This is a genomic window from Flavobacterium sp. Flavsp81, from assembly GCF_059491325.1.
Map to the genome: position 1 here is coordinate 4,325,358 of NZ_CP168505.1, position 57,671 is coordinate 4,383,028.

Here is a 57,671-nt window from a genome sequence, read left to right on the forward strand (position 1 = left end):
TGGAATCAGGTAAAATGAAAGCTGTTTGGATAATCTGCACCAATCCGTTAGTAAGTTTGCCTGATTCCCGTCGTATTGAAAAAGCATTACAAAATGCTAAATTTGTTGTAGTTCAGGATATTTCACATAATGCTGATACAGCTAAATATGCCGATTTATTATTGCCTGCTGCGGGTTGGTTAGAAAAAGATGGTACGATGACCAACTCTGAGCGTCGTATTTCGTATTTGCCAAAAGGGATAAATGCTCCCGGAGAAGCACTTTCGGATATCGAAATCCTGATTAGGTTCGCTAAAAAAATGAATTTCAATGGTTTTAATTTTAATAATGCCGAGGAAATTTATAAAGAGCACTGTGCGCTGACCAAAAACACCAACATTGATATTTCATATCTAAATTATAACCGCTTAAAAACCGAAGGTACTTTTCAATGGCCGGTTCCGGATTACGGACATCCGGGTACACCTCGTCTTTTTACCGATAAAAAATTCTATACACCATCACAAAAAGCGATTTTCAATTTACCGACAGCTATTGAAAATACGTCAGAGCCGCCAAGTCCGCAATTTCCATTTATCCTTACCACAGGAAGGGTTCGTGACCAATGGCATACCATGACAAAAACCGGAAAGGTGTCAAGATTGATGACACATACACCAAGTCCGGTATTAGAGATAAATCCAATTGATGCCTTTAAATCAGAGATTAAAGATGGTGATATTGTTATTGTAACAAGTAAAAACGGTGAAGTTCGTGTTAAGGCAAAAGTTACAGATTCTATTAAGGAAAAAGTGGTCTTTTTACCAATGCATTGGGGAAAACAACTTGAAAATGATTTAAACAGAACCAATAATTTAACCAATACGATTGTTGATCCGATTTCAAAAGAGCCTGATTTTAAATATACTACGGTTGCGATTACCAAATATGTAAAACCTTTTCAAAAGATTGCTATTGTAGGAGCAGGTGCTGCAGCATTCCGTTTCATTCAAAACTATCGCGAATTTAACTCTACAGATGAAATAGTAGTATTTTCAAACGAAATAAATCCATTTTATAATCGTGTATTACTTCCTGAATATATGACAGGCGAATTTACATGGGAGCAATTGCTAAAAGTAAAAGACGGAGAAGGATTAAGTAAGTTGAAAATTACGATGAATGCCGGCGTAGCTATTGGAAAAATAAATGCGAAAGAAAAAACAATAATAGACAGCTTAGGCGATGTCCATACTTTTGATTCCTTGATTTTAGCTACAGGAAGCCGTCCTTTTGTCCCGGAAAATGCACAATTACATTTACCCGGACGTTTTACAGTCAGACGAAAAGAAGATGCCGATCGTTTGAAAAAACATCTGGACAATACCAATTTGCCTCCGGAAGAGCAGCACGTAGTAATTATTGGTGGAGGTTTATTAGGATTAGAATTAGCTGCGGCTTTAAAACATAAAAAAATAAAAACGACGATAGTTCAAAGAGCTTCCCGATTAATGGAACGTCAGTTGGACTTGGTTTCAAGTAAATTATTGGCAGAAGAAGTACAGCTTCGTGATATTCAGATTTATTTTGATAATGAAGTCAGTACCGTTTTTGAAACGGATAATCCTAATGAAATAGAAATCGCCCTGAAAAGTGGAAGAATCATCACTGCAAACGCTATTGTGTATACTATCGGAACAGTTCCGAATATCGAAATCGCACGTGAAACAGGACTTGCCTGTGGTCGTGGTGTAAAAGTTAATCAATATCTGCAATCATCAAACCCTGATATTTATGCTATTGGAGAAATTGCTGAATTCGATAATAAATTATTCGGAATTACATCAGCTGCAGAAGAGCAAGCCGATATTCTGGCGAACTTTTTGGCAGGAGATATAAGCAGTTACTATAAAGGCTCTGTTTTGATGAATATCCTGAAATTGGAAGATATTAATTTGTGCAGTATCGGTGATATTGAAATTCCGGAAAACGATGATTCTTATGAAGAAATTGTTTTCGCCGATCTAAAACAGCGTTATTACAAAAAATGTATCGTTAAAAACGACTTGTTGGTAGGTGCGATTTTAATGGGAGATAAAAATGAGTTTGCCGAATTTAAAACGATGATTGAAAGCAAAATCGAATTGTCGGATAAACGAAATACATTACTTAGAGGAAGTTCAAATGCTAAACCGATTCTCGGAAAACTAGTTTGTTCCTGCAGTCAGGTCGGAGCCGGAAATATAGAAGAAACTATTAAAAGCGGGGTGAGTAATTTTACTGATTTATGTAAAAATACAGGAGCCGGATTAGGTTGCGGAAGCTGCAAAACCGAAGTCAAAGAAATTTTAGCAAAATGCAAGGTTTAGTTTCTTTTGTTTCAGGTTTCACGTTTCAAGTTGTTGGAGCGGATAGAACCTGAAACTAAAAAAACTTGAAACTTGAAACAAAATTAAAGACATGGAATTAACGAGATTAATAGTAAAAGGGGGCGTTATTTCGCCGGGTGAACTTAGAGAAGTTGTTAATATGGCAATGGATCAGGGTTTAGATTCAATTTCATTTGGTTCAAGACAAGATATTATTTTTCCAAAAGGTTTTACAGCTTTGGATAAAGAAAAAATGGGTAAACATCATTTTGTTTTTCCCGATGAAAAAAGCGGTAATAATATCGTTTCCTCTTATGTTTCTACAGATATTTTTAGAAATACCAACTGGCTTACAGGAAATAAGTTTCTATATATTTTAGAGCTTTTCAAAGACCAGCCCAAACTTAAAGTAAATATCAATGACCCTAAACAGCAATTGGTTCCGTTGTTTACAGGGCATCTTAATTTTATTGCCTCTGAGCATGAAGATTATTGGTATCTGTACATTCGTTTGCCTAAATGGCAGCGTATGGAAGTATATCCTGTGTTGATTTACAGCTGGGATATTGCGCAATTTTATTATGAAATTGAACGTATTGTTACGACTGAGGAATCTTGCGGAATAGATATGATTTTTAGTCTGGCAAGTGAAGCTTTAGACACTAATAACAGGACTATTGATAAGCCTTTAAATGTTCCATTTTATCCTTTTCCATATTATGAAGGAATGAACAGAATGGGGATTGATCAGTATTGGCTTGGCTTATATTGGAGAAATAATCTTTATGATTTAGAGTTTCTGAAAGAAATGTGTGATTTATGTTTCGATTGTAAAATCGGAAAAATATGTATTACACCCTGGAAATCATTTATCGTAAAAGGAATTCCGAAAGATCGAAAACTGGAATGGGAGAAGTTTTTAGGTAAAAAAGGAATCAATGTCCGTCATTCACTTTTAGAACTTAACTGGCATTTGCCGGTAGCTATGGAATGGGCATTGAACCTTAAGACCTTTTTGGTCCGCACACTTGATCAATTTGATATCAGTACCTACGGATTAAATTTCGGTTTGTCGGAATACAATCGTGAAGGACATTATTTTACTTCGATTGTAATTGAAAAAAATGATCTGCCTAAAGATTTGGAATCTATTAAAATTCGTGACACTTATAATGTTTTATTTGCGAAAAATTTTGATCCAAATACGCGCGAATATATTGTGCATTCGCAGGATATCGATAAATTGGAGCTGCCTACAGTTCTAATTGAATTGAGCAGGAAATATTTTGAAGGATTAGGAAATTTAATTCCTGAAACTGTCGAAAATAATCAGAAAAAAGAAAAACCACAATTAGATATTTACCAATGCCAGGAATGTCTTTCTCTTTATAATCCGGAATACGGAGACCAAACCCAGAACATTCCAAAAGGTATTTTATTTACCGATTTATCCGAAACATATTGCTGTTCCTTATGTGAAGCCCCAAAAAGCAATTTTAAGATTTTAGAATCGGTTACTACGTAGTTTTTTAACGTTTTACAGCTTTTATCGGAACGAATTATTTTCAACCATATAAGAGGTGTAAGAGAATTTAAGTTTTATCTCTTTGTCCCGTTAAGTGAAGCCAAAATATTTTGCGTTCTTTTTTTGAATGAACAATTTAAATCATATAAGATTTCAAAGAAAAATTAAGTTTTAATACTTTGTCACATTGAGCGAAGTCGAAATGCTTTTTGATAACAGAATATAAGCCACAGTTTTAATAAACTTATAGGACTTATATGGTTTTAATTTTTACTTTTTTAGATCCCGAAATGCTGTCGGAGAAACTCCGGTTTGTTTTTTGAAAACTCTTGAAAAATAGGAATAATCGTCGTAGCCGACAGCAGACGCAACTTCATTTACAGCGAGTTGCTTATTAGTTAACATACGTTTGATTTCAAGAATTACCCGATCCATAATGACTTCGGTAGCTGTTTTTTGTAAAATTTCGTTACAAATCCGGTTCAGATGCTTTAGCGTGATATTTAATTTTTCAGCATAAAACGATGGTGATTTATTTTCTTTAAAATGCTGTTCCAAAAGCTTTTCAAAAGTGTTGATTTTGATATTATACGAATGTGTTTGATGCGAATAGGTTTCACTATATTTTTGGGCAATTTCGATATGAATACAATCCAGTAAATTCAGCATTTTATCCAATTGAAAATTATTATTTTGCTTGTTTTCTTCCGTTAATAATTTAAAATAAGGCAAAATCTTTGGAATTTCTTCCGCTTCAAAAAGCATTTCCGGCCGATTATGAATCGAATGATAAAAATTATAATCATTGATTTTTTTCTGTCCGAAATATAGATTGTAAAGTTCCTGCGAAAATATAACTACAAATCCTTCAATATCATCAGATAAACTCCAATGATGCATTTGTCCGGGCTGTAAAACAAATAAACTCCCTTTTTTAATTTCAAACCGGTCAAAATCGACTTCATGGACTCCGGAGCCATTCATAAAAAAGACCATCAGATACGAATCATGACGATGAGGTTCTTCGACAAAACTGTGGCTTTTTAAATGCTCCTTAAAAGTATTTACATAAAAATCACGATGAATATCGTTGCAGCTAAAATTCCGGACACTATAAATTGGATATTTCTTCATGGTAAATGTCTTTATTGTGCTATAAGTGGCGAAGATATAAAAAAGGTTGCAGTAGAATCTGATATATCTTTGTTTAAATAAAAGTAACAAAGTCATGTCAAATACACTAGTCCATATTTTGAAAAACGAATGTCCAAATTGTCATAAAGGAAAAGTTTTTAAAGACAAGAATATTTTCCTGAATTTTGGCTTTCCAAAAATGAACGAACACTGCATTCATTGTAATTATAAATTTCAAAAAGAGCCGGGTTATTTTTTCGGAGCAATGTACGTCAATTACGGGTTGACTGTTGCACAAGCCATTGCTACGTATTGTGTTGCGCAGTTTTTCTTCGAAAAAACGTTTGACTTACGAATTATTCCAATTATTGCTGCGGTTATTATTGCATTCTCCTTCTTTAATCTTCGATTTTCAAGATTATTATGGATTTATATGTTTAAGGATTATACGAGCTAAAAAAATGTTATTTTTGCCTTTCAATTGAAACTAATTTTTCAATTTAAAAATATCAATCTTAAATTAGACAAATGAAAGCATACGTATTTCCGGGTCAGGGCGCACAATTTACAGGAATGGGCAAAGACTTATATGAAACATCCCCATTGGCAAAAGAATTATTTGAAAAAGCCAATGAAATTTTAGGTTTCAGAATTACAGATATCATGTTTGAAGGCACTGCCGAAGAACTAAAGGAAACTAAAGTAACACAACCAGCGGTATTTTTACATTCGGTAATTTTAGCTAAAACATTGGGCGATGATTTTAAACCTGAAATGGTAGCAGGACATTCTTTAGGAGAATTTTCAGCTTTGGTTGCCAACGAAACTTTATCTTTTGAAGACGGCCTGAAATTAGTTTCACAACGTGCTTTGGCAATGCAAAAAGCCTGCGAAATAACACCTTCAACAATGGCTGCAGTTTTAGGATTGGCAGATAATGTGGTGGAAGAAGTTTGCGCTTCTATTGACGGAATTGTAGTAGCGGCAAATTATAACTGTCCGGGACAATTAGTAATTTCAGGAGAAACTTCAGCAGTTGAAAAAGCTTGTGAAGCTATGAAAGCTGCCGGAGCAAAAAGAGCATTGATTTTACCGGTTGGAGGAGCATTTCACTCCCCAATGATGGAACCTGCAAGAGAAGAACTGGCAGCAGCTATTGAAGCGACTACTTTTTCAACTCCAATTTGTCCGGTATATCAAAACGTAACGGCAAATGCAGTTTCTGATGCAAACGAAATCAAAAAGAACCTGATCATTCAATTAACAGCTCCTGTAAAATGGACACAATCAGTTCAGCAAATGATAGCTGACGGTGCTACTTTGTTTACAGAAGTTGGTCCAGGGAAAGTGTTAGCTGGTTTGATTGGCAAAATTGATAAAGAAGTCGCTACGGCAAATGCTTAATTTTTAGCATTTAATATATCTAAATAATGAAACCCTTCTTAGACATTATGTTTAAGAAGGGTTCTTTATATGTGAATATTCATTTGCAGACTGAAAGCATGCAAGGTTGCAGCACTTATTTATTAACCACAAATTACACAAATTAGCACTAATTAATTTGTGAAAATTTGTGTAATTTGTGGCTAAATATTTTTAGAAGCTAAAAACACAATGCGCTAATTACATAATAAAATAGATAATAATTACGCCTGTTTTGCAAACTGTAATTCAATGTTCAGTTTTACTTCTTCGCCAACCAATACACCACCTGTTTCTAAAGCTGAGTTCCAGTTTAAGCCCCAGTCTTTACGGTTTATTTTTCCTTCAATACTTAAACCTACTTTTGTATTTCCCCATGGATCAGTCAGGATTCCGCTAAATTCTACCGGAAAAGTTACTGTTTTAGCAATTCCTCTGATGTTTAAATCTCCGGTAATTTCATATTTTTCATCATTGATTTTTTTGAATGAAGTAGCTTTGAAAGTTAATTTTGGATGATTTTCAGCGTCAAAAAAATCCCCGCTTTTTAAGTGATTATCCCTGTCGGCATTTGCAGTATCAATAGAAGCAATATCAGCTGAAAATTCGATAGCTGCATTTTCAAAATTATCACCATCTGTAGTGATGGTCGCATCGTAAGTTCCAAATTTTCCTGAAACATTGGTAAACATCATATGTTTAACTTTAAAACCAATTTCTGAGTGAGTTGGGTCAATTGACCATTTTGTAGTTGCCATAATTTTATTTTTTAAATATTATAATTTCATTTTGATAAGACAAAGTTACGGTGACAGTATTCTAGTAGCACTTAACCTAGATTAAGAAATAATTAAAACGTAATTATCTGATTTTTAATTGTTTGTAAAATTTAAAAACCGACAAACAAAACCTTTCGGAATCTGTCTATCGGTTTTAAAAAAGAATATGTTGTGTTTTTATGAATTAATAGTTCATAGGAATATCCATCAATAAAAATTCTGCATCTGTATTGGCCTTAATTTCTAAAGTATCAGTTCCTGAAATTCCAACCGCATCACGGGTATTTAATTCCTGACCGTTGATAGTTACGTTTCCTTTTAAAACAAAAGCGTAAACTCCGTTTCCTTCTTTTTTAATTTTATATTCTGTTGCAGTTCCGGCATCAAAATTACCCATATTAAACCAGGCGTCCTGATGAATCCAAACTCCTTCATCGTCAGCATTTGGTGATAAAACCTGAGCTAATTTATTATGTCTGTCCGCAACATCCAAGGTTATTTGCTGGTAACGAGGTGTTACATTTCGTTGATTTGGAAACAGCCAGATTTGTAGTAATTTAGTCTGCTGGTCCGCATTCGGATTAAATTCGCTATGCTGAATTCCGGTTCCGGCACTCATTACCTGAATATCGCCATTTTTGATGATTTCTGTATTTCCCATGCTGTCTTTGTGGGCTAAATCACCTTCTAACGGAATGGTAATGATTTCCATATTATCGTGAGGATGTGTTCCAAAACCCATTCCGCCCGCAATTGTGTCATCATTCAAAACGCGAAGTGCCCCAAACTGAATTCTTTCCGGATTGTACCAGCTTGCAAAACTAAAACTGTGATAAGCGTTTAGCCATCCGTGATTTGCATTTCCTCTTGTTTCTGCTTTGTGCAATACTATATTTTCCATGATTTGTATGTTTTGTTATTTTTATAGTACAAATTTACAATCAACATCAACGAAATGCACTTAATGTAGATTAAGAAAGTTTTTTGGGAAGGTTTAAAGGTTCAAAGTTGCAGAGGTTCAAAGGTTGAAATTCTTTGTCTTAGTTTGTTAAAGACAATGTGGCCCTGCTGTTTATCATCGAAGAAATCTAAAATCAACAATCTAAAATTTCTTAACTATACTGCGAAATAAACTGCTGTACAACCACATCAGTATTCTCATGGCGTTTTCTCTTTTCCAGTGCAATGGGCGGCGCTGCTCTTTCCAGGCAATCTTTTACATCGCAGGTTTCGCAGGTAACGCCTACAATTCGTTTTAAAAGTGGTTTGCCTTCGATGAATTTGAATTTCTTTTTCATTGCCGGTGTGATCAGAATTCCAACAGAAATACTTCGAATGGTATTATGTAAAAAAGGATCTTTTGTTGCTGATGAAAAAACCAGGTACTCATTTCCGCTATGTGTATAACTCGAAATTTGGGCATCGAAAAAATGAGGCTTATTTTGCCTGATGGCTTCGTCTATAGTTTTTACCGAAACCCATCTTCTGCAATAATGCTCGTTAGCTTCGTTGGCATGAGGTTCCTGCTGATTGGTAATGTGTAATTCTTTTTTGATTAGATAGACATCAGAACCAATTTTATGAGACATTCTCAGAAAGAATAAATTTTTTAGCTGAAAATCTTTTGGCAGCAAATTGGTTAACCTCTGGTAAAAGGATTCAGGAGAGACTTCAAAACTTTCAATCAAAGCAATAAATTCTTCGGGATTTGGTTTTTCATTATTAAGGAAAGTATTTACTTTGCCAACAACCAATTGTCTGGGTAATAATAAAGCCCCCGCAAAATAAGAAGCATAAAAATTGTGTAAGACCTGATCGAAATTATCAAATTTAATCCAGCTGAAAGTCAGTAAACGATCAGAGATTTTCAGATAATTATAAGCAATTTCTTTGGCTAAAATAAAAGCCCTTTGAGGGTTGTCAATTTCGGTAGAAAGTAATAATGTTTTACTTTTCGGAACATAAATAGAACGTAAATCTTCCAAAGCTTCCTGATCGGTAAAAGAGATTTCTTTTATAGTGTATTCATATTCTTCTTTTAAAATTGCTTCTAATTCTTCAATACTAATTTTAGAATCTAAATTAATCTGAAAAGATTTAGAAAAAGCAATTACCTTATTTTCTAAATCTTCAAAGTAATTACTGTGTGCTTCCTGATAAGAACGCAATGCAGCCAAAAAGAAACTTTCCCGGCTTAAATTATAATGTTGTGCAATTTCAATAATAGTACTGATAAAAGCATTGACTTTTGCAGGAGCATTTGCAATAATGTCAATTAAATCGGCTTCCTGAATACCAAAAAGATCCAGCGGGATTTCTTTTAAAATGCCCGATTTTAAAATTTCGCCAATTGGAGCGAGGTTATTATCGAGTTTTAAAGACACCATCTGGTCGTAAGTAACCTCCAGAGTTTTGCATAAAAGCAGAATCTTATCTCCTTTTGGATATTTTTTTCCCTTTTCAATTTCGTTTAAATACGATTTTGAAAGATTCGTCAATTTGGCTAAGCCAAAAAGTGAAAGATTTTTTTGTGTTCTGACTTGTTTGAGTTTTAGTCCAAAGATCAGCTTTATATAGTCTTTTTCGATATCCATAAATCAAATATAGCTATTTATGAAATAAACGCCAAAAAATTATTTTTAATATTTAGCGAACGTTCGCTTGTTTTGTAAAAAACTTTTCCCTAACATTGTAGTGTAAAACTTATTAGCTATAAAAAATTCCTGTTGTAAAAATGTTTTTAAGATAGAAATACATTGTAGCAATAACACATGAACAATCAAAAATTAAAATTTACAGCTATGAAAAACCAATTAGAGATTACAGAAACGGCAATGGAATTTTTAGCCGGAAAGAACCTTTCTTATCCAAACATTTGGACAGATGAGGCAATTGCTTTTATAATTGATTTGCATCGAAAATTCGAATCTCAACGAAAATTATTATTGTTGCAGCGCGAACAAAAACAAACGGCTTTTGATCAGGGCGTCATGCCTGTTTTTCCTTTAGAAACCAAAAGTATCAGAGAAAGTAATTGGACAGCCGGAGAAATTCCGAAAGATTTACTGGATAGAAGAGTTGAGATTACCGGACCGGTTGATCGTAAAATGATTATCAATGCTTTGAATTCAGGAGCAAAAACATTTATGGCAGATTTTGAAGACAGTACGTCTCCAACCTGGAAAAATTTAATGGACGGTCAGGTTAATTTAATAGATGCAGTCAATAAAACAATTTCATATACCGATGCCTCAAAAAATAAAACATATCAATTAAATGAGAAGATTGCCACTTTAATTGTACGACCTCGGGGTTTACATTTACCGGAAAAATATCTTTTAATCGAAGGAAAAGAGGTTTCTGGTTCCTTAATAGATTTTGGTTTGTATGTTTTTCATAATCATAAAAAGCTTTTAGAAAACAATTCCGGTCCGTATTTCTATATTCCAAAATTGGAACATTATCTGGAAGCACGCTGGTGGAATAATGTAATTGATTTTACCGAAGATTATTTGAAATTATCGCGTGGTACAATCAAGGTTACCGTACTTATCGAAACTATAACAGCCAGTTTTCAGTTGGATGAAATTATCTACGAACTGAAAGAACATATTGTGGGATTGAATTGCGGGCGTTGGGATTATATTTTTTCCTATATCAAGAAATTCCGTAAGAATCCAAAGTTTATTGTTCCCGATCGGGATCAGGTAAATATGACTTCACCTTTTATGAATGCATATTCGAATCTGGTTATTCAGAGGTGCCATAAAAGAGGTATCCATGCTATTGGCGGAATGGCAGCACAAATTCCGATTAAAAATAATGAAGAGGCTAATGCCGTTGCTTTCGCAAAAGTAAAAACCGACAAAGAACGTGAAGTTCAAAACGGTCACGACGGAACCTGGGTAGCGCATCCGGATTTGGTTCCGTTAGCTAAGGCTGTCTTTGACACGGGAATGCCAACTCCAAATCAGATTCATATTAAAAGAGAACATCGCAAAATAACGGAAGCTGATTTGATTGAACCGCCAATTGGAATCATTACTGAAAATGGTGTTCGAAAAAATATCAATGTTGGTGTTTTGTATCTCGCTTCGTGGCTCAACGGTCAGGGTGCGGCTGCTTTACACAACTTGATGGAAGATGCGGCAACTGCCGAAATTTCGAGATCACAATTGTGGCAATGGCTTCAGAATAAAGTGGTTTTGGATAATGGCAGACAATTGGATTTAGCCTATTATCACGAATTGGCTTTAGATGAATACAATAAAATAAAAACGGAATTGGGTGAAGAAAATTACGAAAAACGTCAATTTCCTTTAGCAGAAAAAGTATTGGATAGATTGGTTGTGAATACTGATTTTGTTGACTTTTTGACCATTCCATGTTACAAATATTTATAAAAAAACATTGACTTAATTTAAACACATAGATTTTAATTAAAAATTAAAAATTATTTTTTTCACGCAGATTTAGCGGATACAGCAGCTTTTTAATTCTCAATTTTTAATTTATAATTCTTTTATAAAAATGCTTTACTAACCACTTATAACTATATTATTTATGAAAACAACAGAAGACAGAATTCAGGAATTGATTAACGATTGGATTACGAACCCGAGATGGAAAGGTGTTGAGCGCCCTTATACAGCTACAGAAGTGGTTACGTTGCAGGGTTCTTATCAAATTGAGCATTCTATTGCCAAAATGGGAGCGCAAAAATTATGGAGAAAGTTAAAAAGTCAGGATTATGTTGCCGGTTTGGGCGCTTTAACCGGAAATCAGGCGATTCAGGAAGTTGATGCAGGATTAGAAGCGATTTACTTAAGTGGCTGGCAAGTAGCTGCAGATGCGAATCTGGCTGGAGAAATGTATCCGGACCAATCGCTTTATCCGGTAAACAGCGTTCCGATGGTGGTAAAAAAAATTAATAATGCTTTACTGCGTGCTGATCAAATTCAAACCGTAAATGAAGTTGAAGATAAAAAAGATTATCTAGTACCAATTGTGGCTGATGCCGAAGCTGGTTTTGGAGGAAATTTAAATGCTTTCGAATTAATGAAATCTATGATTGAAGCGGGAGCATCCGGAGTTCATTTTGAAGATCAGTTAAGTTCTGCCAAAAAATGCGGGCATCTGGGAGGGAAGGTTTTGGTTCCGACACAGGAAGCTATTAATAAGTTAATTGCCGCACGCTTGGCTTCAGATGTTATGGGGGTTTCAACTTTGATAGTAGCAAGAACAGATGCCGATGCCGCTAATTTACTGACCAGTGATGCTGATCCAAGAGATGCTAAATTTATTACAGGTGAAAAAACAAACGAAGGCTTTTTTTATGTAAAAAGTGGTATTGAGCAGGGAATTGCCAGAGGTTTGAGTTATGCTCCTTATGCTGATTTGATTTGGATGGAAACCAGTAATCCTGATTTAGTGTATGCTAAAAAGTTTGCTGATGCCATAAAAAAACAATTCCCCGATAAAATGCTGGCCTACAATTGTTCGCCTTCTTTTAACTGGGCTGCAAAATTATCAGTAAAAGAAATGGAAACTTTTAGAGAAGATCTGGCTGCAATGGGGTACAAATTCCAGTTTATCACTTTAGCAGGGTTTCATGCTTTGAATACCAGTATGTTTGAATTGTCCAAGGCATACAAAGAACGCGGAATGGCAGGCTATTCTGAATTACAGGAAAGAGAATTTGCTTTGCAGAAAAACGGATTCAGAGCTGTAAAACATCAGGCTTTTGTTGGAACTTCTTATTTTGATGCGGTACAAAATACAGTAACGATAGGAAGGTCTTCAACAACAGCAATGAAACATTCTACGGAGGTTGAGCAATTTTAATTTTTAATTCAAACAAAAACACGATCCTGTTCGGGATCGTGTTTTCTATTTTTTACCGTTTTGGATAGCCCAAATTAAGAGAGCATTTTTTTCTTTTGGCAATCCTAATTTTTCTATTATTTTGCTTCGGTGTCCTTCAACAGTTTTTTCAGATAAAAATAATAGCTCTGCTATTTGTCTCGTAGTTTTTTGTTGCGTAATCAGCTCAATAATTTTTCTTTCTGATAAGGTCAGTTTTGATAATTCATTAGTGTCATTTGGTACATCTGTTATTAAATCATCTTCTAAAAAAAGGCTGACATAGCGATTTCCTTTTTTTACTTCCAGCAAGCATTTTTCTAATTCACTTTGAGCATGTTCTTTTAGTATATAGCCATAAATGCCAAATTCTTTAGCTTTTTTATATATGCTGCTTTCTTTGTGCATGGTTAACAAAATAATTTTTGTTTTTAATTTGTTTTCCTGGACAGCTTTGGCAACGTCCAGACCATCTAAACCAGGCATATTGATGTCTAAAACAGCGATATCAGGATAATGCAGTTTAATGGTGTTTAATGCCGAAATGCCATTAGAACAGGTATCGATTACTTTGTATCCATAAGATTCTACAAAACTTTTTGTGCCCTGAAGTGTAAACGGATGATCATCTGCAATTACTATTCTCATGCTGTTTTTTTTATTTCGATAGTAATGATGGTTCCTTTTTTATCTGAAACTATTTTTGCTTCGCCACCAATGGCCCGGCTGCGTTCAATGATATTGTGTAAGCCAAAAGACTTTTTATTATTGAGGGTTTCGTTCACATCAAATCCTTTTCCGTTGTCTTTTATTTCAATGATAATATTGTTTTTGGTTTCTGCAATAGTAATTTTAGCAGCAATGGCATCGGAATATTTAATAATGTTTGACAGGGCTTCTTGCGTAATACGGTATATCTGTAATTCATCCGAAGTAGATAAGACGGTATGGTAATCAATATCGGCTGTAACCATAAAATTATTTACGGCTTGTGCACGCTCCACCATTTGATTGATACTTTCTTTTAGTCCAATTTTATCAAACATAATTGGATGTAAATTCCGGCTAATACTACGAATATCGTTGATTATGGTGTCAATTTTACTATTCGCAGCGTCTGTTTTTTCTTCCAGCGAGTTTTTTAAACTTAACAGTTCGTGGCTTACGCTATCGTGCAAATCGCTGGCTATTCGTTTGCGCTCTTCTTCAGTTTTTTCTAATAATTGTTTGGTGTATAATTGCGCATTTTGTTTTTCAAGATGCAATTTTTTTTGTTTCTGTGTTAAATTGAATGCAAAACTTATAAGTAGAATTCCTATTAAACCTGATCCTAACAGCGCAATTGTTGTATTTTTATTTGTAATGGTTTGTTCTTTTATTTTTAACTGTTGGGCCTTCTTTTCAGTTTGATATTTTTTTTCAAGTTCAACTGTTTTTATTCGGGTAATTATGTTTCCTATACTGTCTGCAATAATTTTCTTTTCAGCTTCATAGGCCAGAGCACTTTTATAGTCTTTATTTTGAATGGCATTGTTTTGCAGTAAGCCATAAAACATATTCACTTTTTCGTATTGCTGGTTGCTGATTAAAGTTGGTAATGCTTTTTTTATGTCTGTAAAATTAGAATAGCCAGGGTTCTTTTTTATTTTATACAATGCAGACGTTACTTTATACTCCTGAGTTAAATCATCAGAATTTATTTCTTCGACAATTGGTTTTAAGTCATCAAGTATTTTTTTAGCTTCCAATAATTTGTTCTCATGAATTAAATTTTCTGCCTTGAAATCAAATATTTTTATTTTTAATATTTTACTCTCGTCTTTGCTACTAATAAAAGCCTGATAAACAGAATCGATTAATGGCCTTTCGCGTTTATCTTTTAAATATTCATAAATCGAAATTTTATTAATTAGGCCAATATAAACGTTATAGGTGTTGTCAATTTTTTTATATGCCTGAATAGCTTTATCAGCATTTTCAATGGCTCTTTTCTTGTCCCCGATTGCTGTATAGATATTAGCATAATTCGAATAAACAAAAGCCAAACCTTTTGGATTATCTATTTTGCTGAAATATTCGAAAGATTTTTGATTGGCAAGCAGACTTAAATTTTGTTTGCCCATTACATAATAAATATAAGACAAATCGTAGTAAGCTCTGGCTATGTTATAACAGCTATCGTAATTGTTGGGTTCTAGTGCTGTTATTTTTCTAAAATAATCGCATGCTTTTTTTAAATTGTATTTATCATAATAATAATTAGCCAGATAAGCATCTACAAAAGTAGTTTTTAGTGCAGGTAATTCTTCTCTGTATTTAGCATCAAATTGCTTGACGGTTGCCATAAACCGGTCGTTAAAATCATAAGAATCTGCAAGATATACACAGGCGAAGTCTAAAACTTCTGCTGCATTTAAATATTTTTTCTCCTTAATTTTTTGATTGTAATACTTATGAAAGACTACTAAATAGTTATCGCTTTTTTTATAGTTTTCTACTTTGTGCAGCCATGCTTTAACGGCATCTTCTTTAACAGGTTCTTCTTTTATAAAAACAACATCATTTTCTTTCTTATCACTACAGCCTAAAAAAAGTATAAATGCTGCAATTAATAAACTGCGTACATATGGATTACTCATTTAAAATATATTTTTAGCAAATGTATCTATTTCAAATGAATTTCAACTCTTGAGGAAATAATCAGGGGTTACCCCTTGCATGATTTTATTTATTATAATATCAACTTTGCTGCTGCATATTAATAATTATAAAAATTAATCTATGAAAAAAAAATTACTCTTTCTGAAAAACAGCAATCATTTGATGCTTATTTTACTGTTATTTGGCTTTAACTGCCTGCAAGCGCAAGTCACCTCCATACCCGACACGACTTTTGAACAATGGCTGATTAATAACAATATTGATACCGATGGGCTTTTAAACCATCAGGTAGCAACAGCAGATATTAGTGGGGTTACGGAATTGGATCTATATTATGTAGATATCAGAGACTTTACAGGCCTTCAGGATTTTAAAGCTTTAACCAGCCTTACTACTGGGTATGCTCCTGCAACGAGTATGGATTTATCAGCATTAACGGAGCTTAGAAGACTATCACTTTATGGAAATAGCTTAAAGACGATCGATCTTTCACACAATTTAGCTTTGACCGATATAAATTTTGGCAATTCCTATAATTTAAAAGCATTAGATATTTCAGCTAATACTGCTATAACAACATTAGAGATAAGTGGAACAAAGCTATCAACTTTAGACTTTTCCAACAATACAGCATTAACAAGTGTAATTATTAACAATAATTCTAATTTGGTTAATTTAAATATGGCAAACGGAAACAATGCTAATGTTACTAATTTTTCTGCCCGAAATTGTAGTTTGTTATCGTGTATAAAAGTAGATAATCTTGCGGTTACTAACAACACCAAAATGGTGATGACTATGGTTACTATGCCGGGAGGAATGCCTGGAATGCCTGGGATACCAATGATGCTTCCAATGCCAACTCCTATTTGGTCGAAAGACTCTGAGGCGAATTATTCAGAAACTGATTGTGGTATTTATACAGCGATACCCGATTCTGGTTTTGAGTATTATTTGACACAAAATGGTATTACTGTATCTGGCCATAAAGTATTGACATCTGATATTTCCGGCATAACAAATATTGATTTAACAGGAGATTATAATCCTATTGGTAATTTTACGGGAATTCAGGATTTTACTGCATTGACCCATTTTAAATATAACAGAGGAGGAGAAGGTGTTTTTTCTTCAATAGATTTGTCTCAAAACACTAATTTAACTTTTCTGGAAATTAAGGGAAATGATAACTTAACGACTATTGATATTTCTAAAAATACCAAGTTACAGGAATTAAACATAACGGATGGGGCATTAACAAAACTGGATATTTCTAAAAATCCATTAGTTACTAAATTGTCTTGTTATGGCAATCCTAACCTGAGTGTTTTAAACCTTAAAGGCAGGTCTGATCAAACTGCATTTGAAGCGGGCAATATTTTCAATAGCAATCCAAAACTGAGTTGTATAGAAGTTGACGATATTGAATATGCTACAACAAATTGGCTAAATAAAGATGCTACTGCAAGCTATTATACTGCAGGCTGTCCAACAACGGCAATACCCGATCGTAACTTTGAACAGGTATTAATAAACAATGGCTATGATGACGTGATAGATGGTAAAGTGATTACTGCTAATATTGCTGGTGTTACTACTTTGAGTGTTGCATATACTACAGTAGAAGACATTACAGGTATTGAAGATTTTGCTTCTTTAAAGGATCTTACTGTTTATTATACAGGTTTAAAAAAGGTGAACCTTAGCCATAACAAGGTGCTTGAATCTATTAATTTTGGGTATAATAATTTAAAAAGTTTTGATTTATCTCAAAATACAGCTTTAAACACAGCTTACATAAGCGATAATACACTAGCAACTTTAGACTTTCATAACAATCCTAACTTGAAAGATGTCTTCTTAGGCGGTCCCTTGTTAAACGTAAATATGGCAAACGGACACAATGAAATTATAACTCGATTTTCTTCGCAAAACTGTAGTTCATTATCTTGTATAAAAGTTGATAATATAGCGGTTACTCAAACTACGTTTGATGATGGAGAAGGATTAAATTTTATTTGGCAGACAAATTCAGATTCTGATACGGTTTTTTCTGAAACAGGTTGTACACAATATACTGCCATACCCGATGCAGCTTTTGAGCAATTTTTAATAGATAACAATATAGATTCAGGAATTGTTGATGGTAAAGTACCAACATATGAGATTAATTCTCTTACCGATTTAGATATTTATGACAGTACTATTGCAGATTTTACAGGATTACAGGATTTTACAGCCTTAACTTCATTAGATTTAATAAATAATGTAAATCTAACCAAACTTGACCTTTCAAAAAATACGCAGTTAACAAATTTAAGTTGTTACAACAATCATCTTGTTACACTTGATTTATCTCAAAATACTCAATTAACGCATATTGATTGTCGAAATAATAACCTGACAGATATTAATGTTTCAAAAAATACAGAGTTAGTATACCTGGTTTTAAATAATAATGAATTAGTTAGTTTAGATGTGACTAAAAATATCAAACTTACTGATTTACATTGTGTTGATAATCAGTTGGTATTTTTGGATGTTTCTAAAAACACAGTTTTAACAACTTTGGATTTGGGTAATAATAGCGTGTCAGCATTAGAGGTAAGCAGCAATCCTGAATTAAGATACTTAAATTGTTATTCTAACCAGCTTGTTACACTTGATGTATCTCAAAATACTCAATTAACCAATATTAATTGCCAAAATAATCAATTGAAATCGGTAAATCTGAAAAATGGGAATAATACAAGTATAGAAACCGCGAATGTAGCTAAAAGTGCAAAAAGTAAATCAGTAACCTATCCAATCGGAATCTTTGGTTTTCAGGCGAATGATCCTGCTTTAGTTATTTTGGTTGACAATAAGTCTTATTCTGATACTAATTGGATGGCTTACAAAGATGCTTCGGCAGTTTATTTAGAAAATGTTTCTCTTGGAACTGGTGATAATACTTTAGAAAATGTATCAATAGCGCCTAATCCTACGAATGGAGAATTGTACATTAATAATATAATTTTAGACAAAGTTACCGTTATTACCTTGCTTGGGAATATTGTAAAAACAATCAATTATAAAGATGGCAACACCAGCAATGTAGTTGATTTATCTGATTTGACTGCAGGTTTGTATCTTGTGAAATTAACTTCAAACGGATCAGAAAAAACAGTAAAAGTTTTGAAAAAATAATATTTAGATAAAAATTTAATTAGTTTAAAAAGCTCTGAAATTCAATTATTGCAATTGAGTTTCGGAGCTTTTTTATTTTTAAGATTATGGTGAAATTGTAAATCAATTATTTCTTCAACAATCTGGCTTTCATTTTGCTGAAAAACTCAGGCGTAACTCCTATAAAAGAAGCAATCTGTTTTTGCGGAACTTTATGTACCAGTGTTCCATATTTGGCACAAAATTTCTCAAAACGCTCTTCGGCTGATAAACTTAAATTATCCATTAATCTTTGTTGATTCGCGACTAATGAATTTTCGATTAGAATTCTGAAAAAACGTTCCAGTTTAGGAATTTCCAAATATAATTGGTCCTGATTTTCTTTGGATAATGAAACTACTTCTGCATCTTCTAAAACTTCTATAAAAAGCTGTCCGGGTTTTTGCGAAAAATAACTATACATATCACTCATCCACCAGCCTGAACAAGAAAAGGCAAGCACATGCTCAACAATATTATCGTTGATGTTGAAGCTTCTTAAAATTCCGGAATTTACAAAATACGAATGCCTGCAAACTTCGCCGGCATTCAATAAAATGGTTTTGGCTTTGTAAGTATGAGTTTCTGTTTTAGATAAAAAAAGAGCCTGTTCTTCCGGAGTCAGCGAAATGTGTTTGGCTATATTGTCAAGTATTAATGACATTATTTTTCTGCTATTAAAGTAAATGAAGTCGCTTTAAAACGATTTCCAATAATTTCTCCGGTAACAGAAGCCTTTCTAACGGCATTACAAAAACCATCTTCTGCATGTGCATCGCCATGATCGTGAATTGTAGTTCCGTCAACAAAATAGCTTTTTCCATCAATACGGACGGCTAAATCGCAACTTTTACCTTTCATTCCGAATTTACATTCTCCGCAGGAAGCTTCAACGATTTGAGGTTTTTCAATCTTTTTTTTATTTTGGGCCTGCATCGAAATACCGGCAAATAACAATACTAAAAATACTAATTTTTTCATTTTTTAAGAATTTACAGTTATTAATTTTGATGTTGCTTTGGCTCGTTCTGTGATTTCTTCGATTGGAGTTATTAACGAATCATGACTTAAAACGACCCCCATTCTGCGATACGGTCTTGAAGTAGGTTTGCCAAAAATTCTGAAATCGGTTTTTGGTAAAGCAGCCATTTTTTCGACTCCGGTAAATGTTGGATTTGTTGAATCTTCAGATGCTAAAATTACGGCACTTGCTCCGGCTTTTTCTAACGTAATTTCGAAAATTGGAAGACTCAAAATCGTTCTTAAATGCAATTCGAATTCATTAAAATTTTGAGTTCCGGCCAAAGTTACCATTCCTGTGTCGTGTGGGCGAGGAGAAAGTTCAGAGAAATAAACGCCATCATTAGTCAGGAAAAATTCAACGCCAAAAAGTCCTGCGCCGCCAAGAGCTTCCGTAATTTTTTCAGCCATATCCCGGGCTTCGTACAAGTCGGCTTCAGAAACTTTTGCGGGCTGCCAGCTTTCCTGATAATCGCCACGTTCTTGTCTGTGGCCAATAGGAGCACAAAACAAAGTTGGATTATTATTCTGAGTAATGGTTAAAAGTGTAATCTCCGAATGGAAGTCAACAAAAGCTTCTACAATAACTTCAATCACATCACCACGCGAACCAGCTACGGCGTATTGCCAGGCTTTTTCGATATCACTTTTGGTTTTAATAGTCGATTGCCCTTTTCCGGAAGAAGACATTAATGGTTTTACCACACATGGAATTCCGACTTCCTGAACGGCTTTTTGCAGTTCATCTGCCGAGGCTGCATATTGATATTTGGCTGTTTTTAGTCCGAGTTCTTTTGAAGCCAAATCGCGAATGGCTTTACGATTCATAGTAAAATTGGCTGCTTTCGCTGAAGGAACTACGGTAATGCCTTGTTTTTCGTAATCGTAAAAACGTTCGGTTCGAATAGCTTCTATTTCCGGAACAATAAAGTCGGGTTTGTGCTTGGCCACGATTCGGTCTAAAGCTTCGCCATCGAGCATATTGATTACTTCAAAACCGTGTGCAACCTGCATTGCCGGAGCATTTTCGTAACTGTCAACTGCGATGATGGTTTGTCCGATTCGTTGTGCGGCGATTGTAAATTCTTTACCTAATTCACCTGAACCGAGGAGTAGTATTTTCATTTTTGAATTTTGAAATGTTCGGTAAACAAAAATAGTTATTTTTATCAATACATATTGATGGTTTAAGATTTTAAAGCCAGGGATTTTGAATGGTTTCCAGCTTTCCTGGAATAATAAAATTGAATAATCAAGAGCCTTTAGCCGAAGATTAATGTTGGGCTAAAACAAGGCTGAGTTTTTTTGCCAAAATAAAAGGCGCCTCCGAAGAAGCGCCTTTGATGTGGATAATTTTAATTTGATTATTTTTTAATAATACGTTGCACGAAGTTTTTGTTTTGAAAAACGGATACAATATATACTCCATGTTTTAAAGAAGAAAGGTCTAAGGTTGTATTTCTTCCTTTAGTTGCAACGGTCATTAATTTATGGCCAGCAAGGTCAAAAATTGTAATTGTTGCATTGTCAGTTTCCGGAAGTGAAATTTGTATTTCGTTTTCCACCAGTGTTGGATAACATTGGAATTCTGGTTTTGAAATATTTTCGGTTTCCATAACAGCATAGCGAGCCGTTGTGCTGTTTGTTGTAATATTTGCAGCAGGTGAATATGCGCTGTTTATGTATGCAGAACTAGTGCTTGTAGCTTTAACCTGGTATGAGATTGATGTATTTGCTGAAAGCCCGGTTGCAGTATATGACGTACCTGTAACATTTGTTTCAGTACATGTAGCGGTACCAGAAGTGCTTACCTTTGCGATGAAGTATGAGATTTGAACATTACCATCAAACACAAATGCAATTTGATCGCCAGCTAATAAGTTTAAGCCGGTGATTACATATTCACCACAAGTTGCAACACCGGTTTGAGTAATACCTGTAGTAAGTTGGGTTCCTCCATTTATGGTGTAACCTAATAGATTTCTTGCACCTGAACCAGATGATTTTGCTCCTATCACTAAAGAAGATACGCGAGTAGTATTTACTAATTTTAAGACATTGTCATTAATAGAACCACTTCTATATGTGTTTGTATATCCGGCAGGGCTGCAAGCACTCGATGTACTAATAGTTGCCGAGGTTTTATATTGATCACCGGTGTTTAAAGTATAAACGCCCGCAGATGTTGCAGATGTAGAATTTAATAACATTACTACATTGCTTAATGTTGTGCTGCTGCTGCATAAGTTAACGGTATAACCTGTTGCGTTGGCTACGGCATCCCAATTAATAGTTGCTGAAGTTTGAGTAGCCGAAGCTGTAATGTTTGCAGGAACCGCTAATGTTATAGATGCAACTGCCGTAATTGTTCCTGATAACGATGCTGCAGTCCCGCTTGATTGCGAAGTTGTAACAGTATATGCAGCGTTTGATACTGCTGATGCTGGGGTTCCGCTAATAGTAACCGTTTTTGCAGAAGTGCTAACGGAATAAGATACACCGGCAGGTAATCCTGTAACTGTAGCTCCTGTAGCTGAACCTCCATAAGTATATACAATCGTTGCAATTGGATTTCCTAAAACGATGGATTGATTAGTTGAGCCGCTTGTTAATACTAAGGTAGCATTTGCAACTGTTGCAATTGTTCCTGATAACGATGCTACGCTTCCGCTTGGTTGTGAAGTCGTAACAGTATAAGTAGCAGATTGAACTGAAGTTGGAGTTCCGCTAATAGTAACCGTTTTTGCAGAAGTGCTAACAGAATAAGATACACCGGCAGGTAATCCTGTAACGGCTGCCCCGGTAGCTGAACCTCCATAAGTATATACAATCGTTGCGATTGGATTTCCTAAAACAATGGATTGATTAGTTGAGCCGCTTGTTAATGCTAAGGTAGCATTTGCAACTGTTGTAATTGTTCCTGATAATGATACTGCGCTTCCACTTGATTGTGAAGTTGTAACAGTATAAGTAGCAGATTGAACTGAAGTTGGAGTTCCGCTGATAGTAACCGTTTTTGCAGAAGTGCTAACAGAATAAGATACACCGGCAGGTAATCCTGTAACTGTAGCTCCTGTAGCTGAACCTCCATAAGTATATGTAATATTTGAAATAGCACTATTTACAGTTACACTTTGTGAAGCTGAGCCTGATGAAAGTGATAATGTTGGTGCAGCAGGAGTACTACTATTACAAGCAGAAGATACAACACCAGCCATAGTTACATTTAAAGTAGCGCCAGCGCCACAACTACCTGTTAATGCAGCTTTTACCGATGATGAAGGTAAAGCTGTATAAGGATAAGATGGTTTTGAAACAGTAGCTGAATTATTAGCTAAATTATTTCCAACGCAATCTACAACAGTAACATCAGGTGTACCGCCATAGGAGGCATCAATATTTTTTGTTGATGACGGGGTTTCAAATACACCTCCTTCAAGATAACATTGTGTCCCTTTTCCATTAGTACCATCTTCCAGACCAATACATTTATTGGCAACAGAACTATTCCAATAACAATTAAGTATATGTAATTCAGCATTTCTGGCACGTACCTGACGCTCCACACAACCTTCAGCCCACCAGCAATATTGCCATGTAATACTATATTGAGTATCCGAAGTTGTGTTTAGTGGATAGTTAGAGGAACTGGAACCAATTAAGTTGGTAAATCGATGATCATCAGTACCACCGGAACCACCAGCTTTAGGTGCTTTATTGTAGCTAAATTTACACCATGTAACGGTAATATTATCTGTATTTCCTTTGTTGTCAAAGTTTCCATCCATTCCATCCTGGAAGTCACAGTGGTCAACCCAACAATTAGTAACACCATCAAGAGTAAGACAATCCCTCCCATCTGAGTCATATGCACCCGGGCCAACAAATGTTACATTTCTTATAATAAGATTTGTACTCCCTGGCTTAAAATATAAAATGCCTGATTTTCCTGAAGTCTGATCATTTGTGTATAGTTTAGAACCAGGCAAGCCAAGAATTGTTTTGTTTGTCGCAAGAGCACTAAGGTAATCGATTTGGATAGAGCCTTGTATCAGGATCACTCCCGGACCAGATGCTGTTAAGGCGTTACTTAATTCGGTATAGCTTGTTACTAAAGTTGGTGTCGCATTTCCACCACCAGTTGCTGCTTTGCCATACCCAATAGGTGCAGTCATGTAATATTCTTGTGCTGACATTCGGGTAAGCGAAAACAGTAACAGTCCGATAAGGACTAAATTCCATTTTTTCATAAATTGATATAGTTTTGGTTAAGTTAAATCTATATTACAACATGACATTAATTGTATGTTGTTTTTAAGAATCGTGCAAGTATAATAATATTTTATCATTTATGAATGCAAATCAAATTTATTGCACATTATTTATTGATTTTATGATAAAAAATTATTTTTTATTCAAGTTATGTATGTAATGCCTTATAATTACTCAATAAATTAACTGTATTAAACGCACTTATCTTGGATTAAGAAAAGGAGTTTTAGTTTTCAATCTCAGTATAAACTGCATGCTGAAATCATAATTATAGATGTCTTTTTTATTTATTAAATTTTAACTTTATTTCCAACACTGAAGATTCAAATGATATAAGACAACAAATAAAAAAACCGATACTCTTTTTTTAATAAAGTATCGGTTTTGTATTTTAATGAAAATGATCTTCCTCGATTTCGAATTCTGCATCTTTTTCCCAAATTTCCATTTCGCAGGGTTTGCAGTTGAATTTTAGTTTATATTCTAATTCGCCCTGTTTTAAAACCAAAGGTTCTTTTACTTTAACACCTACTATGTCTTTTTGGTGTATCGGACATTTTTTTAATTCGTATTTAATACAGTATTTAGTTGTCATTACGCGCGATTTCCCAGGATCCCATTGTAATTCGAATGCTTTTTCTATTTCGGTAACACCGTGGCGTTCGTAGAATTTACGGGCTGTTTTGTTCGAAACGTTGTACATGAAATCCAGTTTGGTTTCAGGATACGGATGCGAAGTTTTTACCAATTGATGTTCTTCACGTTTGTAATTTTTCAAACGAATCTCAGATAATTGATCGTAAACCGTTCTTCTCATTTCGTTGATCTTTGAAATAGGAAGGAACCAGTTTTGAGAAAACATAATATTGATTTCATCTGCAGTATAAGGTGTAAAACCTGTTTTTGCCAATTGCGTTTTGATGTTTTCTTCGATTGATTCACCGGTTTTAGTCTGCTCTTTTAAGTGTTCTAAATTTACGATGCTTACGTTTCCGTCTTCGTCGGTTGCGATTAATTCGAAACCGGTTTCATTTTCTGTAAGCAATAAAGTGGTGCTGATTTTTCGAACTGCACTGTCTTCTCTTTCGACAATTTTGATGAAAGCGGCATCGTTATTTCGGTAGATGAAAGTTCCGTCTTTTACTTCTTTTAAAACGTTCGGGTATATTTTACCGTTTTCGGCTTTGTTTACATAAATTCCTTCGGCTTCATTGTTTTCGTTGATAAAACAAAGCCCGTCACCGTTGTTTAGTAATTCTCCGTTTTCGATTTCATAGTAGTTTCCAACTGTTTTGATCAGTTTACCTATATATTGTCCTTTTGATTTTGGACTTTCCCAGGAACCAATAGAGCTGTGTCTTTCGTTTACGAAATAATCGGTATAACCACGGTTGAAAGTTCTGTTTAAAGAAGAATCGAAAGTATACGTACATTTTCCGGAAGAAGCTTTGGTGTATTTATCGCTTCCTTCGTTTTCTAAAAAGCTGTCCAGTTTTTGACGTAAATAAGAAACGTTATTTTTAACATAAACAACATCTTTTAGACGTCCTTCAATTTTAAAAGAGACAATTCCGGCTTCAATTAAATTGGGGATTTGTTCTGAAATGTCTAAATCCTTAATCGAAAGCAAGTGGCTGTTTTTTATCAATGTTTCTCCGTTCCCGTCAATTAAGTTATAAGGCAGACGACAGTTTTGAGCGCAGGAACCACGATTGGCGCTACGTTCTCCGTTGGCCACACTCATATAACAGTTTCCGCTAAACGAAACACATAAAGCTCCGGTTACGAAAAACTCTAACTCAACATCGGCTTCGTCGTAGATTGTCTTAATTTGATGCAGGTTCAATTCGCGGGCCAAAACCACACGTTTGATTCCGGCATCTTTTAGGAATTTAATTTTATCTGCATCACGATTATTGGCTTGTGTACTGGCGTGAAGTACGATAGGAGGAAGCTCCATTTCCATAATCGCCATATCCTGAATGATCAATGCATCAACACCGATATCGTACAATTCATAAATCATTTTACGACAGGTTTCCAATTCGTTGTCATACAAAATGGTATTCATTACCACAAAAACCTGAGCATTAAATAGATGCGCATATTGTACCAAAGCGGCAACATCTTCAATAGAGTTATTGGCATTAGAACGCGCACCAAATTGCGGTGCACCAATATATACAGCATCGGCACCACTATTTATGGCAGCCATTCCTCCAATTAAATCTTTAGCAGGAGCTAATATTTCAATTTTCTTCTTCATTTCTAAAACTTTAGTTTTTTGTGGTATTCACAGAAAAAAGTGTGCAAAGTTCTTATAAATAATTTGAGTTTGCTAATGCTGAAGTGACTTTTTTTGAAATAGTTAGATTATATGGAATGATGTTGGTTAAGATCGTTACTTATGATATTTAATCTAAAGGAAAAGTAAATCCTGCAGCCAATGCCCCGGAAGATTGTTCGGCGGATGGATGTAAATAAAAAGAAACTGCAATTTCTATATTGTTTTTAGGGCCAACTGCCAGTCCCAGACTTATAGGAATATGGACTAAAGCGCCACTCTTTTTTTTATTAACATCTTGCGTAAAAGTTTCAAAAGAACCTATAGATGTGCCAATACCTGTTTCAATAAAAGGTGCTATCCAGGGTATCGGAGCGCAGAGCCGCACTTTTCCTCCGAGTAAAAATGCTTTAGTTTCTACTTTGTATCCTTCCGGGTTCTTTTTGATATCTTCATCTGCTGATGTTAAAATAACTCCGGCATACGGTCTTATGCTAAACCATTTAGTTAATCCAATCACATATTCTCCTTGCGTATAAAATCCGAAGCCGTCTATGATTTCAGGATTTTCTTCTTCATAATATGAAGTGCTTGATCCAAAACCTATTGAGGCTTTAATAAATTTGCCTGTCGTTTGAGCTTTTGTCAGATTTGAAAAAAATAATGTAAAAATTATAATTAAAAAGAAATTGCGTAAAGTTGAAGTCATAAAATGGTTTTTTGATTTTGGGGCGAAAGTAAGAATTAATTTTCAATTTCTATAAAACAAAAAAACTATCCAGTTTAAGAACCGGATAGTTTTTCTTCTCAAAAATATAGTGTCAAATATTATGACAATTTTTTAGCTTTAATCTTTGCTAATGTATTTTCGATACTGTTTAATTGTTTTGAAACAATAGCGGTTTGATTTCCGTCAAGTTCATCTTTTTCTAAGGCAGCTTTGTATTTTTCAACAGCAGCTTCTTCTCCGGTAATACAGGCGTTGATAATGGCTTCTGTATCTCCACCGGTAAATGATGATTTGATATCAATCCAGGTACGGTGTAATGCTCCTAAAGGTCCTCCGCCGGAAGTATCTGTCGATTTTCCAAGTCTGTTGATTTCATCCTGCAGTTCTATGATAAACAAGGCACGCTCACGGGCATATTCTAAAAAATCAGTTTTGATGGCTGGACTCTCGACATGTTCTGCAGCATTTGTATATCCTAATTTTCCATCTTCCAGAATTGATATCAATCCTTCTAATGTACTAACGGCTTCTTTGGTGGTTTCTTCTGTATGTATCATGACTTTAATTTTAAATTAATGTATAATACAAAGTTGGGATTTTATAAAACGTTATGTTTTACAGAATTATAAAGGTTGTTTATAAAATTGTGGAATGGGAATTTTGAAAGTGAAATTTTTTTACTTAGATTTTAACAGATTAAAGCAGATTTTCTTTTGAATCAAAAATGAGTAGTTTTCGCCGTTTGGGTTAGGGATAGAAGTGAAAATCCTTTTGTGTAATGGAATGGAACAAAAGATTGAAACGTATAGCCCGGCCGGAGGTAACCCCATAAAAAAACAGCTCAAAGTATAAAGCGATGAACTTTAAACCTTAAGCTGTTTTAATAAAATGATTATATTGTTATGCGGTCAAAGCTTCTTTGATTCTTTTTAAAGCTTCTTTTAAAATGTCGTTGCTTGTTGCGTAAGAGAAACGAATACAATCAGGATTTCCGAAAGCGTCACCGGTTACAGTAGCAACGTTTGCTTCAGCCAAAAGATACATTGATAAATCGTTTGCATCTTTAATTTCAGTTCCTCTTAATGTTTTTCCGAAGAAAGAAGAAACGTCCGGGAAAACATAAAATGCTCCTTCCGGAACGTTGATTTTTACACCAGGAATTTCTTTTAATAATCCAACAACCAAATCTCTGCGGCTGTGGAAAGCCTGAACCATGTGGTTTAATACGCTCGGATCAGCATCAACAGCAGTAATAGTAGCACGCTGCGCTACAGAATTTGCTCCTGAAGTTACTTGTCCCTGAATTTTTGTACACGCTTTTGCGATGAATTCCGGTGCTCCGATATAACCAATTCTGTATCCTGTCATGGCGAAAGCTTTTGCAACTCCGTTTACAGTGATTGTTTTTTCTAACATTCCCGGGATTGAACCGATGCTGCAGAAAGTTCCTGAGAAATTGATGTGCTCATAAATTTCGTCAGCTACTACATATATATTTGGGTGTTTTTCCAACACTTTTGCAAGAGCTGTCAATTCTTCTCTGCTGTAAACAGAACCTGAAGGATTACAAGGTGAACTGAACCACATCATTTTTGTTTTTGGTGTGATTGCCGCTTCTAATTGCTCAGGCGTAATTTTGAAATCGGTATCTACAGATGTTGGAACTTCTACGGGAACTCCGCCAGAAAGTTTTACAATTTCGAAATAAGAAACCCAGTATGGTGCAGGTAAAATAACCTCGTCACCATCATTCAGCATTACTTGTGCAATGTTGTATAAAGATTGTTTTGCTCCTGTAGAAACTACTATTTGAGAAGGTTTGTACTCTAAACCGTTGTCTCTTTTGAATTTTCTGCAGATTGCCTCTTTTAAATCCTGATATCCGTCTACCGGAGAATATGTACTGTAATTTTCATCAATAGCTTTTTTTGCAGCTTCTTTAATAAAATCAGGGGTATTAAAATCAGGCTCACCTAAACTTAAACTGATAATATCTTTTCCTTGTGCTTTTAACTCACGAGCTAATGCAGCCATCGCTAAAGTCTGCGAAGTAGCTAAATTGTTAATTCTGTCTGAAAGAATATGGTTCATTATAAAAATTTTGATTGTCCTTAATTTCAACTTGAAGTTAAGGAAGGTTAATTATTAATAGATTTTTAGTTTAAAGGGATAATTCAGGTTTCATTCCAAGATCTTTCAGATGCTTGTAATGTGCCCAAACAGCGCTTCTCATGGTTTTGAATTCATAATAAGGTAAATTACACTCTTTGGCTGTTTGTTTTACAATTTCAGCGATTTTCCCGTAATGTACGTGGCTGATATTTGGAAATATATGATGTTCGATCTGATGATTTAATCCTCCGGTAAACCAGTTTACTATTTTGTTTTTCGGTGCAAAGTTAGCGGTGGTGTACAATTGATGAATAGCCCACGTATTTTCGATTTCCCCTTCTTCATTAGGAACCGGATTTGAAGTTTCCTCAACAACATGCGCCAATTGAAAAACAATGCTCAAAATTAATCCTGCAACGTAATGCATCACAAAAAAACCAATAACGACTTTCCACCATGCTACTCCTAAAACCATTGGTAAAACCATCCAGATTAAAATGTAAATTATTTTTGTGATTACTAAAACTGTCCAGAGTTTAGTTGGACTTTGAGGTGCTCCGTAAGATAATTTTCTTTTCAGGTAGTTTTTCATTTGCTTAAAATCGGTTGTCAAAGACCAATTAAAAGTTAATAATCCATATAAGAAAAAAGAATAATAATGTTGAAATTTATGAAAACGATGCCATTCTGCATTTTGCGTAAAACGAATGATTCTTCCGGCATCAAGATCTTCATCATGGCCGTGAATGTTGGTATAAGTATGGTGTAATACATTATGTTGTACCTGCCAGTTGTGAACATTTCCGGCTAAAACATAAATGGTTCCACCCATAATTTTGTTAATCCATGATTTGGAGGAATACGAACCGTGATTGCCGTCATGCATAACGTTCATTCCGATTCCCGCCATTCCGATTCCCATTACGATATTCAATAATAATTGTGCCCAAAACGGCATAGTATCAAGAGCCAGAATTAAAAAATAAGGAGTGAGGAACACGGTAAAAAGAATAATAGCTTTTAAGTGCAATTTCCAGTTTCCGGTTTTCTGAATGTTGTTCTCTTTAAAGTAAGTGTTTACCCGTGAGTTAAGTGTTCTGAAGAACTTCAGATTGTCTTGCTTTGCAAATGTAGGGGCAGTGTTATTCATAATTAATTTAAATAGTTTTCAAAGGTAATTATTATAAATTTTCAATTTGCAAAATTGAGTTAAATATTTCAATCGTAAAGTATTACTTTTGTTAAAAAATTACAGCAATGGATGAGATTCTGAAATATTTTCCTGATTTGACTGACATTCAAATCGAACAATTTCAAAAATTAGACTTTTTATATCACGATTGGAATGAAAAAATTAATGTTATTTCAAGAAAGGACATTGACGCTTTATATACAAAACACATTCTGCATTCACTTGGAATTGCAAAAATCATGAAGTTCGAACCGGGAGCAACTGTTCTGGATGTTGGAACAGGTGGGGGATTTCCAGGGATTCCGTTGGCGATTCTTTTTCCGGAAACCCGTTTTTACCTGATTGATGTGATTGCAAAAAAAATAAAAGTAGTCCAAGGTGTTGTAGATGCCTTAGAATTAAAAAATGTAAAAGCAGAACAGAAACGTGCCGAATTGGTAAAAGGAGATTTCGATTTTATTGTGAGTCGTGCTGTGACTAATATGCCTGATTTTGTATCCTGGATTCATGATAAAATAAAAAAACAGCACAAACACACTTTAAGAAACGGAATTTTATATTTAAAAGGAGGCGATTTAACCGAAGAATTAAAAGACTTTCCAAAAGCAACCTTATATGATTTATCCACGATTTTTGAGGATGAGTTTTTCGAAACTAAAAAAGTAGTGCATTTGCCTTTGAAGTTTCAGGCTTAGAAAAAATTGTGATTGTTTAAAGTTTCAAGTTTTGAAAGTTATGAATTAGGAATGTTTTTTTTAGTAAATTTGATATTGCCACAGTAATTAGATGGTAAAAAAGAATTTGAAGTGATTTTTAATTTTTAAAATAAAGCATTATGTATACAACATATCATTTAGATTCAGCACAAGATATTAATGAAGATATTTTGGACGCAATTAAGGTGGCCTATAAATCAAGACCAATCATAATTACAATTGAAGAAGAGGAAGATTTTGAGCTAACAGAAGAAATGAAAACGATTTTGGATGAAAGATTAAAAGAAGACGGAAGTGATTATATTTCGTCTGAGGATTCGATTACACATCTAAAATCAAAATATGGACTATAAGATTATAGTTTCGTCTCTTGCTCAAAATGAAATAATTAAAGCTATTGATTTTTATGCGAAAGATAGTGATGAGGCTCCAAATAATTTTATCCTACAATTAGAAAAAGTCTATGGGACTTTGTCCAAAAATCCTTTTTTAGAATTTGTTATAAAGAAGTTAGAGTAATTACACTTAGAAAATTTCCTTATTCACTTTTTTATATAATTGATGAAAATAAAAATAACATTCGTGTTCTTTCTTGTTTTCATAACAAAAGAAATCCTGGAAAAAGACTTTAGATTGGTTTAAATTATAAACTAATCAAAAAGCTAATAAACAAAAACCGCAAATTTCATTTGAAATTTGCGGTTTTTTTATAAATTTAAAATCTGATTTCTAAAATCTAAAATTACTCCAAAAACGGATATCTATAATCCTCAGGAGTTACAAAAGTTTCTTTGATAGTTCTCGGAGAAGCCCAACGCAATAAATTCAAAGCAGAACCTGCTTTATCGTTAGTTCCGGATGCTCTCGCTCCGCCAAAAGGCTGCATTCCAACAACGGCTCCGGTTGGTTTATCGTTAATGTAGAAGTTACCGGCCGAATTTTGCAATTTCGTTGTCGCTACTTCAATAGCATAACGATCCTGACTGAAAACTGCACCGGTTAAAGCATACTCAGAAGTAGTGTCAACCAATTCTAAAGTTTCTTCCCATTTAGCATCTTCGTAAATATATATAGTAACAACCGGTCCGAATAATTCGGTTTCCATTGTAGTATATTTTGGGTTTGTCGTTACAATAACTGTCGGCTCAATAAAGTAACCCACAGATTTATCATAATTTCCTCCAACAATAATTTCAGCATCAGCATCTTTTTTAGCCTGATCGATATAACTGGCTAATTTATCAAAAGAACCTTCGTGGATAACTGCAGTAATAAAATTTCCGAAATCTTCAGGAGAACCCATTTTCATTGACTTTACATCAATGATTAATTGCTCTTTTACAGCTGGCCATAAACTTTGCGGAATATAAACTCTTGAAGCTGCAGAACATTTTTGCCCTTGAAATTCAAATGCACCACGTGTAATTCCTGTAACAACTTGTTTTACGTTAGCGCTTGGGTGTGCGATGATAAAATCTTTACCCCCGGTTTCCCCAACGATTCTTGGGTATGTTTTATAGTTATGAATGTTCGCTCCAATTTTAGCCCAGATATCTTTAAATACATGAGTTGAACCTGTAAAGTGAACACCTGCAAAATCACGACTTGCTAAAACAGTATCAGTAATCATTAAAGCATCTCCAAAAACAACGTTGATAACGCCATCAGGAACACCTGCTTCTTTGAAAATTTCGATAATGATTTTTGCAGAAAATACCTGGCTGTCACTTGGTTTCCAAACCACAACGTTACCCATCATGGCAGCACTTGCAGGAAGATTGGCAGCAATTGCAGTAAAGTTAAATGGAGTAATTGCGTAAACAAAACCTTCAAGAGGTCTGTATTCTAAACGGTTCCATGTTGTAGAATCAGATTTTGGCTGATCTCCGTAAATTTGAGTCATAAATTCTACGTTGTAACGTAAAAAGTCAATCAATTCGCAAGAAGCATCAATTTCTGCCTGATGAATATTTTTAGATTGCCCAATCATTGTAGCCGCATTGATGCGTGCTCTGTATGGGCCGGCGATAAGCTCAGCAGCTTTTAAGAAAATAGCGGCACGCTGTTCCCATGCCATATTTGCCCATGCTTTTCTTGATTCAAGTGCGTTGGCAATCGCTTTCTCAACATGTTGTTTTTCAGCTAAGTGATATGTTCCTACGATATGTTTGTGATCATGAGGAGCTGAGATTGTTCTTGTGTTTCCAGTTCTTATTTCTTCACTTCCAATATATAATGGAACATCGATTTTAGAATTCCACATTGTGGTATATGCTGCCTGAACGGCTGCTTTTTCTGGTGAATTTGGTGCGTATCCTTTAACTGGCTCGTTTACCGCTTTTGGTACATGAAAGAATCCTTTTAGCATGTTATTGAAATTAGATAATTAAACAATTTAGCAGTTAGAAGATTTGATTTATTGCGAATAATCTAACGGAGTACAAAAGTACGAAGGATAAATTAATAATTTGATAATTTTAAGAAGAAGATAACGATAGAAGAAAAAAATTAACGAAGTGTTAATTTATGGCAAAGGGAGCACACATTCTAAAAGTAGGAACGATTACTTTAAATATTTTGGTTGTGGTAAAGTTTATCATATTAAAATGACCCTTCATCGCTCCGTAAGGCGAAGATAATAAACAACCCGAACTGTAAGTATGATTTTCTCCTGGTTTTAATACAGGTTTTTTTCCTATAACACCTTCACCATCAACAATTTCTATATCGTTTAAGGAGTCAAAAATTTCCCAGTGACGAGAAGTTAATTGTACGGAATCTTTGCTGTGATTTTCAATTGTAACTACATAACTAAAGGCAAAATGAATTTTATAGTTTTTGAAGTAAGTACCTTCAAAACTAGTCAAAACAGATATTTTTATGCCCCTTGTTATCTGAGAAACCATAACTAAAGTAGTATATATGTGAGTGTTATAAATGCAAACTTACGAAAAAAAATGATTCTATTGAAATCCTTTTTTAGAATGTTTTTAATTGATAATATTTAAGGAGCTCGCATTTCCCTTACCGATAACCCTTTGGTAACGGTCATTACTTTCTTTGTAATAAACTAAAATTGTATATTCGTTTTCAGTTTGGTAAAAATTTCCATCAATAGCATTCTCATAATCAATAGTTCCTTTTTTGTCCGCTACTGTATATTGAAAATTAGTAAAACCCTGTTTAATCATTACTGCTTTTTCATAAATACCTTTTTCAGTATTATAATCCATTTTATATTCAGGCGATAAACTGTAATTATTGAACATTCCCGTGATATAAATGTCTTTGTCCAGTCTGAAAGCAGGAGCCGAAAGACTAAAATAAACCCACGCATAATCGGCTTCGATCGCATTGTTTGAGGCATTGATGTTTTTGACTACAAAATTTCCGTTTACATCTTGATTTACGGTGTAAATCTGATTTGCTCTTGCCGGACTGGTATATAAAAATGAATTGTAAATATCACTGTTCGCACCTATTTTTGCAACATTATTGCTGGCAACTCTTATATCTTTATTTTCAAAATATAAAAATTCATTCCCTCCCCAGAACTGTGTTTCGCTATCATATTTATAAACCAATTGATTCCCGAGTGTGTATTGTGGAGGTACGTTTTTGATAGTCGTATTAAAATTTCCATTCTGAATCAAAAGTATTTTTACATTTTGTAAAGGATTTTGAAAAACAATATCATTGGATGTGATTGCAAAATCAAGATTCTGTTTATAATCAATATTGCTGAGGTTTCTGCTTCTTTTTACCTGGGCTGCAACAGTAGAACGTCCTTCATATAAAATAAATTTTCTCGAAAAAACAACTTCCCGGTCTTCATTCAGGATTTTTAGCATATAATTACCGGAAATTCGCAATTGTGTCGTGAACTGGTTTGGAAAAGGGAGTCTGTAATGCGAATAAAGCTGGAGTGTATTGAAAGAATTCGAGTAATCTGTAATTCTTTGATTGTCGAAACCAAGAATGTAATCTGTTTTAGGAATACCTGTCGGTTTCCAGTTATAATCGCAATGTGTAATTTCAAAATAATAATTGGCTTCATTACCAAATAAATCATCAAATTGAAATTCAAATGAAGCGCCTAATTCAAATATAGGAACGACATTAGTGCCATTTTGAACAAACGAAACTGTTTTGATATTATAGGGTGGAGTAATTTCATTTTGTACTTCCTGGGCTGTTGCTGAAGTAAAAATGAAAACCAGAAGAAGTTTTTGAAATAAAATTTTTGGCATCTTATTAGGTTGTAAGATTGTAAATATAACAATTTATACAACGAAAAATAGGACAATTTATTGGTTTTAAAAACAATTTGTTAAGAACTCAAAATGTATTCTAAATTAACTTCTATTTCGTCGTTAATATAGCTTTCTTCTAATAGTGAATCAGATAACAGCTTTTTGTTTTCCTGCAGTTTGATTATTTTTTCTTCTACCGTATTTTTCGAAATAAATCTGATAACGTTGACTTTGTTTAACTGTCCAATTCGGTGTGCCCTTCCAACTCCTTGTTTTTCAGCAAAAGGATTCCACCACGGATCTAAAAACAAAACATAAGAAGCTTTGGTAATATTCAAACCAACACCGCCCGCTTTGAGTGAAATAAAAAATAACAAAGGATTTTCGTTTTCCTGAAACAGATTTACCTGCTGTTCTCTTTTTTTGGCAGGAGTTTCTCCTGTGATTTCACAATATTCTATTTTGTTTTCCTTGCACCAATTGGTATAAAAACTCAAATTAGTAACAAACGAACTAAAAATGATGGTTTTTTGTTTTCCTCTTACTAAACTTTCCAGATAATTAGTGACTGCAATATATTTTCCGGAATCAATTTCAGACTCATGATCTATCATTTTTGGATGATTACTCAACTGTCTTAACTTCATCAAAGTATTGATAATGCTGATTTTATCAGGGCTGGATCCATCTGTTTTTAATAAAAAATTACGAGCTTTTGATTTTTCTTTTTCATATAATTTTTCCTGTTCAGGATCCATATCACAATAATAAATCTGTTCCGTTAATTCGGGCAAATCTTTTAAAACCTGTTCTTTGGTTCTTCTTAAAATATAGGGCTGAATGAGGTTTTTTAATTCAGATAAAGTGTTTTCGTCTTGTTTCTTCTCAATAGGGATTTTAAAATGCTCTGCGAAAAAATTATAAGTACCCAAAATATCTGGATTTATAAACTGCATTTGCGACCATAAATCGTCCAAAGAATTTTCGATAGGCGTACCGCTTAGCGCTATTTTATGAGCAGTATTTATTTTATTAATAGCTTTGAAAATCTTAGAATTTTTGTTTTTAATGTATTGGCTTTCGTCCAAAATCAAATAGCGGAAATCATATTTTTCTAAAATTGAAATATCACGATGAACAATGCTGTAGCTGGTAAAAATTAAATCTGTTGATGCTAATCGGCTTGCTGATAATTTTCTGTCGTTACCAACATACTGCATTTTTGAGAAATGCGGAGTAAATTTTGCAGCTTCATTGTACCAGTTAAAAACTAATGATGAAGGTAAAACAATAAGGGTTTTTAAAGGTTCTCTTTCAATAGTCGTTTCATTTTGAAACAAATCAAAATTCGTGGTTTTAGTTGTAAATCCAAGTTGTTCCTGTACGGCAACCAGAACGGCTAAGGTTTGTAATGTCTTCCCGAGTCCCATATCATCAGCCAGGCAAGCGCCTAAACCGGAATTGAAATGCCCCAGAAGCCATTTCACTCCGTCAATTTGATAAGGTCTTAAAGTTGCTTTCAGTAAATCAGAAGATTTATATTCAGTTTGTTCAATTACCTCTTTTTCTATTTCGGGAATCACATCCAAAGCAGTAAAATTGCTTTTGCGTAAAAGAAGGTTTCCGTTTTCTGTATTGGCCAGTTTAGCCAGTGAACTATACTTGCTGAACCATTCCAACGGAATCAGAAAATAGTTTCCGTCAGGAAGCATAAAGAGTCTTTCCCTGCTTTTTATGTTTGGGATTATATCGCTGAAATTGATTGTATATTTTCCAATAGTAATGATAATTTTAATGTCAAACCAATCGCCGGTTGTTTCTTTTGAGGCCGAAACAGTATGGTTTTCTGGAATGATTTCTTTGCTTTCAAGTTTCAGATTTTGGATTGTAAAACCTAAACTTTCAAGCTTTTCCTTATTGTCAATGATTAATTGAATATTGATATAAGGATCATTTGCTTCTAAATCTGTATCCAGCCCAAACAGTTCGTTTTTGATTTTTACCAAACCAATTTCAAGTAATTTTTTTGTATATAAAATTTCGACGGCACTTCTTTTAAACTGAATTATTTTGGGTTCATTAGCAATACCGAAATCAACAAAAGAATGTGTTTTTTTAGTTTTACCGGCGTCAAATAAATAACCGTTATAATCGAAATACAGATTGAGGTAATAACAATTTTTAAAGAAATCATAAACAGGCTGAATCGTAGTCGAAATTATTTGATCACGCACTTCCATTTCAAAACCAGTGGCTTCAATATCAATTTTTTTGGCTATTTCGGGAATAAAACTTTTAAAATAATTATCAACCAATTTTGAAGGTATTTCAATTGATTTTTTCTTTAGAAAAGGGGTCAGTTTTTTAGAATTAAGCTCTTTTAACCGCCCTAATTTCTTATCAATAATTAACCAGCCCGGCTCATCCAAAAGAATATCGATACTACTATTCATAGGTGAAAAAGTAGTTTTATTTTCTTTTAAAGAAAGGGTGTAAGTAATGCCTTCTGAATGTTTAGCAAATTTAATTTGAGGTTCAAAATCACGAGAATCGATATTGACTCTGGATCGATAAAAGTCTTTTTCAGGTCCCAAATCCAAAGATAAAGGAAATTGTTCCTTCACAATTAAATCGTAAAAGGAACTTAAATTGAATTTTAAATGCTGACGAATTGCAAAATCAATTTTGGGATCTTTTTGCAGATCGGCAATCGTTTTAGCCGATTTGATTTTGGTACTGAATTTTTTGAATATAAATTCAGGTTTTAAAGATTCACAAGCTGTCAGTATTTTTTTGGTATTGGAATCTAAATTTTCAAAAACAATTCCGAAGCTTTCAAGTACATCCTTGCTTGCTTTTTTGTCCAGGTATTTGATTTCATCTGTATTCTCAACAATATAAGCTGTTGGAATATAAGCATTCAGATTTTTTTCAAAACTGATATCAAAACAAAATTGAAATGATTTTGAAGGCTCCAAGATGATAGGTTTGATTTGGTTGTAATTTGGTAAATTCATTTAATTCAAAAAATAGAAAACTATAAAATAGAACGCAGATAAAACGGATTGCTAAAGCAAAACGCTGATAAAAACGGATTTTTTTTATTTTTTCAGTATTCGAACTTTTTTAAATGAGCTAATATCACTTATATGGTGGAAAAATTAGTTTTCCGGTTTAAAGCAAAGTGGAATAATTTCGCCTTTTGCCAAACAATATTTTTCTACCAGTTCAGGAGTAAGTTTATTGGTGTAATCTTCTTCGATTACAATAAAGCCAATACTTCTTAATTTATCAAAATAATCACGGCCATAAATACGAACGTGATCGTATTGACCGAATATTTTAGCACGTTCTTTTTGATCTGTAATAGTATCATCAGCAAAAGTTACAGCTCTTGACAAATCTTGTGGAATTTGAAGAATTGCCATTCCTCCCGGTTTTAAAACTCTGAACAATTCCTGCATCGCTTTTGTATCATCCGGAATATGTTCTAAAACGTGATTACATAATATCACATCATATTCGTTGTCTTTAAAAGGCAAATTACAGATATCCGCTTTTACATCTGCCAAAGGCGAAAACAAATCGGTTGTTGTATAATCAAGGTTTTTTTGCTTGCGGAATAGTTTATAAAAAGCTTGTTCCGGAGCAAAATGCAATACTTTTTTCGGTGCTGTAAAAAAATCAGTCTGATCGTTTAAATACAGCCAAAGCAAACGGTGTCTCTCTAATGAAAGTGTACTTGGCGAAAGCACATTATTGCGTTGTTTTCCGTATCCATAAGGCAAAAACGATCTGAAACTTTTCCCATCAATAGGATCAGTAAATTTGTCTCCTTTTAATGATAAAGCCAAAATTGGGCGAGCCACATAACTCAAACGAATTAATAATGGACGTGGGATTGTATTAAGTACTAGTTTAAATAGTTTTTTCATGGGGCGTTTCACAGAGTTTCACAAAGTTAGCACAGAGCTTCACAAAGTGTTTATAAGTCTTTTGATATTGTTTTTTAAAATTTTTGAATCAAAATTAATAAGTAATCCTAATGGATAATTTCCAAGCTTTAGATATGTTAGTATCTGTGCAAAATGTACATCAGTAAAAGCTTCAACAGTTTTTAATTCAATCACAATTGTGTTTTCAATCAGTAAATCAATTCTATATCCATGATCAAGTTTTATGTCTTTATAAATTATCGGTAATGCTTTTTGTTTTTCAACAGCTAAACCAGAGTTTACAATTTCATAGAATAAACATTCCTGATATGCCGATTCTAATAAACCCGGACCTAATTGTTTGTGAACTTCAATTGCTAAACCAATAATTTTATATGTAATTACATCTAATTTATCACGAGATTCAGTGTTCTCTTCATACATTTAAAAAGGCTTATAAATTAAATAATTTTGTGAATCTTGGCGTATATCTTTGTGGATCTCTGTGAAATAATTATAATACTAAAGGCACTTTTCTAAATTCATCTTCTTCGTTGCTTTCGATTCCTAATGCTTTATAGATGTAATAGAAAGTCGATAAAATTTCCGGTTTTCCATCAATTAGGGCAACATCATGCTCAAAATGTGCGCTTGGTTTTCCGTCAGCAGTTAAGATTGTCCAGCCGTCTTTTAGCTGTTTGATGTTTTTTGTTCCCATGTTGATCATAGGCTCAATGGCAACAACCATTCCTTCAACAAAAAGTTTTCCTCTGCCTTTTTTACCATAATTTGGCATTTCAGGAGCTTCGTGCATTTTTTGGCCTAAGCCATGACCAACTAATTCACGAACAACTCCGTATCCATGAGATTCCGTATATTTCTGAATCGCGTTTCCAACATCTTCTACGCGATTTCCTGCTTTAAATTCTCTGATTCCTACGTAAAGAGATTCTTTGGTCACCTGTAAAAGCTTTTTGGTTTCCGGGGCAACTTCTCCAATTTCAAAACTATAAGCATGATCGCCGTGATATCCATTTTTAAATGCACCGCAATCTACCGAAATAACATCTCCGTTTTTCAAAGGCGTATTGTTAGGAATTCCGTGTACAACCTGAGCATTCGGACTCATACAAAGTGAGTTCGGGAAATCATACAATCCAAGAAAACTTGGCACTGCACCATGATCACGAATGAATTCCTCGGCTAATTTGTCAAGATATAATGTGGTAACTCCTTCTTTAATTTCAGAAGCAATCATTCCTAATGTTTTAGATACGATTAAAGCACTTTCGCGCATTAATTCAATTTCCTCTCTACTTTTTTGGATAATCATATTTTCGAATTTTCAGTTCGCAAAAGTACAATTTTAATATAAATTTTTCGCCACGAATTTCATGAATTAGTATGAATTCAATATTAACCTGAAAATTGAATTTCACGAATTTCATTTTGTTTTAAAATTTGCGTAAAAAATAATCAGTGAAGATTTGTAAAATTTGTGGCACACCTTTTTAATTTCAAAGCCTTTTCAGTTTATTATTTGACAGAAAACCGTAAATTAGTAGAAAACGTTATAATCATGGAAAGTTCTACAGATCAGGATATAGTTAAATTAAAAGCTTTGCGAAAAATGAAGGCCAGTGCTTTGGCACTTTTAGGTGTCGCAGTGCTTCTGTTTATAATTGCTGTTTATTTTAAAATTCCGATGCTGCAGGCTTTTAGTGAAGCTGCAATGGTTGGTGGAATTGCCGATTGGTTTGCGGTTGTTGCTTTGTTTCGTCATCCTCTTGGAATTCCGATCTGGCATACTGCTATTATTCCAACCAAGAAAAATGAAATTGGGGAGAATCTGGGCAATTTTGTTTCCGAAGAATTTCTGAACCGTGAAAAACTTGAAATTAAGTTAGACGAATTCAACTTTGCTACAAAAGCTTCTGATTGGCTTTCTCAGGAAAAAAACGCAAATAATATCGCCAATTCGATTGCACTAAATATTATTCCCGGTGTAATGAAAACGATAAAAGATGAAGATGTAAAACGTTTCATTCAGGTTCAGTTCAAGGAAAAATTAGAAGCTATTAATTTTGGAGATTGGGTAGCTTTGGCTTTGGAGCCTTTGCAGAAAGGAAATGTAAAAGATGAATTGCTTACTAATATTCTGGAAGTTCTGAGTTCGGAATTGAGTAACAATAAAGATTTGATTCGGAAAAAAGTAAAACAATCTACGCCTTTTTTGAGCTTTGGCCTGGCCGATAAAAGTATTTCAGAAGGTATTTTTAACGGATTGCAAGAGTTTCTTGATGAAGCAAAAAATCCTGAAAGTGAAATCCGATTTAAAATTGATGAATATATCCATGATTTTCTGGACAAGGTAAAAAATTCCGAAGAGATGAGAATCAAGATTAACGATATGATTCTTGGTTTTACGGGCAAAAAAGAAGTGCAGGATTATATTAATGGAATTTGGGATGAAATAAAATTGTCAATAACCAATGATTTAGAAAAGGGAGATGCGTCTTCGATTAAAAATAATATTGCCGATTTGATTCAGGTTTTTGGAAACGGAATTCAGGAAGATCCGGTGATGATCGATAAAATCAATAATTTTATTAAGAATGATTTGCTTTCTGTTCTTTTGAATAATAAAAAGGTAATCGGGGATTTAATCTCTTCAACCGTAAAGAGCTGGGATGGTAAAGAAGTTTCTGAAAAATTAGAATTAGAAATCGGTAAAGATCTTCAGTACATAAGAATCAACGGAACCTTGGTAGGAGGACTTATTGGAATTATAATTTATGCAGTTGAATGGGCATATCATTATTTTATAATGTGATAAAATTATTTTCAAAACAAGAATGTCAGCCTGAGCGGAGTCGAAACCCTTCTGTTTCACAAGCCTTCGACTCCGCTCAGGCTGACACGTTATTTGATCTATAAAAAACAAAAAAGAGGCAAATCCTGAAACTTGCCTCTTTTTTTATTAAATAAAATGTCTGTTACAATAATGAATGACAAGTCATTGCAGCTGGCTGTTCAATTCCCATTAACTCTAAAATAGTAGGAGCGATGTCGCCTAAAACACCATTTTGGATGTTTTTCAAATCTTTGTCAACTAAAATAATCGGCACCGGATTTGTTGTGTGCGCCGTATTTGGGCTTCCGTCAGGATTGATCATGGTTTCACAATTTCCGTGATCGGCAATAACGATTGTTGTATAATCATTTGCCAAAGCAGCTTCGATAACTTCTTTTACACAGGCATCGACAGCTTCGCAGGCTAAAATTGCAGCACTCATGATTCCGGTATGACCAACCATATCACCGTTAGCAAAATTTAAACATACAAAATCAACTTCTCTTTTGTTTAATTCAGGTATAAGAGCATCTTTTAATTCGAAAGCACTCATTTCAGGCTGTAAATCATAAGTAGCTACTTTTGGAGAATTTCTTAAAATTCTTGATTCACCAATAAAAGGAGTTTCTCTTCCTCCCGAAAAGAAAAATGTTACGTGTGGATATTTTTCTGTTTCCGCAATACGGATTTGTTTCTTGCCAGCTTTCTCTAAAACTTCACCAAGAGTTTCGGTAATATTGTCTTTGTTGTAAACGACTTTTACATTTTGATACGTTTCATCGTAGTTGGTAAGCGTAACATAATATAAATTAAGTTTATGCATGTTTTGTTCGTGAAAGTCTTGTTGCGAAAGAGCTTCTGTAAGTTCACGGCCACGGTCTGTTCTGAAGTTAAAGAAAATTACAACATCACCTTCAACAATAGTTGCTAATGGTTTTTCCTCTTCATCAACCATTACGATTGGTTCAATAAATTCATCTGTAATATGATTTGCATAACTGTCAAGGATGCTTGCAACTGCATTTTTTGAATGAGTTCCGATTGCATTTACAACTAAATCATAAGCCAGTTTTACACGCTCCCAGCGTTTGTCACGGTCCATTGAATAATAACGGCCAATGATAGATGCAATTTTTACCGGAGTATCCTTAATATATTCTTCTAAATCATGAATGTATTTTGCACCCGATTTTGGATCCACATCACGACCGTCTGTAAAAGCATGAATAAAAACATCTTTTAATCCATATTCTTGTGATGCATCAATTAATCCACGTAAGTGTGAAGTATGAGAGTGGACACCTCCATCAGAAACTAATCCTAAAAAGTGTACTTTTTTGTTGTTTTCTTTAGCATAAGTAAAAGCATCAACTAATACTTGCTCTTTGGCAAGTGTCTGGTGTGCTACAGCCAGGTTTATTTTGGCTAAATCCTGGTAAACAATTCTTCCTGCACCAAGATTCATATGACCAACTTCGCTGTTTCCCATTTGACCTTCGGGCAAACCAACGTTTAATCCGTCAGTTCTAAGTTGCGCGCTTGGGTAATTTTGGTAAAGACTGTTTATAAAAGGAACATTTGCATTGTCTATTGCAGATACTTTAGGGTCGGGAGATTTTCCCCAACCATCTAAAATCATAAGGATTACTTTCTTATTCATCGGTTTTTTGTTTTTGCAAAGATAAACCATTTATAAAATGTGCAAGAAAGTACCAATACAATTATGCTTTATAAACCGAACCACATTAAAAAATAATAATTTAATTACAGAAGGCTTAGTTTTTTAAAATAAATGCACACTAGAGCTTATTCCTAATCTTATTTTTGATGTCGTTATAGTCAATAAAATACTTTACGCTTATTGAGAAAACGTGTTTTAAAGCATCATTATTTATAAGGTTTTTAACGTTGTTCCCAAAATTTTTGTCGATAATGCGTTCGAAATTAGAGGCATTGTTTCTGTATAAAACAGAAATTTGACTTCCGGGTGCAAACCACCATGAATATGATAAATCAGCATTCCACGAATAAAAACTGGAGTTTTTGTTTTCGGTATATTGCGGGTAAGGAGTCAGAGTTCCGTCAGGTTCAAGTTGTAAAATGTTTTTATTTTCAGCATAAGACCAATATTGGCGTACTGCTAAATTAAGTGTCATTGTACTGTTGACCGCATATTTTCCGTTTAAGGTATTTGAGTAGGTAATTACATTTCGATTTGCAAAAACTATTGTTTCCGGATTTACAGTATCAATATAGCCTTTGTTATTGTTTCTTCTGAAAAAGCTAAAAGTGTAAGTCACTAAAAGTCTGTCATTAAAACGATATCTTGGCCCAACATCTACGCCGTAAGACATTCTCCCCGGCTGATCTAAAATAGAAATTGATGGATTCAGGTCTAAAGCAAATTTGTTATTATAATTAGTTGAAAGAGTTGCCCAGCTTTCTATTTTTCTTGGAATTATTACATATCTGTTTTCGGCTCTGGGTTCGTAATAATCATTTGATTCTAAAGGGATAAGAGTAATTCCGATTTCGAAATAATGATTTTTTTTGTTGGTTGCGTTCAATTCAATACCAATAGTATTGTCCTGCACTTTACCTGATTCTTTATTAAACTCGGTATACATATTATAATCTATTCTAAAACTATTAAAATGCTTAGTTGGATTGAGTATCCTGTAATTGGCATTGCCATAAAAATTATAATAATTGGTGTAGAAATTAATTCCCAAATCGTTTGGATCAAAATCTTTAGTGACAAAATCCGTGCCTACGCTGTAACGGTAATTTCCACTTGTTTCTGCTAATCCAAGGGTTGAGTAAATACCATTTTTATCTTCAGTGTCGTTGATTGTACTGTATTTAAAATTTCCGGATAAATTATAAGTATTCGCTCTGGTATTTAAGTCCCAGACTAAACCGGTTACATTCGCATCCCTAAAATGTCCGTTGCGGGTAACATTGGTATTAATTAAAGATACAGATGAGTTTTTGCGAAAGCGCTGGTCTAAAACAAAGACATTGTAATTTGCCAATGGTTCTAATACCTCATTTCTTTTTTGTCCTGTTATTGTATTTTGTATAATGGCGGAAGTTTTTTCTGTGACAGCGTTTAATATCCCAATGCCAAGACCATTTTTTGTTCTGCCTGAAATTTTCAAAGCATTGATAAGATTTACGGTTTGAGGACTTTCTGCTATTTCTTCATTTTCGTTTAAAGTTGGTTCTAAAGACGGTACTCCTCCAATTCTTCTTGAATAAAATATTTTCCCTTTACTAAACAAATCCGTTCCTTCAGTAAAGAAAGCCCTGTTTTCATTAAATTGTTGTTCAAACGGACCTAAATTCAGTATTTGATCATCGTATTTTGTTTGTCCGAAATCCGGAATTAAAATTGCATCAAGTGTAAAAGCATCATTTATTCCGTATTTAATATCCATGCCGCCTTTAATTGTTCCATATGTTTTTTGGTCCGCTCCGGCATTTAGATAAAAAGAAGAATACGGCATGAAAAACAATCGGGTAGGAGGTTTGATGTTTTCAATTCCTTCCAGATTTCCATTCTGCTGTGAAATAGTTCCTAGCTTAGTATTAATTAAATTCCAGCTATATTTTTTTCGCTCCCGTTTAATTTCTCTAAAAAAATTGATTCCCCACGTTTGTTTGTTTTCATTTGAAAAACGTAGCGCAGCATATGGAATTTTAACTTCAACCACCCAGCCATTCTCGGTAATTGTAGCTTTACTGCTCCAGATTGCATCCCAGGAATAATCCTCTCCGATGGCATCGGTCATGATACAGTCACTCTGAACATCTGCTGCTGATACAAAAAACTCGAAATTTTGCTGACCGTCATTAAACCCATTTATAAAAACTCCAAAAACATCTGCTGTTCCAAAATTATCCCGTTTAGAAATCTCTTTTAAAATTTTATCAGGCTCATTATCATATAGTATGGCGCCTATGTATATGGCATCATTGTCATATAAAACTTTGATTTCTGTTTTTTGATTGTCCGGAATTGGTTTTCCGTTATCGGGTGTAAACATAACAAAGTCGGAAGCTGTTACAGCATTTTTCCATGCTTCTTCATTTAGTTTTCCATCAATAGAAATATTTTCAGTAGTAAATTGTGTTTGGAGAGTTTTTTTTTGAGAGTAACCTTGAATATTTATTATTAAGATACTTAGTAAAAGTATTTTTTTCATATTGTTTTTAAATCAGTTTATTGAAGCTTGGGGCGCAGTGTTTTGAGAATGAATTTATTATGTTTTTTTAAAATTAAAATGGCTGTTATTTTGTTACTTAAGTTTAATCTGACCAAAAATAATTATTTAATTAGTTTACTTTAACTTTTTAGGCCTTAAATTGTTAAAGTTTGAACAAATATCACCAAATTTAGTGATATAAATTTTTGTAATTCCAAATAAATTATACATTTGCAAAACCCTCAAATTAAGTATAACCTAAACGAATTCAATGATTTATAAGATTTATCCCCTAATTTTATTTTTGTTTTTGTCATTCGGCACAGATTCTAAAAATAGTACTGAAACGAAACCTACATCAGTAAAAAACATTGCAAAAGTTGAAAAATTAGCTATTGATTCTAAAATTGAAAGTATCTATAATAGCTTAAATACACATAATTTTGCTTTGCCCGGACTTAAAACTTTTTCAGAAGCCTTAAAAGGGTTTTATTTATTGAAAGAGAAAGGACTTATTCAGAAAGATATTTTGACTTTAATCGATTTTAGTTTGTCATCAAACGTCAAACGCCTTTGGGTAATTGATTTAAATACAAATACAATTCTGTTTCAATCTCTTGTCGCCCATGGCAGAAATACCGGAGAAGAATTTGCATCTACATTTTCAAACATAAACTCATCTTATAAAAGTAGTTTAGGGTTTTATGCTACCGGAGAAATTTATCAGGGAAAACACGGTGTTTCATTACGCTTGGACGGTTTAGAAAAAGGTGTTAATGATCATGCCCGCGAAAGAGCTGTCGTAATTCATGGCGCTGATTATGTTTCTGAATCTTTTATCAGAAACAACAAACGATTAGGCAGAAGCCAGGGTTGTCCTGCTATACCGGTTGAATTGACAAATGAGATTATCCAGACTATAAAAGATAAGTCGTGTTTGTATATTTATCATCCATCAAGAAGCAGTTTCTCTACAGAAGAGCTAATTTCTTAACTTGGAATACAAATCGTCATCTAAATCATAGATATCATTTCTAAAAATTAATTTATTATTCTCGCTCCAGGCAGTCCAGTACCACTGATATAATTTATACTTTTTGGTGATTTTGATGTGGGTTGTTTTTTTACGGGCAATAATAGTATCGATTTTGTCTTTCGACCAATTTTTAGGATCATCTAAAATATGTCTGGCTAGTTCCAGAGGATTTTCTACGCGAACACATCCGGAACTCAAAGAACGATTATTTCTTTCAAAATAGTTACGATGATTAGTGTCGTGCAAATACACGCTATAATTATTAGGAAACATAATTTTTATTAATCCTAATGAATTATTGTAACTGGGACTTTGTATATACCTATAACTGCGGGGTTTGTTTTCATTCCAATTTACAGGATCAACTTCATGTCCTGCAGTATCATAAATAGTAATGTTTTTACGTTTCAAATAATTTCTATTACGTTTCATTGCCGGTACCACATCTTCTTTTAAAATCGTTGGTGGAACTGTCCAGGTTGGATTAAAAACTATAGTTTTAAGTGTTGAGGTTAAAACCGGGGTTTTTCTTTTACTGGTTCCTACTACGACTTTTCTAACAACAGTTGTGTCCTGTTTTTCTATGACTTTTAGAGTGAAATCAGGAATGTTTACGATGAAATAATTTTCTGAAAACTCGTTTGGATACCATCGCCAACGCTCTAAATTGACAATTATTTGCTGCTTTCTTCTGGTTTTTGAATAGTTCAGGGCTTTGAATGTTCCAAATCCAATAATACCATCGGGAACTAATCCGTGACGGGCTTGAAACTTCTTAACAGACTCGAATGTTTTTTTATCGTAGATGTTTGTCAGGCGGTCTTTTCCGGACATGTCCTTCCAGTACAAAAGTCTTTTTTTGATATTAATTAAAGCAGTATTGGTATCGTTAGGCGTTAGTTTTTTTTCTGCGGTTTCAATGATTTTGATATTATCATCCGGAAACTCATCGATAAGTTTTAACGCTTTCAATAACTGTTTGTAAGTTTGGGATTTCGGTTGGACGTTTTGAACCAGACTATCCAGGGTGTTGCGATTAAAGCTTTTTACCAAAGCGGTGTTGATATCAAAAGATTTATCTTCAAGCGCCCAGTCTCCATACAGATATTTAGGATTTAATTTTCCTTCGTATAAGTGCGTTATATATTTTTCAAAATTATGGGTTAGCATAAGGTCATACTTTGCAAGTTCAGTATTGCTCAGGTCATTTATCCTGCCATCGTATTGCTTCAGAATTTTTATTTTATAGTCGTTTGGATTCAGTCCCAGTTCATCTGATTTTTCCAGTTGGGATAAAATATAATTCCTTTTTTTGAGATTTCCCCAGACTGTTTTATTTTCAGATGCAGTATAAAATTGTTTTAATGTTTCACTTTTAAAAGAGCTGATTAAGGCAGTATCAATTTCTACTGTACGTTCATCAGTAATTATGATAGCTGGTATTTTTGATGGAAGCTTGGTTTTAGGAACTTCTTTTTTGCAACTTATTAGAACACATATTATTAGAAAAAAGTAAAGTTTATTCATTTTATAATTTTTTATACATTAAATAATGTTCTCCAATTTCAGGTATATCAAATGGATTTCCATTGATTTCATATCCCAGTTTTTTATAGAATCCAACTGCTGTAGCTCTGGCATTAAACCAAATTAAATCAAACTGTTTTGAAGCACAATAATCCTCACAATGTTTTACTAATGCTTCTCCAAAACCTTTTTTCTGATGGATTTCTAAAATACCCATGCCTCTGATTTGAGCTTGTAAATTTTGTGCAAATATAGGATTGGTTTTTATAAATAATGAAATAATTCCTGTTAAATTTGAATTTTCAAATAAACCGAAATGATGTGTAGTCTTTAAATTGTCATCTTCCAAAGCACAAGCCTCAAGAGGTTTTCCTTGCCGAAGTACAGATTGTCGTATAATAAAGGTCTCCTGAGCAGTTATTTCTCTAATTAATACCATGTTTGAATAAAAAAACAAAGCTATAACATTTTAATTTTAAATAGATTACTGGAAATAGTGATTTTTAATTTATTTTTTTTCAGGAAAAGCTTGTTTTGAACTTAACTTATTTTTTATATTTGCACCAGTAATGCGAAAGTAGCTCAGTTGGTAGAGCTCCAGCCTTCCAAGCTGGTTGTCGCGAGTTCGAGCCTCGTCTTTCGCTCTAAAATCGAAACTGAAGAGTTAGATTTTTTTAAATTGAATAATTATTGTTTTTTATTTTTTTAAACCATTTAATTATTTATATTTGCACCCTGTTAATGCGAAAGTAGCTCAGTTGGTAGAGCTCCAGCCTTCCAAGCTGGTTGTCGCGAGTTCGAGCCTCGTCTTTCGCTCTTCAAAATCCTCAAGCAATTTGTTTGGGGATTTTTTGTTTTTAAACCATATAAGTGATATAAGAAAGATAAGTTTTTTTTTCGTAAACTTTTAAATGAACTTAGATTACTTATATGATAACAAATCTTTTTATTTTAAATTACTCAAATCACTTTCGGGTTCTAATTCTTTTGGAGCCTGGTTCTGTTGAAATAAACGGGCTGACAGATTTCCTTTTAAAGTAATTTTATCTGCCTTTACCTCAAGCCAGCTGCCTTCTCTTAATCCTAAAACCGGAGTGTTATTAAAAGCATGAAACTCTTTGATTCTCATTTCGCGTGTTTCTCCCATATGAGTAGATTGCTCTTCAGGATCTAAATAATGCGGATTCAGGTTAAACGGAATCAAACCTAAAGTTTGAAAACTGGGCGGATAAATAATAGGCATATCGTTTGTGGTTTGCATCGAAAGACCGCAAATGTTACTTCCTGCACTGGTACCTAAATATGGAGTTCCATTTTTTACCGTTTCAGAAAGAACTTGCATAATGTTGTTTCTGTACAATTGAGTAACCAACAAAAAAGTATTCCCTCCGCCGGTAAATATTCCTTCGGCGTTTTTTACAGCTGTTTCGGGATTTTCAAATTCATGAATTCCTTTTACTGAAATGTTTATGTTTTGAAAGGCTTCAGATACTTTTTGAGTGTATTCATAATGCGAAATGCCGCCTGGCCTGGCGTATGGGATAAATAAAACACTTTTACAGTCTTTAAAATGTGATTGCAGTGCAGGTAATAAATAATCTAAATAACTGCCCCCGTGGAGAGTAGAAGTACTTGCAATTATAATTTTTTTCATAAAGCTAAATTCATTTTTGTTAGATTAAAGATATTAAATAGGTTCACTTTATACTAAAAAAAACAACACTTTAATTAACATATTTTTACCATGTCATTAATACTAAATTTTGAAGAGATTAAGATATTTTTACAACTTTAAGAAAATCTAATTCTTCAGTATTTTGACAAATAAAATTGTAATTGTTTTGTTGTTGGGATTGTCTCAAATTGTTTTGGGGCAGAATACTTTCAATGGAAAAATAATTGCAAATACCGGTGATGTCGAAGGAGTGTATGTGGTAAATACACGTACTGAAGTTATGGCAATCGCCAATGTTTCAGGAGATTTTTCTATTGAAGCTAAAGTGGGAGACACACTTGTTTTTTCATCGATACAATTTAAGGAAACGAGAATTGTCATTACAGAAGAAAATTTTTCGGATCTGAACTTTACTGTAAAATTAAATCCTGTAATTCATCAGCTTCAGGAAGTAATTATAAAAAGATATGATAATATTAACGCAGTTGCTTTAGGGGTAATTCCGGGTGGGCAGAAAAGCTATACACAGGCTGAAAGAAGACTTCAGACAGCTACGGGACTAAATGCAACCGCCAGTGCCGGATCAATGGCCGGAGGGTCTGTTTCTGTAGATCCTTTGCTGAATTTTTTATCCGGCAGAACAGCGATGTTGAAAAAAGAACTTGCTGTGGAGAAAAAAGAGACTTTTATGAGGATTTTGGAAAATATGTTTACAATAGACCATTTTGTAAACAGGTTAAAAATTCCTCTTGAATATGTAAAAGGATTTGAATATTATGCGGTTGAGAACGATAAGTTTACAGCAATTTTAAACTCTAAGAATAAAACTTCGACAGAATTCCTGTTAGGTGAATTAGCCGTTAAATACAAAGAAATACTTGCCATTGAAAATAAATAATGTCTTCTCCGTTTTACTTTTGTTCTTTTTTCAAATTTCTTTTGGACAAAATACTGGTGCCAAAGAAATTTCAGGACAAATATCCGAGCAGTCAACTTCTGTAGAAAACGTTAATATTATCAATAATACAACGCAGGTTACAACTGTTTCTGATGCAGAGGGAATGTTTTTGATTAAAGTAAAAGAGGGAGATGTTTTGGTTTTTTCGGCGATTAATTTAGAACCTCTTCGGTATCGGATTACAGCAGAAGATTTAATTTCCAATTTACTTCGGATAAAAATGAAAGTTAAAGAAATTCAGCTTAAGGAAGTAATTGTTAACGAAAATGCCAATATTACAGCAGAAAATCTTGGAGTTATTCCACAAGGACAAAAAAAATATACTCCTGCTGAAAGGAAAGTCTATACAGCAACATCAACTTCTGTAGATAAGCTGTTAAACGGAATTTCAGGAAGAACAGCCATGCTGAAAAAAGAAGCGAAAATTGAAAAAAAGGAAATGCTTTTTAGAAAAATGGAATATCTTTTTGATGAAGCTTATTATACTGAACGACTTAAAATTCCGTTGGAATACATTAAAGGATTTCAGTTTTACTGCGTAGATAATTCTGAATTTGCTGTATCTTTGGATACAAAGAACAAAACGATGAGTATGTTTTTAATAACAGGTTTAGCGCAGGAATATCTAACAATTATAGAGCATGAGAGATAAATTAGGAATATTTGTAATCTGTTTATTTTGTCAATTTACAATAGGACAAACTAATTCAAGAAAATCATTGCATGGACAAGTTGTTAATAAATCTCTTGCAATTGAAAGCGGTTATGTGATGAACATTAATGCGAATGTCAGAACTTTTATTGGACCAAACGGATTGTTTGATATCATGGCAAGGCCAAAAGATACTTTGTTGTTTACAGGCTTGGTATTTCAATCTAAAAAAGTTGTATTAACAGAAAAAGACTGCGCGGAAGCACTTTTTTCAGTTCCTTTGGATTTAGTTAATATCGAATTAAAAGAAGTTTTGGTTCATAAGGAGCTAAAAGTAAAATCATTGCAGGGCGGATCGCAAGGAATAGTCGATACGCAGTTTGAAGACGATAAACAATCTGTTGCAAAAAATACTGTAATGTATTCTGACCAGACCATTAAATACGGAATGGATTTTGTTAGAATTTTCAAGGATGTTAAAAAGCTTTTACGGAAAGATGAAGAAATAAAAGAGGAAGTTATTAGTGACATTGCTTTTGTTGAATATTCAAAAGATAATTTTACAACTGATTTTTTTACTAAAACATTAGGGTTAAAAACAGACGAAATAGACTTGTTTTTAATGTATTGCTCCAATGATTCTGAATCTAAAAAGTATTTAGAACCAGATGAGAAATTTCAGTTAATGGACTTTATGATCAATAAGAATAAGGAATTCAAAAAAACTACAGTGATTCAAAAATGAAAAATAAAGTAGTTTATTGTTTGATAGGAATACTATTTTTTTCGCTGTCTGCTTTTGCTTTTCATAAATTTTATATGGGTGTTTTTCAGGTTAATTATGCTGCCGAAAAAAAAATGATTCAAATTACTTCCCGTATTTTTATTGATGATTTAAATAACGGAATAGAGAAGAAATACCATAAAAAATCCTTCATCGGTACTGAAAAGGAAACACAGGAAGATATTGATTTATTGAAAAAGTATCTTTCTGAAAACTTCACAATAAAAGTAAACGGTCAGTCAAAAACTATTACTTTTTTATCTAAAGAAATCGAATCAAATGATGTTTTAGTCTGTTATTCGAGAATTACAGCTATCGAAAAATTTAAGGCACTTGAGATTACCAATACAGTTTTGACAGATTGGAATGCTGAACAGCAAAACATTACACATATTTCAGCATTTGGTATAAAAAAGAGTATTCTATTTACAGAATCTTCAAGGAAAGAAGTGTTAAAGTATTAATGACAGGTAATATTATTGTTTATTATTACTATTTTCACAGCTTCAAAAAATTCCAAAAATATTTATGAAAAAACTTTCATTGCTATTGCTTTTTCCGGCGATGCTGATGGCTCAGGAAAAAAATGCCGTTGTTACTCCAAAACAACAAGGTAAATATGATACGAACAAGTTTAGCCAGATGTATGATTTGATGGCAACACCTAATATGTTTCGTACAGCATCAGGTGCTCCGGGTCCTGCCTATTACCAACAACAGGCAGATTATAAAATTGATATTGAGCTGGACGATAAAAACTCAAAATTAAGCGGTTCTGAAACAATCACTTATTCTAACAATTCACCTGACAGTTTAGAGTACTTATGGATTCAGTTGGATCAGAATCAGGCTAAGGCAAATACGCAAACATCTTTGGCGGAAGGAGAAAAAATTAATCAGGTTTTACCATTGGATGGTTTTTCAGGTAAATATTTGAAAAAAGATTTAGAACGTGGTTTTAATATTGAATATGTAAAAGACGCTAAAGGAAATCCAATGTCATATACCATCAATGAAACTATGATGCGTATCAATTTAGATAAGCCTTTAAAACCCGGGGAAAAAATTTCATTGGCTATAAAATGGTGGTACAACATCAATAATTATAGAAAGGAAGGCGGACGTTCAGGTTATGAGTTGTTTGAAAAAGACGGAAATAAATTATATGTAATTGCGCAATTCTATCCAAGAATGGCAGTTTATAACGATGTTGAAGGATGGCAAAATATGCAATTCTGGGGGAGTGGAGAGTTTGCTTTACCTTTCGGGAATTTTGACGTAAATATTACTGTTCCTGCAGATCACGTAATTGATGCAACAGGAGAATTGACAAACAGAAGCGAAGTTTTTACTCCAGAACAGGTAAAACGTTACGAACAGGCTCAAAAATCATTTGATAAACCGGTAGTAATTGTTACGCAAGCCGAAGCTGAAGCTGCTGAAAAAGGTTTCTCTGAAAAGAAAAAAACATGGAAATTCAGTGCTAAAAACGTACGTGATTTCGGAATCGCTTCGTCAAGAAAATTTATTTATGATGCAATGGCCGTGAAAGTAGGAGGTAAAATTGTTATGGCAGAATCGGTTTATCCAAAAGAAGCAAATCCGCTTTGGGGAGAAACGTCAACGATGACTGTGGCTCATACCTTAAAAAGCTATTCTTCACACACATTTGATTATCCGTATCCAAAAGCAGTTTCAGTTTCAGCAGAAGATCAGGGAATGGAATATCCGATGATTTGCTGGAATTTTGGACGCCCTGACGAAAACGGAGTGACAAGCAAAGAAGTTAAAAACGGAATGATTGGTGTTGTAGTTCATGAAGTTGGGCACAATTTTTTTCCAATGATTGTGAATTCAGATGAACGTCAATGGACCTGGATGGATGAAGGTTTAAATTCATTTTTGGAGTATTTGGCAGAGCAGGAATTAGATCCAAATTTTCCTTCAAGACGCGGGCCTGCAAAAAATATTGTTCCTTATATGAGCGGAGACCAAAAGTTTCTGGAGCCGATTATGTCTAATTCTGAGACAATTCTGCAATTTGGAAATAATGCTTACGGAAAACCGGCTACAGGACTTAATATTTTGAGAGAAGTAGTAATGGGAAGAGAATTGTTTGATTATGCTTTTAAAACATATGCGAACAGATGGAAGTTCAAACATCCGACTCCTGAAGATTTCTTCAGGACTATGGAAGATGCTTCTGCTGTCGATTTAGACTGGTTTATCAGAGGATGGTTTTATTCAACTGATTTTGTAGATATCGGAATCAAAGAAGTAAAACAATATTATGTTTCTGAAACTCCAACAGCTGATCTTAAAGATGTAAAAGTGAGAAAAGGACGTTTTGGATTTGATAAAGGACCATTCGTTTATTTAGTGGCCGGAGATAATGCTGAAGTAAATGCTTTCAATAAAAAAGCACTAAAAATAGAAGATGTAAAACCATTGGCTGATTATGTAAGCCAAACTTTTACTGCAGAAGAAAAAGCAAGTTTAAAATCGCCTAAATATTTCTACGAAGTTGAGTTTAACAAGCCAGGTGGAATGATTATGCCAATCCTTGTTGAGATTACTTACGAAGATGGTTCGAAACAAAACTTCCAGTATCCGGCTCAAATCTGGAGAAAAAATAATGAAACCGCTAAAAAAGTTTATGCAACTGAAAAAGCAATCAAAAGTATTCAGATAGATCCAAAATTAATGACTGCGGATATTGATGTAACCAATAACTCCTGGCCAAAAGCAGAAGAAAAATCAAAATTTGATTAATATAAAAAAAAAGACTCTGAAACAGAGTCTTTTTTTTTAAGTAAATTTTAAAACTCTCAGCTACAAAATTTAATATCTTTGTGGCACAAAAAAATAAAAAGATATGTTCGGTATAGGTGGAGGAGAATTAGTTTTCATACTGTTTATAGTACTAATGCTTTTTGGTTCAGATAAAGTACCGGAGATTGCACGTACTATGGGGAAGGCTATGGCACAATTAAAAAACGCTACTAACGATATTAAAAGTGAAATCCAAAAAGGAGCAGAAGCCAATGGTTTTGATACTAAATCCTTAACCGATATTACCGGAAATATCAATGCCGAAATCAATAATGCAAAAACAAATATATTGGGCGATACAAATAATTTGCTGGGCGATACAACCCATGAGATTGAAAAAGTAAAAGAAGATATTGATTCAATTTCAGGACCTGTAAAACGTCAAAGATAATGCTCGAAAAAATTAAAGAATTAGATATCAGTCTTCTTGTATATCTTAATAGTTTTGGTTCTGAAACATATGATAACTTTTGGCTGATTATTACCCAACAGCTGTATTGGACACCGTTTTTTTTATTCCTTTTTTATATTATTTACAAAAAAATCGGAATTAAGCAAACCTTATATTTGATCCTTTTTATAGCAGTTTTAGTTGCATTTACAGATCAGGCTACCAATCTCTGTAAAAACACTTTTGAGCGCTTACGTCCGTGCAACAATCCTGATATCAAATCGTTTATCCGAATCGTTCAGGTAAGAAAATCGTATAGCTTTTTCTCAGGCCACGCTGCCAATACAATGGCGGTATCAATCTTTTTATATTTAGTTCTAAGACGTCATTTTAAATATTTAGGATTTCTGTTCTTATGGCCGTTAATCTTCGCTTATAGCCGAATCTACTTAGGATTGCACTATCCGGGAGACATTCTTACAGGTTATTTCGTCGGAGCAGTTTTTGGTTCACTGCTTTATTTAGTGTACCGAAAATTAAAGCCAAAATATTTTCCGGGATAATAATTTTGCAAGCAGAATTGAAATAAGGAGCTAATCCAGCTGTTCACTGTATCTTTTGTTTTTTAAAGAAAAAAACAAAAGGATGCCGTTTCCATCTGGGCTATGGCACCAATTTTTATAAGGCAATTTAATTACGAATAAAATCTTTTTCGCTCCAGTCTAATCCGTCCGGGAGCTGTTGATTACTGAATTCTATATGAATAACGCGTCTTCTTTCATTATTAGTAGTCTTGTTTGAAGCATGAAAAAGTAAAGGTTTCATAATCATTATGCCACCTTTCTCAACCTCGCAAATTGTTTCATTTTCAATTTTCAGATTTTCGATTCTTAAAATCCCTTTCGAATGCGAATTATTAATGACTTTCAAAGCACCATTGTCTTTGGTAGTTTTATCAATATGAATTCTAATAGTGAAATTCTTTTCCAGAATTGCTGTAGGAGGCTGAACAGCGAATTGATTTTGTTTTATAGTCCAGTTTTCAAAATTTTCAATTTCAATTTTTTTATTCACAGAAATAGTCAAATCCTGATGATAAGCAACAAACCAATTCGATTTTTCCGGTTTGTCAAAATAGATTGATTTGGTGATAAAATACCCTTTCCCAAAAGTATTTTCGATAATATCTTTTAAGTTTTGATTAAAAATAAAATCTAGCGTCTCCGGAATTTCTTTATGAAATTGTCTGATAGCAAATAAATCCTGAGATTTTCTAAAAGTTGCATTTTCTGTGTTGTTTTC

General features: G+C 33.8%; 47 protein-coding genes and 2 tRNA genes (2 of these 49 cut by a window edge). 21 read left to right on the forward strand and 28 right to left on the reverse strand.

Going from position 1 to position 57,671, the window contains the following annotated elements; genetic code table 11:
- A protein-coding gene (locus ACEN92_RS18235; protein WP_495639755.1) for a molybdopterin-dependent oxidoreductase crosses the window boundary here: on the forward strand, positions 1–2,348 show its 3' portion. It extends 1,171 nt beyond the left edge of the window; only the last 2,348 of its 3,519 coding nucleotides appear in the window; its start codon lies off the left edge, out of view; it ends in the stop codon at positions 2,346–2,348.
- Positions 2,349–2,439: 91 nt separating this feature from the next.
- The gene (locus ACEN92_RS18240) at positions 2,440–3,873 is read left to right on the forward strand and encodes a rubredoxin (RefSeq protein ID WP_495639756.1); all 1,434 of its coding nucleotides are present in this window, start codon (positions 2,440–2,442) and stop codon (positions 3,871–3,873) included.
- Positions 3,874–4,143: 270 nt separating this feature from the next.
- Here ACEN92_RS18240 and ACEN92_RS18245 read toward each other — a convergent pair whose 3' ends face one another.
- Positions 4,144–5,007, reverse strand: coding sequence for an AraC family transcriptional regulator (locus ACEN92_RS18245; protein ID WP_495639757.1), 864 nt, complete (start codon positions 5,005–5,007; stop codon positions 4,144–4,146).
- A gap of 94 nt (positions 5,008–5,101) precedes the next feature.
- Here ACEN92_RS18245 and ACEN92_RS18250 point away from each other — a divergent pair, with 94 nt between their 5' ends.
- Together ACEN92_RS18250 and fabD are read left to right on the forward strand one after the other, a co-directional pair.
- Positions 5,102–5,464: a DUF983 domain-containing protein gene (locus tag ACEN92_RS18250; RefSeq protein ID WP_495639758.1), complete on the forward strand. Its 363-nt coding sequence runs from the start codon at positions 5,102–5,104 to the stop codon at positions 5,462–5,464.
- A 71-nt stretch (positions 5,465–5,535) separates the two neighbouring features.
- Entirely contained in the window at positions 5,536–6,411 is an 876-nt protein-coding gene (gene fabD, locus ACEN92_RS18255) for an ACP S-malonyltransferase (protein WP_495639759.1), read from the forward strand.
- A gap of 242 nt (positions 6,412–6,653) precedes the next feature.
- On the opposite strand, the gene ACEN92_RS18260 is transcribed toward fabD, so the two are convergent.
- The 3 genes from ACEN92_RS18260 to ACEN92_RS18270 form a co-directional block, all read right to left on the reverse strand.
- Positions 6,654–7,187, reverse strand: a complete 534-nt coding sequence (locus ACEN92_RS18260; RefSeq protein ID WP_495639760.1) for a YceI family protein — start codon at positions 7,185–7,187, stop codon at positions 6,654–6,656.
- Positions 7,188–7,392: 205 nt separating this feature from the next.
- Positions 7,393–8,109, reverse strand: coding sequence for a pirin family protein (locus ACEN92_RS18265; RefSeq protein WP_495639761.1), 717 nt, complete (start codon positions 8,107–8,109; stop codon positions 7,393–7,395).
- Positions 8,110–8,320: 211 nt separating this feature from the next.
- Entirely contained in the window at positions 8,321–9,802 is a 1,482-nt protein-coding gene (locus ACEN92_RS18270; protein WP_495639762.1) for a helix-turn-helix domain-containing protein, read from the reverse strand.
- Positions 9,803–10,009: 207 nt separating this feature from the next.
- Here ACEN92_RS18270 and aceB point away from each other — a divergent pair, with 207 nt between their 5' ends.
- Positions 10,010–11,611 (forward strand): malate synthase A, encoded by a 1,602-nt coding sequence (gene aceB / locus ACEN92_RS18275; protein WP_495639763.1) that lies wholly within the window; start codon positions 10,010–10,012, stop codon positions 11,609–11,611.
- A 160-nt stretch (positions 11,612–11,771) separates the two neighbouring features.
- Entirely contained in the window at positions 11,772–13,052 is a 1,281-nt protein-coding gene (gene aceA, locus ACEN92_RS18280; RefSeq protein WP_495639764.1) for an isocitrate lyase, read from the forward strand.
- Between the two features lie 45 nt (positions 13,053–13,097).
- Here aceA and ACEN92_RS18285 read toward each other — a convergent pair whose 3' ends face one another.
- Positions 13,098–13,718, reverse strand: a complete 621-nt coding sequence (locus ACEN92_RS18285; protein WP_495639765.1) for a response regulator — start codon at positions 13,716–13,718, stop codon at positions 13,098–13,100.
- Positions 13,715–15,709, reverse strand: a complete 1,995-nt coding sequence (locus tag ACEN92_RS18290) for a tetratricopeptide repeat-containing sensor histidine kinase (protein WP_495639766.1) — start codon at positions 15,707–15,709, stop codon at positions 13,715–13,717. Before ACEN92_RS18290 ends, ACEN92_RS18285 begins: the two co-directional genes overlap by 4 nt.
- Before the next feature lie 142 nt (positions 15,710–15,851).
- Here ACEN92_RS18290 and ACEN92_RS18295 point away from each other — a divergent pair, with 142 nt between their 5' ends.
- Complete coding sequence (locus tag ACEN92_RS18295; protein WP_495639767.1) at positions 15,852–18,920, forward strand: leucine-rich repeat domain-containing protein; 3,069 nt, start codon at positions 15,852–15,854, stop codon at positions 18,918–18,920.
- A 106-nt stretch (positions 18,921–19,026) separates the two neighbouring features.
- Here the strand turns inward: ACEN92_RS18295 and ACEN92_RS18300 are convergent, their stop codons facing one another.
- The 9 genes from ACEN92_RS18300 to ACEN92_RS18340 all read right to left on the reverse strand — a co-directional run bounded on the left by ACEN92_RS18300 (position 19,027) and on the right by ACEN92_RS18340 (position 30,506).
- Positions 19,027–19,602: a Crp/Fnr family transcriptional regulator gene (locus ACEN92_RS18300; protein ID WP_495639768.1), complete on the reverse strand. Its 576-nt coding sequence runs from the start codon at positions 19,600–19,602 to the stop codon at positions 19,027–19,029.
- On the reverse strand, positions 19,602–19,919 hold the full coding sequence (locus tag ACEN92_RS18305; protein ID WP_495639769.1) for a DUF6370 family protein: 318 nt from the start codon (positions 19,917–19,919) through the stop codon (positions 19,602–19,604). Before ACEN92_RS18305 ends, ACEN92_RS18300 begins: the two co-directional genes overlap by 1 nt.
- Positions 19,920–19,922: 3 nt before the next feature.
- Positions 19,923–21,083, reverse strand: coding sequence for a formate-dependent phosphoribosylglycinamide formyltransferase (gene purT / locus ACEN92_RS18310; RefSeq protein WP_495639770.1), 1,161 nt, complete (start codon positions 21,081–21,083; stop codon positions 19,923–19,925).
- 239 nt (positions 21,084–21,322) lie between these two features.
- Positions 21,323–24,208 carry a T9SS type A sorting domain-containing protein gene (locus tag ACEN92_RS18315; protein ID WP_495639771.1) on the reverse strand — a complete coding sequence of 962 codons (2,886 nt, stop codon included), beginning with the start codon at positions 24,206–24,208 and terminating at the stop codon, positions 21,323–21,325.
- A 413-nt stretch (positions 24,209–24,621) separates the two neighbouring features.
- Positions 24,622–26,496, reverse strand: a complete 1,875-nt coding sequence (locus tag ACEN92_RS18320; protein ID WP_495639772.1) for a peptidase U32 family protein — start codon at positions 26,494–26,496, stop codon at positions 24,622–24,624.
- 148 nt (positions 26,497–26,644) lie between these two features.
- Positions 26,645–27,223 (reverse strand): hypothetical protein, encoded by a 579-nt coding sequence (locus tag ACEN92_RS18325; protein WP_495639773.1) that lies wholly within the window; start codon positions 27,221–27,223, stop codon positions 26,645–26,647.
- Positions 27,224–27,342: 119 nt separating this feature from the next.
- Positions 27,343–27,801 carry a ferritin-like domain-containing protein gene (locus tag ACEN92_RS18330; protein WP_495639774.1) on the reverse strand — a complete coding sequence of 153 codons (459 nt, stop codon included), beginning with the start codon at positions 27,799–27,801 and terminating at the stop codon, positions 27,343–27,345.
- A 343-nt stretch (positions 27,802–28,144) separates the two neighbouring features.
- Positions 28,145–29,335, reverse strand: coding sequence for a pyridoxal phosphate-dependent aminotransferase (locus tag ACEN92_RS18335; RefSeq protein ID WP_495639775.1), 1,191 nt, complete (start codon positions 29,333–29,335; stop codon positions 28,145–28,147).
- Positions 29,336–29,405: 70 nt separating this feature from the next.
- Positions 29,406–30,506 (reverse strand): fatty acid desaturase family protein, encoded by a 1,101-nt coding sequence (locus tag ACEN92_RS18340; protein ID WP_495639776.1) that lies wholly within the window; start codon positions 30,504–30,506, stop codon positions 29,406–29,408.
- A gap of 107 nt (positions 30,507–30,613) precedes the next feature.
- Here ACEN92_RS18340 and rsmG point away from each other — a divergent pair, with 107 nt between their 5' ends.
- The 3 genes from rsmG (at position 30,614) to ACEN92_RS18355 (ending at position 31,783) form a co-directional block, all read left to right on the forward strand.
- Positions 30,614–31,243 carry a 16S rRNA (guanine(527)-N(7))-methyltransferase RsmG gene (gene rsmG / locus ACEN92_RS18345; protein WP_495639777.1) on the forward strand — a complete coding sequence of 210 codons (630 nt, stop codon included), beginning with the start codon at positions 30,614–30,616 and terminating at the stop codon, positions 31,241–31,243.
- 140 nt (positions 31,244–31,383) lie between these two features.
- Positions 31,384–31,617: a hypothetical protein gene (locus ACEN92_RS18350; protein WP_495639778.1), complete on the forward strand. Its 234-nt coding sequence runs from the start codon at positions 31,384–31,386 to the stop codon at positions 31,615–31,617.
- On the forward strand, positions 31,607–31,783 hold the full coding sequence (locus tag ACEN92_RS18355; RefSeq protein WP_495639779.1) for a type II toxin-antitoxin system RelE/ParE family toxin: 177 nt from the start codon (positions 31,607–31,609) through the stop codon (positions 31,781–31,783). Before ACEN92_RS18350 ends, ACEN92_RS18355 begins: the two co-directional genes overlap by 11 nt.
- Positions 31,784–32,006: 223 nt before the next feature.
- Here ACEN92_RS18355 and pruA read toward each other — a convergent pair whose 3' ends face one another.
- From pruA to map, 7 genes are all read right to left on the reverse strand, one after another.
- Complete coding sequence (gene pruA, locus ACEN92_RS18360; RefSeq protein ID WP_495639780.1) at positions 32,007–33,632, reverse strand: L-glutamate gamma-semialdehyde dehydrogenase; 1,626 nt, start codon at positions 33,630–33,632, stop codon at positions 32,007–32,009.
- 151 nt (positions 33,633–33,783) lie between these two features.
- On the reverse strand, positions 33,784–34,170 hold the full coding sequence (gene apaG, locus ACEN92_RS18365; RefSeq protein ID WP_007803244.1) for a Co2+/Mg2+ efflux facilitator ApaG/CorD: 387 nt from the start codon (positions 34,168–34,170) through the stop codon (positions 33,784–33,786).
- Between the two features lie 84 nt (positions 34,171–34,254).
- On the reverse strand, positions 34,255–35,514 hold the full coding sequence (locus tag ACEN92_RS18370) for a type IX secretion system plug protein (RefSeq protein WP_495639781.1): 1,260 nt from the start codon (positions 35,512–35,514) through the stop codon (positions 34,255–34,257).
- 80 nt (positions 35,515–35,594) lie between these two features.
- Positions 35,595–38,534 (reverse strand): DEAD/DEAH box helicase, encoded by a 2,940-nt coding sequence (locus ACEN92_RS18375; RefSeq protein WP_495639782.1) that lies wholly within the window; start codon positions 38,532–38,534, stop codon positions 35,595–35,597.
- Positions 38,535–38,678: 144 nt separating this feature from the next.
- Entirely contained in the window at positions 38,679–39,452 is a 774-nt protein-coding gene (locus ACEN92_RS18380) for a methyltransferase domain-containing protein (RefSeq protein WP_495639783.1), read from the reverse strand.
- Between the two features lie 39 nt (positions 39,453–39,491).
- Positions 39,492–39,896 (reverse strand): GxxExxY protein, encoded by a 405-nt coding sequence (locus tag ACEN92_RS18385; protein ID WP_495639784.1) that lies wholly within the window; start codon positions 39,894–39,896, stop codon positions 39,492–39,494.
- 70 nt (positions 39,897–39,966) lie between these two features.
- Positions 39,967–40,785, reverse strand: a complete 819-nt coding sequence (map, locus tag ACEN92_RS18390) for a type I methionyl aminopeptidase (protein ID WP_495639785.1) — start codon at positions 40,783–40,785, stop codon at positions 39,967–39,969.
- Between the two features lie 246 nt (positions 40,786–41,031).
- Here map and ACEN92_RS18395 point away from each other — a divergent pair, with 246 nt between their 5' ends.
- Positions 41,032–42,285, forward strand: coding sequence for a DUF445 domain-containing protein (locus ACEN92_RS18395; RefSeq protein ID WP_495639786.1), 1,254 nt, complete (start codon positions 41,032–41,034; stop codon positions 42,283–42,285).
- Positions 42,286–42,448: 163 nt separating this feature from the next.
- Here the strand turns inward: ACEN92_RS18395 and gpmI are convergent, their stop codons facing one another.
- Both gpmI and ACEN92_RS18405 read right to left on the reverse strand, forming a co-directional pair.
- Positions 42,449–43,966 (reverse strand): 2,3-bisphosphoglycerate-independent phosphoglycerate mutase, encoded by a 1,518-nt coding sequence (gene gpmI / locus ACEN92_RS18400; RefSeq protein WP_495639787.1) that lies wholly within the window; start codon positions 43,964–43,966, stop codon positions 42,449–42,451.
- A 139-nt stretch (positions 43,967–44,105) separates the two neighbouring features.
- Positions 44,106–46,514, reverse strand: a complete 2,409-nt coding sequence (locus tag ACEN92_RS18405; protein WP_495639788.1) for a DUF5916 domain-containing protein — start codon at positions 46,512–46,514, stop codon at positions 44,106–44,108.
- Between the two features lie 271 nt (positions 46,515–46,785).
- Here ACEN92_RS18405 and ACEN92_RS18410 point away from each other — a divergent pair, with 271 nt between their 5' ends.
- Positions 46,786–47,508: a murein L,D-transpeptidase catalytic domain family protein gene (locus ACEN92_RS18410; protein WP_495639789.1), complete on the forward strand. Its 723-nt coding sequence runs from the start codon at positions 46,786–46,788 to the stop codon at positions 47,506–47,508.
- Here ACEN92_RS18410 and ACEN92_RS18415 read toward each other — a convergent pair.
- Together ACEN92_RS18415 and ACEN92_RS18420 are read right to left on the reverse strand one after the other, a co-directional pair.
- Entirely contained in the window at positions 47,497–49,077 is a 1,581-nt protein-coding gene (locus tag ACEN92_RS18415; protein WP_495639790.1) for a L,D-transpeptidase family protein, read from the reverse strand. The two genes, ACEN92_RS18410 and ACEN92_RS18415, sit on opposite strands and share 12 nt — an antisense overlap.
- 1 nt (position 49,078) lies before the next feature.
- A complete protein-coding gene (locus ACEN92_RS18420; protein WP_495639791.1) occupies positions 49,079–49,516 on the reverse strand; it encodes a GNAT family N-acetyltransferase in 438 nt (145 codons plus the stop codon).
- Between the two features lie 132 nt (positions 49,517–49,648).
- On the opposite strand from ACEN92_RS18420, the gene ACEN92_RS18425 reads away from it, so the two are divergent.
- Positions 49,649–49,721, forward strand: a tRNA-Gly gene (locus ACEN92_RS18425).
- A 99-nt stretch (positions 49,722–49,820) separates the two neighbouring features.
- Positions 49,821–49,893 (forward strand) — tRNA-Gly (locus ACEN92_RS18430).
- Between the two features lie 130 nt (positions 49,894–50,023).
- Here the strand turns inward: ACEN92_RS18430 and pepE are convergent.
- Positions 50,024–50,731 (reverse strand): dipeptidase PepE, encoded by a 708-nt coding sequence (gene pepE / locus ACEN92_RS18435; protein WP_495639792.1) that lies wholly within the window; start codon positions 50,729–50,731, stop codon positions 50,024–50,026.
- A 163-nt stretch (positions 50,732–50,894) separates the two neighbouring features.
- Here pepE and ACEN92_RS18440 point away from each other — a divergent pair, with 163 nt between their 5' ends.
- From ACEN92_RS18440 to ACEN92_RS18470, 7 genes are all read left to right on the forward strand, one after another.
- A complete protein-coding gene (locus ACEN92_RS18440; RefSeq protein ID WP_495639793.1) occupies positions 50,895–51,650 on the forward strand; it encodes a hypothetical protein in 756 nt (251 codons plus the stop codon).
- On the forward strand, positions 51,637–52,362 hold the full coding sequence (locus tag ACEN92_RS18445; RefSeq protein ID WP_495639794.1) for a carboxypeptidase-like regulatory domain-containing protein: 726 nt from the start codon (positions 51,637–51,639) through the stop codon (positions 52,360–52,362). The genes ACEN92_RS18440 and ACEN92_RS18445 overlap by 14 nt, the downstream gene beginning before the upstream one ends.
- Positions 52,352–53,107: a BamP family beta-barrel-assembly machinery protein gene (gene bamP / locus ACEN92_RS18450; protein ID WP_495639795.1), complete on the forward strand. Its 756-nt coding sequence runs from the start codon at positions 52,352–52,354 to the stop codon at positions 53,105–53,107. Before ACEN92_RS18445 ends, bamP begins: the two co-directional genes overlap by 11 nt.
- Positions 53,104–53,610, forward strand: coding sequence for a DUF6702 family protein (locus ACEN92_RS18455; protein ID WP_495639796.1), 507 nt, complete (start codon positions 53,104–53,106; stop codon positions 53,608–53,610). The genes bamP and ACEN92_RS18455 overlap by 4 nt, the downstream gene beginning before the upstream one ends.
- A 64-nt stretch (positions 53,611–53,674) precedes the next feature.
- Positions 53,675–55,918, forward strand: coding sequence for a M1 family metallopeptidase (locus ACEN92_RS18460; protein ID WP_495639797.1), 2,244 nt, complete (start codon positions 53,675–53,677; stop codon positions 55,916–55,918).
- 103 nt (positions 55,919–56,021) lie between these two features.
- The gene (locus ACEN92_RS18465; protein WP_495639798.1) at positions 56,022–56,369 is read left to right on the forward strand and encodes a Sec-independent protein translocase subunit TatA/TatB; all 348 of its coding nucleotides are present in this window, start codon (positions 56,022–56,024) and stop codon (positions 56,367–56,369) included.
- Positions 56,369–56,932, forward strand: coding sequence for a phosphatase PAP2 family protein (locus tag ACEN92_RS18470; protein WP_495639799.1), 564 nt, complete (start codon positions 56,369–56,371; stop codon positions 56,930–56,932). The genes ACEN92_RS18465 and ACEN92_RS18470 overlap by 1 nt, the downstream gene beginning before the upstream one ends.
- Before the next feature lie 127 nt (positions 56,933–57,059).
- Here the strand turns inward: ACEN92_RS18470 and ACEN92_RS18475 are convergent, their stop codons facing one another.
- Positions 57,060–57,671, reverse strand: partial view of a phytanoyl-CoA dioxygenase family protein gene (locus ACEN92_RS18475; RefSeq protein WP_495639800.1) — the 3' portion only. 99 nt of this gene lie beyond the right edge of the window; 612 of the gene's 711 nt are visible here — the last part of the coding sequence; its start codon lies off the right edge, out of view; its stop codon occupies positions 57,060–57,062.

Coding starts and splice junctions, on each gene's coding strand:
- ACEN92_RS18270 (WP_495639762.1), bottom strand. CDS start 9,802: ATGGATATCGAAAAAGACTATATAAAGCTGATCTTTGGACTAAAACTC.
- ACEN92_RS18355 (WP_495639779.1), top strand. CDS start 31,607: ATGGACTATAAGATTATAGTTTCGTCTCTTGCTCAAAATGAAATAATT.
- ACEN92_RS18420 (WP_495639791.1), bottom strand. CDS start 49,516: ATGGTATTAATTAGAGAAATAACTGCTCAGGAGACCTTTATTATACGA.
- gpmI (WP_495639787.1), bottom strand. CDS start 43,966: ATGAATAAGAAAGTAATCCTTATGATTTTAGATGGTTGGGGAAAATCT.
- ACEN92_RS18265 (WP_495639761.1), bottom strand. CDS start 8,109: ATGGAAAATATAGTATTGCACAAAGCAGAAACAAGAGGAAATGCAAAT.
- ACEN92_RS18375 (WP_495639782.1), bottom strand. CDS start 38,534: ATGAATTTACCAAATTACAACCAAATCAAACCTATCATCTTGGAGCCT.
- rsmG (WP_495639777.1), top strand. CDS start 30,614: ATGGATGAGATTCTGAAATATTTTCCTGATTTGACTGACATTCAAATC.
- ACEN92_RS18410 (WP_495639789.1), top strand. CDS start 46,786: ATGATTTATAAGATTTATCCCCTAATTTTATTTTTGTTTTTGTCATTC.
- bamP (WP_495639795.1), top strand. CDS start 52,352: ATGAGAGATAAATTAGGAATATTTGTAATCTGTTTATTTTGTCAATTT.
- ACEN92_RS18260 (WP_495639760.1), bottom strand. CDS start 7,187: ATGGCAACTACAAAATGGTCAATTGACCCAACTCACTCAGAAATTGGT.
- ACEN92_RS18465 (WP_495639798.1), top strand. CDS start 56,022: ATGTTCGGTATAGGTGGAGGAGAATTAGTTTTCATACTGTTTATAGTA.
- ACEN92_RS18330 (WP_495639774.1), bottom strand. CDS start 27,801: ATGATACATACAGAAGAAACCACCAAAGAAGCCGTTAGTACATTAGAA.
- aceB (WP_495639763.1), top strand. CDS start 10,010: ATGAAAAACCAATTAGAGATTACAGAAACGGCAATGGAATTTTTAGCC.
- map (WP_495639785.1), bottom strand. CDS start 40,785: ATGATTATCCAAAAAAGTAGAGAGGAAATTGAATTAATGCGCGAAAGT.
- ACEN92_RS18340 (WP_495639776.1), bottom strand. CDS start 30,506: ATGAATAACACTGCCCCTACATTTGCAAAGCAAGACAATCTGAAGTTC.
- ACEN92_RS18470 (WP_495639799.1), top strand. CDS start 56,369: ATGCTCGAAAAAATTAAAGAATTAGATATCAGTCTTCTTGTATATCTT.
- ACEN92_RS18350 (WP_495639778.1), top strand. CDS start 31,384: ATGTATACAACATATCATTTAGATTCAGCACAAGATATTAATGAAGAT.
- ACEN92_RS18385 (WP_495639784.1), bottom strand. CDS start 39,896: ATGTATGAAGAGAACACTGAATCTCGTGATAAATTAGATGTAATTACA.
- ACEN92_RS18415 (WP_495639790.1), bottom strand. CDS start 49,077: ATGAATAAACTTTACTTTTTTCTAATAATATGTGTTCTAATAAGTTGC.
- ACEN92_RS18320 (WP_495639772.1), bottom strand. CDS start 26,496: ATGAAGAAGAAAATTGAAATATTAGCTCCTGCTAAAGATTTAATTGGA.
- ACEN92_RS18300 (WP_495639768.1), bottom strand. CDS start 19,602: ATGTCATTAATACTTGACAATATAGCCAAACACATTTCGCTGACTCCG.
- aceA (WP_495639764.1), top strand. CDS start 11,772: ATGAAAACAACAGAAGACAGAATTCAGGAATTGATTAACGATTGGATT.
- purT (WP_495639770.1), bottom strand. CDS start 21,083: ATGAAAATACTACTCCTCGGTTCAGGTGAATTAGGTAAAGAATTTACA.
- ACEN92_RS18240 (WP_495639756.1), top strand. CDS start 2,440: ATGGAATTAACGAGATTAATAGTAAAAGGGGGCGTTATTTCGCCGGGT.
- pruA (WP_495639780.1), bottom strand. CDS start 33,632: ATGCTAAAAGGATTCTTTCATGTACCAAAAGCGGTAAACGAGCCAGTT.
- pepE (WP_495639792.1), bottom strand. CDS start 50,731: ATGAAAAAAATTATAATTGCAAGTACTTCTACTCTCCACGGGGGCAGT.
- ACEN92_RS18245 (WP_495639757.1), bottom strand. CDS start 5,007: ATGAAGAAATATCCAATTTATAGTGTCCGGAATTTTAGCTGCAACGAT.
- ACEN92_RS18405 (WP_495639788.1), bottom strand. CDS start 46,514: ATGAAAAAAATACTTTTACTAAGTATCTTAATAATAAATATTCAAGGT.
- ACEN92_RS18370 (WP_495639781.1), bottom strand. CDS start 35,514: ATGCCAAAAATTTTATTTCAAAAACTTCTTCTGGTTTTCATTTTTACT.
- apaG (WP_007803244.1), bottom strand. CDS start 34,170: ATGGTTTCTCAGATAACAAGGGGCATAAAAATATCTGTTTTGACTAGT.
- ACEN92_RS18305 (WP_495639769.1), bottom strand. CDS start 19,919: ATGAAAAAATTAGTATTTTTAGTATTGTTATTTGCCGGTATTTCGATG.
- ACEN92_RS18250 (WP_495639758.1), top strand. CDS start 5,102: ATGTCAAATACACTAGTCCATATTTTGAAAAACGAATGTCCAAATTGT.
- ACEN92_RS18315 (WP_495639771.1), bottom strand. CDS start 24,208: ATGAAAAAATGGAATTTAGTCCTTATCGGACTGTTACTGTTTTCGCTT.
- ACEN92_RS18285 (WP_495639765.1), bottom strand. CDS start 13,718: ATGAGAATAGTAATTGCAGATGATCATCCGTTTACACTTCAGGGCACA.
- ACEN92_RS18460 (WP_495639797.1), top strand. CDS start 53,675: ATGAAAAAACTTTCATTGCTATTGCTTTTTCCGGCGATGCTGATGGCT.
- fabD (WP_495639759.1), top strand. CDS start 5,536: ATGAAAGCATACGTATTTCCGGGTCAGGGCGCACAATTTACAGGAATG.
- ACEN92_RS18380 (WP_495639783.1), bottom strand. CDS start 39,452: ATGAAAAAACTATTTAAACTAGTACTTAATACAATCCCACGTCCATTA.
- ACEN92_RS18290 (WP_495639766.1), bottom strand. CDS start 15,709: ATGAGTAATCCATATGTACGCAGTTTATTAATTGCAGCATTTATACTT.
- ACEN92_RS18295 (WP_495639767.1), top strand. CDS start 15,852: ATGAAAAAAAAATTACTCTTTCTGAAAAACAGCAATCATTTGATGCTT.
- ACEN92_RS18395 (WP_495639786.1), top strand. CDS start 41,032: ATGGAAAGTTCTACAGATCAGGATATAGTTAAATTAAAAGCTTTGCGA.
- ACEN92_RS18455 (WP_495639796.1), top strand. CDS start 53,104: ATGAAAAATAAAGTAGTTTATTGTTTGATAGGAATACTATTTTTTTCG.
- ACEN92_RS18325 (WP_495639773.1), bottom strand. CDS start 27,223: ATGACTTCAACTTTACGCAATTTCTTTTTAATTATAATTTTTACATTA.
- ACEN92_RS18335 (WP_495639775.1), bottom strand. CDS start 29,335: ATGAACCATATTCTTTCAGACAGAATTAACAATTTAGCTACTTCGCAG.